Source organism: Synergistaceae bacterium, assembly GCA_012521675.1.
GTDB lineage: Bacteria > Synergistota > Synergistia > Synergistales > Aminobacteriaceae > JAAYLU01.
Genome location: JAAYLU010000083.1, coordinates 1 through 41,700, shown reverse-complemented (window position 1 = coordinate 41,700; position 41,700 = coordinate 1). Strand labels below are relative to the sequence as shown.

Sequence of the window (41,700 nt, the reverse complement as noted above, 5' to 3'; positions counted from 1 at the left end):
GCGAAGCTGCGGAAAATGTAGTGAAACGACTCGTCCTGCAGGCGATCGATGAAAGTCCTGTTGACGCTGGACTTCTCAAGGGACATGGGCAGATGCATGGCGTAGCGGAGCATCTTCGAGGCTTCGCTCCTTTTGCTCGGGTTCATATAGCTGAACACGGCCTCAAAGTAGAGATGAGCCGCGCCCTCCATAGTCCTCCCTTCCTCCTGGTAGCGAGCCTTGAACTCCTGGTAGTCGGCGGGCAACGCCGCCGAGGCCGACTGAACTCCTAGGGTCATCGAAGTCAGCAGGACGACCGAGAGCAGAATGAATTTTCTCATGATACTACCTCCCTCGCCCCTCTATGACAATTCGTCGAAGGGCACGAACTTGTGATCGGTGATGAGAGAGCCGTCTTCACCGCTGTAGGCCGGAACCCACATGTGCTCCTCCCCCTCTCCGTCGGTCAGCACGACTATCGTGCCGGGCGCACCCTCCGGGATCATGCACCAGTACGGGACCCCCCATCCGACCGGTCCGGTCAGGATAAGATCGTCCCGGTCGGGCACGGGCCGGTAGTCGTCGTCGAGCACGGCCATGTAGACCGATACAGTGCAGTCGTCGCACAGAGGCATTACGAGAACGACAGTGTCGCCCCACTCTTGCGCCGGAAAGACGGGAGTTATCTTTGAGTCGTCGATCGTGTCGAAGAACTCCGCCATGCCGTCGCCCTTGAAGAAGGTTGCCACACGAGCCAGAGGCTCCGCGCAGGCGGACAGGCCCGTCATCGCGATAAGAGCGATCGACAGAACCAAACACATGAACATTTTTTTCATCGTTACTGTTCGCCTCCTTTTTTCACACATCTCCTGCGAAGCAGACGCAAAGGACGGAAAACCGGGGTCCGCAGACGATCCCCGGTCGTTCAGCCTCGCTCGCAGACAGGCCGTCCGGACGACCTCCGTGCAGCCGTCCTGTCTGTCTGGTGCCGGGGGGGGGACTCGAACCCCCATGTGGTCGCCCACGGCGGATTTTGAGTCCGCTGCGTCTACCATTCCGCCACCCCGGCGAACACTGGTAATTTTTACCATACTTGAGGCTCGATGTCCAGTGGAATCGGGGCTTATAAAAGCACTTCCCATGCAGTATAATGAGTACAATGAAAAAATAGGGGGGCGTTTTTTTGTGGACAGAGGTGTCTTGTCCCCTGCTATGAGCCAGGGGCTCCGGCAGATTGTTTACGAGAAACTAAGGAGCGCGATCGTGGATGGCTCCATTAAACCTGGGACGAAACTTTCGGAGATTGACCTTGCTGAACGGTTGGAAGTCTCGAGGACTCCGATAAGAGAGGCGATTCGCCAATTGGGCCAGACGGGGCTCGTGACTCTGGAGCCGCGCAAGGGCGCATTCGTGACCATGCCGTCCCTCAAAGACGCCTCGGACCTGTACGATCTCAGGGAGGAGCTTGAGGTCATGGCCTCGGTGAATCTCTGCAAGGCGGACCATTCGGAAGAGCTGACCGTCGGGCTGCAGCGCTTCCGGTCCATATTCGGAGCAATGACCGACGACACGATCACCGAGGAGTACGTCCGCGAGGACAAGGCCTTTCACTCGTTGATCTACAAGTCCGTCACGAACAAGTACCTGGCAAACACCCTGGCCAATATCGCAGACCTGATTCACCTGTGCAGGCCCTTCTCGCTGGAGAGTTCACGCGTTACGAATTTCATCATGGGACACGAGGCTATCGTGGACGCTGTGCTTAAGAGAGACATCGACAGGGCCGTGGAAGAGACGAGGAAGCATATCGCGCTAAGCAGGCAGAGCCTGATCGCCTCGCTGAAGATCCGCGCAAAAGACGCCCTCAGGGAAGTTACTGACTTATGACCTGGTCTTATGTCCTGTACAAGGCGGTGGGCTAGTTTGTAACTCCTCCCGGCGTTTTCATACTTCTGCTGCTTTTCTCGATCCGATACATATGGAGGGGCCCAGCCGAAGGAGAGAGGAATTACGAAGCGGCGTCGCTTGTTCTGTTCACTGCGTTTTTGATCTACGCCCTCTCCACCCCCTTCTGCACTCGAATGCTCGCGGCCGCCCCGTTCTGCAATTCGAAGGGCCTCTGCTGGTGGAGGGAGACTTCCGCCTAGGGGGTGCTGAAGCGCCTCCAATACTTCTTCAGCCTGTCCAGCATGTCCTTTTCCGCTCCAAGCTCGCCCGGGTAGTAAAAACGCGCCAGTTCCGTCATGTACTGCTGAGAGACCCAGTGTCCCGGGGAGTCGTGTGGGTATGCATAGCCTTCGCCGCCTGGGCGCAGGTGGTAAGGCACGCTCTGTAGGTTGCCCTGCGTGATGGATTTCATCGCTCTATCCACCGCGAGGTACGCGCTGTTGCTCTTCGGCGCCGCCGCGAGGTATATGACTGCCTCGGCAAGTATGATCCTGGCCTCCGGCATGCCTGTCATGTCTACGGCCCGGGCCGCCGACGAGGCTACGACCAGGGCGTGCGGATCGGCGAGACCTATGTCCTCCGCAGCGGATATCTGAAGGCGTCTGCAGATGAACCGCAGATCCTCTCCCGCCACGAGGAGCCTGGAAAGCCAGTAGATGGCCGCGTCGGGGTCGGAGCCCCTTATGCTCTTAATAAGGGCGGAGATCACCGCGTAATGATCGTCGGCCGACTTGTCGTGCCTTATCGCCGCGGCGGGCAGGGTTTTTAAGGCGAACTCCTCCGTCACTTTTTTCTTGAGGCCGAGGGCCGCCATCGCGACAAACTCGAGGCGTCCCAAAGCCTGGCGCGCGTCGCCTCCGGCCGTCAGTGCGATCCTGCGCAGAGCCTCGTCCTCGAAAGCAACGTCAAGGCCGCCAAGGCCTCGCTCATCGTCATGGAGCGCAGCGTGAAGGAGTTTTACAAGGTCGTCCGTCTGAAGGGGTTGAAGCTCGAAGACCATCATGCGCGAGAGAAGGGTCTTGTTTATCTCGAACCAGGGGTTCTCGGTGGTCGCCCCGACCAGCACTATGTCTCCCCTCTCGACCGAGGGAAGCAGGACGTTCTGCTGAGTCCGGTTGAAGTGATAGATCTCGTCGACGAAGGAGACGGCGCTTCTGCCCGATCTGAAGGCCTTCAGTCTCTCCGATTCTTTCAGCAGGTCGCGAAGCTCGGCGACCTTCGCGGACACTGCGTTGATCTCGAGGATATCCCTGTCCGTCAGGCGGGCCATAAGGCGGGCCAGGGTCGTCTTGCCGGTTCCTGGCGGCCCGTACAGGATGCAGCTTGGCAAGACCCCGGAATTGATTATTCTCCTGAGAGGCGCGCCCTCCCCAATCAGATGCGCCTGTCCCGCCACCTCGTCGAGGTTCCCGGGACGCATCCTCTCCGCCAAGGGTGTCTCGGCAAACCCGCGGGGCGTCATCACAGTACCTCCGGTTCTCCTGCCTCGTTCACCCGCAGGGCGGTGAATCCGGCCATATCATCGATAACGCGGGCGAGAGGATACTTCAAGCCGAGCAGGTGTTTCAACACCTCTTTCACAGGCATATCGAGCCACTCGGGCGACAATCCCTGGATCTCGAACCACTGGGCGGCGCCCAGGGTCCCCTCCCCCTCCAGGTGGAAGTTCAACACCCCTCTTGCAGCGCACTTCATGCACACAGAGAGGATGTCCTCGCGGGAGTCGGGCATCGAAAGAGCGCATCCGGCCAAGGCTTCGAGGGAGGCGGCGTCACCACCGGATCCTTGAAGCGCCCTGTACTCCCAGGCCTGGAGCGAACCTTCTTTCTTCAGCACTTCCACGAAATCCAGCAGCCTGTCGAAGGAGGCGTCCGCCCAATGCTCCCATTCCACTCCCGGGCGCTGCACCAGGACCGCCCTCATGCCTGCGCGCCTCGCGCCCACCAGGTCGTAGACGAAGTCCCCTATCATGAGGCAACCCGACGGGTGGACCTTCATATCCTCCGCGGCCCGCCATAGGGCCTCCGGGGAAGGTTTTACAGGCGGCGTATCCCTGCTGTATACGATCGATGGCAAGGAGAGGCCCGCTTTCTGCGCCGCCAGGCGAATGGAGTCGAAGCAGTTCCTTGATACGACGCACCAGGGGATGCCCTTCGCCTGGAGCCATTCGACGAGCTCGAAGGCGCCGGGAACCGCCTCGGCGATCTCGGCGCCTCTCATTTCTTCGTTGTATATGTCTTTTTCCAGTGCCTTGGCCGTCTCCGCAGGGAGAGTCTCTATCGACTCGAACAGGGGGACGAATCTGCCTTGGAAGTACTTCTCTCGAATATGGGCGAAGCTGAGCTTGGTCTCGGCCAGGACACCGTCCCAGTCCAGGATGAACGAGCTTGAAAGGGCGGGGCGCCAGAGGTGTGTACATCCGTGTGAAGACAAGGGTTTTCCTCCTAATAAAAGACAGGGAGCGGCATATCTCCGTCCCTGTCCTGATGCTTCCCCGCAATGCCGTGTCATGAACGTCTTGACCCGTTCCTATAGCATTAGGGCCTGTCAAGCCTCAGTTTCGTCACCGTTTTCACGGCTCCTCCACCGGCCCGAACTGGCGGCCCCGCAAGGCGCGAGTGTTGGCTCAAGACAAAAATCACGATCACGGGCACCGCAGGGACTCTTTCTGAGAACATTATAGCATAAAAAAGGCAATCGCCTCTTTTCGGGCGATTGCCTTGGTACGGCGTGAAGACCGGGGCTATTCGAGGTCCGTAAGGCCGTCCTTGAATATGAAGTAGTAGAACACGGCGACGAAGACTATTCCTCCAACCATGTTTCCGATGGTCACGGGGATCAGGTTGCTGAGATAGCCGCCCACTCCGACGCGTGAAAGGACCTGCTCGGAGAGCCCGGATGCCTCTACCGCCGCGGGGGTGCCCTTCAGGAACATGCCGAGCGCCATGAAGTACATGTTGGCGATGGAGTGCTCGAAGCCCGCGGCGACGAACGTCATGATCGGGAAGAAGATCGCCCAGATCTTGTCCACTATCTCAGTTGCGGCCATTCCCATCCAGACCGCAAGCACGACGAGCCAGTTGCAGAGGACCCCGCGGAAGAAGGCCTGTCCGAACGGAAGGGTCATTTTGCCGGCGGCGACCTGGAGAGCCCTGCCTCCGACCGCGCCGTCGGCAAGTCCGGAGAAGAAGATCAAAAGAGCGATGAGGATGCTGCCCACGAGGTTGGCACAGTAGACCCAGCCCCAGTTACGCAGGATATTCTTCATGGGCGTGCATCCCGCGAGGTAGCCAAGGGGCATCATGCAGTTGCCGGTGAATAGCTCCGATCCGCTTATCACGACCATCATCAGCCCGACGCTGAATACCGCGCCGGAGATCAACCTGGTTATCCCTCCGCCGTACAGGGGCGTCATGTCGTGAGACACGACGGTCATGAGCCATCCCGCGAAGGCGATGTAGGCGCCCGCCAGGATCCCCATGAGGACCATCTGCCTGACCGAGAGATTACCCTTGACTTTTGAAACCGCACATGCCAGTTTTGCCAGTTCCGCTGGTGTCTTCAATTTCTGAATCCTCTCTTTCGTTTGTTTGTTTTAAACGGCCGCATCAATTCGTATGACGCAGTCCGTTAAACGCTTGTTCCCAAATGTCACAGCCAGGGTATCAGGCGCAGTGCGCCGAAACGGGGTGCTCAAACGGTACGTTCAAGCCTCACAGCGCCGAGCTCGAGCATCCCGGTATCATGCCCGAACTTGTGGTGATTTGGAAGCCGGACCGTGCCCGAGGGCACACTGTCCGAAAGTTTGGCGTCTCCAAAGAACTCTACTCCGGCGGAGGCGACCTTTATTCTCTCCCCGGATCTTACACCAAGGTCTGCGGCGTCATAAGGGTTGATCCCGATGACGGGATCTTTGACGAACTCTCCCGTGACATCCCTGTACATCATGCTCTCCGCTCGGCCGTCCAAGAATGGAGAATCGGACAGAGCCACGAACGGGAAGCGCTCGGTCGGCCACACGTCGGGCGGCGACCATTCGCAAGAATAAAAACGCGTCTTCCCTCCCTCGAGGTTCAACGAGGGAAGGAGAGGGGTTCCGGGATGCCCAGGCACCGGACAAGGCCATGACAGAGGCCCTTCATCAAGCTGTTCGTACGTAATTCCGGCGTAGTGCGGGTTTAACAGGCGCATCTCGTCAAAAATCGACTCTGGAGAGCCGTATGCGCCCCATCCTGCGCCCATTCGCCTTGCTATCCGCTGTATTATCTCCCAGTCCGGGAGGGCTTCGCCCGGCGGTTCCACGGCCTTTTGAAGCCGTTGGACAGAGCGGCAAACGTTCGTGAAAGTACCGTCCTTCTCTCCCCAGCCTGCCGCAGGCAGAATCACGTCGGCCAGCTCGGCCGTCTCGGTAAGGAATAGATCCTGGACGACCAGGAACTCCAAGCTGTTAAGGGCACGGGCTGCTGCATCGGGGAAGTCCGTCCCGAGGGGGTTTGCGCCCATGATGTACATGCCCGCCAGCTTTCCGTCCACGGCAGCCTGCAACATCTCTCCGGCACCAAGTCCGGGAGTCTCGGGAATGAGATCCGTACTGATCTTTCTTAAGCCGGGGGCGAGACCCGGCATGCAACCAGCGTCGATCGCACCCTGGCGGTTCCCTTTTCCCGTCAAAGGATTCACGCCGGTACCGGCCCTGCCGTACATGCCGCAAAGGAGCGACAGGTTATACGTCGCCAGCAGGGTTTTGAACGAGTCGATGTGCCGTGTCGCCACGGGAGTAAAGAAGACGGCGGAGTTGGGCCCCCTGGCGTAGATCCTTGCCAGTTCGCGAACAATCTGCGCGGGCAGGCCCGTGATAGTCGAGACGGCATCGGGGGTGTAGCTTTCGACGGTTTTTCTCAGCTCGTAGAATCCCTCGGCGGCACTTGAGACCGCCTCGTGATCGTAGAGCCCCTCGTCGATGATGACATTCATCATGCCGTTAAGCAGCGCCGTCTCCGAGCCTAGCCTCTGCCTCGCGTGGATCGTCGAGCATCTTGCGAGCTCGGTCCTCCTGGGGTCGCAGACTAACAATGCGCACTCCCCTCCCGCGAATCGCTCCTTGGTGAAAGTACCGGCCACCGGCTGGTTCTCCGTCGGGTCGGCACCTATTACGAGAATTACGTCCGACTCGGTGATGGATTGAAAGTCGTTCGTCATGGCACCGCACGCAGGCAACGTGATCAGAAGGCTCGACGCCGTGTCCGAATGAACGCTCGAGCCCAGGTCGATATTGTCGGTTCCAACGACCTCCCTGGCCAGGCGCTGCATGAGGTAGTTCTCCTCGTTGGTGCAGTGATGGGACGCTAAAAAGCCCAGCGCACCGGGACCGTGTGCGTTTTTTATCTCGCCCAGCCGGTCTGCGACGAGCAGGAGAGCCTCGCTCCACGATGCCCTTCGGAAGGCGCCTCCCTCTTTGAGGAGAGGGACGGTCAAACGCTCCTCTCTGTGGACGAAACGCCATGCAAAGCGCCCCTTTACGCAGGATCTGCCCCGATTCAAACTCGTGCTGCGGGAATAATCGGTCGTCACGTTCGATATCTTCCCCGAGGCCTCGTCAACGTTGACCACAAGCTCGCACCCCACGCTGCAGTGGGGGCAGATCGTCCTCACGCTTTTCGCGTCTGCGGGCCGGCCTGTGTCCACGAAGGTCTTTTCCATGAGGGCCCCGGCCGGGCAGACCTGCACGCACTGACCGCACAGGTCGCATCCGGACTCGTCAGGCAGCCCTACCGACGTCTCCCGGCCACGCCCGCAAAAGACGATCGCCCGGCGTATCGCCTGTTCACGGCATACTCGCACGCATCGACCGCAGAGAATGCATTTGTCAAGGTCCCTCGTGTAAAAGGGGTTGGCGTCCTCGATTCCTTCATGCGTTCGGGGAGCTCCCTCGTCCGCGAAGGGGGAGGTCTCGACCCCCAGCTCGCGCGCGATCTTCTGCAGCTCGCAGGCCCCTTCGTTGGGGCAGCCTTCGCATTCAAGAGGATGACGGGCCAGAATCAGTTCAAGCACGGCCTTCCGTGCACCGATAACCCGAGGGGTGGTCGTATGTATGACCGCCCCATCGGTTATCGGAGTGGTGCAAGCGGTGAGGAGCTTGGGCGATCCCTCCACCTCTACCAGGCAGAGTCGACATGCTCCGAACGGGCTGACCGCATGGTGGTCGCAAAGGGTGGGTATATATATCCCCGCTGCCCTCGCGGCCTGGAGAACGGTCGTATCCGGATCGGCCGTCACCGGTATGCCGTCGATCGTCGCCCTTGCTCCCGTCACTGTCTTATGCCTGTTTTACGACCTTATCACTGCCCCGGTCGGGCAGTTTTCCATGCAGGCGCCGCACTTGATGCACTTCTCCTGGTCGATCACGTGGACCTCCTTCGGCTTCCCTGCGATGCAGTCGACCGGGCAGTTCCTGGCGCACTTGGTGCAGCCGATGCACTTGTCGGCGAGGATCGAGTAGCTGAGCAGATCCTGGCAGACGCCGGCCGGGCACTTCTTGTCGAATATGTGCGCCTCGTACTCCTCGCGGAAGTACTTGATGGTGGTGAGCACCGGGTTCGGCGCCGTCCCTCCAAGGGCGCAGAGGGACGTGTCCTTGACCTGTTCGCCGAGGTAGAGAAGGTTGTCGATGTCCTCGGGGCGTCCCTTACCCTCCGTGATGCGGGTGAGAATGTCGAGCATCTTCTTGGTCCCCTCGCGGCAGGGCACGCACTTTCCGCAGGACTCTCGCTGAGTGAACTCGAGGAAGAACTTCGCCGTGTCCACCATGCAGTTGCCCTCGTCGAGCACGACGAGGCCGCCCGAACCCATGATCGCGCCCGCGGCGGTCAGGGACTCGTAGTCGACCGGCAGGTCCAGGTGTTCGTCGACCAGGCATCCGCCCGAGGGGCCGCCTATCTGGACTGCCTTGAACTTCTTGTCGTCGATTATTCCTCCGCCAATCTCGAAGACTATCTCGCGTATGGTGATCCCCATCGGGACTTCGACGAGCCCCGTATTCTTGACCTTGCCGGTGAGGGCGAAGACCTTGGTGCCCTTGGATTTCTCCGTGCCCATGGAGGCGAATACCTCCGGACCCTGCACGATGATGCGCGGTATGTTGGCCCAGGTCTCGACGTTGTTGATGTTGGTCGGCTTGCCCCACAGACCCTTTACCGCGGGGAAGGGAGGACGTGCGCGAGGCATGCCTCTCTCTCCCTCTATGGAGGCCATCAGAGCCGTCTCCTCTCCACATACGAAGGCGCCCGCGCCCTCCTTTATGTGAACAGTGAAGCTGAAGTCGGTCCCGAGCACGTTCTCTCCGAGGAGGCCGTACTCGGTGGCCTGTTCGATGGCCGTCTGAAGGCGCTTGATGGCGAGGGGATACTCGGCACGACAGTAGATGTATCCCTCGTCCGATCCCATGGCGTAGGCACCTATCATCATGCCCTCGATTACCGCGTGGGGGTCTCCCTCGAGTATGGAGCGGTCCATGAAGGCACCGGGGTCTCCCTCGTCGGCGTTGCAGACTACGTACTTCTTCTCTCCCGGACTGGCGGCGCAGAAGCCCCACTTCAAGCCGGTCGGGAATCCGCCGCCTCCGCGCCCGCGAAGGCTGGACTTTTTGATCTCCTCGATTACCTCCTCGGGCTTCATCTCGGTGAGACATTTGCCCAGAGCCTGGTAACCGTCGCGGGAGATGTACTCGTCGATGTTGTCGGGATTGATGTAGCCGCAGTTGCTGAGCACTATCCTGTGCTGTTTGCCGTAGAAGGGTATGTCCTTGTAGTGCGAGACTTTTTCCGCGGTGACCGGCTCCTTGTAGAGAAGGCGAGTGACGATACGTCCCTTGTAGAGGTGCTCCTCCACTATCTCCGGGACGTCCGATGGCTGCACGCGGGAGTAGAACGTGCCCTCCGGGTACACGACCACGATGGGGCCGAACTCGCACATCCCGTGGCATCCCGTCTTTATGACCAGGACCTCCTTGTCGAGGCCCTTCTTGACCAGCTCCTCCTGGAGGAGTTCGAATATCTTGCTGGAGCCGCTCGACTCGCAGCCGGTTCCGCCGCAGACCAGTACGTGAGCGCGATACAGTGCCATATTTCCGTACCTCCCAGGCTAGTCGGCTCGGCCGTAGAGCTTGTCCTGCACTATCTGTCCGTTCACGACGTGTTCGGAGATGATCCTCGTCACGTCGGCCGGGGTGACGGTGCAGTAGGTGATCCTGGGCTCGCCGGGACGGATCACGTCCAGAAGCGGCTCGTTCTGACACATGCCTATGCAGCCCGTGGTCTCGACCGCGACGTTGCGCAGGTTGCGTACCTCGAGCTCTTTCAGAACCGCGTTCATGATCTCTCTTGCTCCCGCCGCTATTCCGCAGGTGCCCATTCCAACGATGACCTTGACCTTGTCCTGCTCGGAGCGCGCGGATGTCAGATCCCCCGTCTTCTCTTTGATCTTCCTAAGATCGTCGAGACTACGGATTTTTTTCTTTTCCTCGGTCATATTTCTTCCTCCTGTCCGCATTAATACCATATTTCAAACTGAGAGCTCTTCGATGTTTGTAGCGATGAACTCCTTGATTCCCACTGCCAACGCCGCGTCGGCGAAGGGATTACCGCCGCCGAGCGCCTCCGCGAGCTCCTCGCTGTCGAGAACGAACTCGCGATTCCCGACCCTGTGGATATACCTCCAAGCGATTTGGGGGTTCCCCACCAAGAGTGTCAGGAGCGTGGAGGGGATGTCCCCCAGGGGCGGGGTGTCGACGCTGTCTTTTCTGAAAGTGGCGGAAACATCGGTCCCCTTTCCCGGGGAGGAGCGGAGAAGGAATTTCCCGCCGCACAGTTCCGCCAACTGCTTTAAAAAAGGCAGACCAAGCCCAACCCTGCGCTCGGTGCGAGTCGTGTAGAAAGGATCCACCACGGATCGGGCGGTCGATTCGTCCATTCCCCTGCCGTTGTCCTTCACGGTAAGGCGGATGTACTCGTCGTCCTCCAGCTCTATGGTGATCGCGCTCGCTCCGGCGTTCACGCCATTCTCGGCTATGTCGAGAATGTGGTGGGAGAGGTCTTCCAACATGGTCAGGCGTACTGGTCCAGGAAGCTCCTAAGCTCCGCCTCGCTGTTGTTCAGCCTTCCGTGGGTGTCGTCGTCCACCATGATCACGGGAGCAAGCCCGCAACAGCCGAGGCACGCCACCGGCTCCAGAGTGAAACGAAGATCCTCGGTCGTCTCGTTCTCCTTGACATCCAGCATCTTCATGATGGTGTCCATGATAGCCGCGCTGCCTCTTACGTGACACGCCGTCCCGCGGCATACCTTGATGATATGCCTGCCCCTGGGTTTCAGATGAAACTGAGCGTAGAAAGTGGCGACTCCGTAAAGCTCCGCCAACGGAACCCCAAGCTCCTCGGAGACGACCTCCATCGCCTCTTTGGACAGGTAACCCACCCTCTTCTGCGTCTCTTGAAGCACCGGGATCACGCCTCCCCGTGTTCCCTTCCATGGAGCGGTAATCTCCTGCACGACGGCTTCCACGTCCTGCTTTACTTCCACAACCATTGCCCGACCCCCTAGATAAGTGATTAAATTAACTTGTCGAAGACAAAGTCCTTCCAGCCGCAAACAATTCTATCGCGTTGTACGAGACAATCGAAGGTATGTTTACGGCGTTCAAACCCTCGCTCATATTACCACGGAAGTTAGGTTTTTTGCCTAATAAAGGGGTTATTTGAAAGTTTTTACATTATAGGCCGCAATATCGATCGGCTCAAGCCTCCCTGCGCATCATGATCGATCCGGGAGATATCTCCCAGAGGAGATCAACTCCAATGCGGCTACAAGCCGCTCTTCACCGGTGAGCACGCCCCAGTCGCTTCTGGCTTCAAGCTTTATGATCACGTCCTCCACTGAATCAGCAATATCGAGGGCATCCGCCAGGATCATCATGTTTTCGACCGTGTCCAGGGGAAAGACGGAGGCAGCCAGGCCAAGAAGTATGATAGCGGACGCAAGCCAGTTTGAAAGCGACGTGTCGGTCTGTGACAGCCAGGCGTCCTCGAAAAGCATCGCGAGGTTGAAGCTCTCGATCATCTCCGGATCGGCGTCGTCGTCCGGCTCTTCGAGATAACCCAGCATATAAAAAGAAGCGGCCGGGTCGGACGAGATCGCCGACCAGAGCGCTTTATAAGCCCTGTCTCCGGGGCCCGAGAGCTTGAAGGTCGCAATGGCGAGGCTGTGCAACATTGCTGGAAAGGGTTCGGGCTCCTTCAGACTCTCTTCGATTATTCTGCCGTACTCCTTGTTTTCCAGGAGAAGACGGTAGAACAGGGTCGCCGAGGGCGTTGTACGGTTCGGGTCGTATTCGACCAAAATCTGCGCAAGTTCGAGTGCCTCATCATTTCGTCCCTCGGAGAAGTAGGCGAATGCCAGTCTTAGAAGGCCGGTCACGTACAAAATTCCGAAGTTGTCTTCTAAAAAGTCCACGTCGTCCGGGATCGTGGAATCTTGCATTTCCTCTTCCAGCATTTCCCACGCTCGCTCAAGACAGAACAGCCTCTCCTCCGGGTCGTCGGTCAAGTCCGACAGCAGTATCAGGGCCTCGGGGTTGTACTCGTCGATCTCCAGTATCTGCCTGAGCAGTCTTTCCGTCTCCTCTTCATCGTCCGTTTCATAAGCCTTTTCAAGCAGGGTGAGGATCATATCATAGTCCATCATTCGAGGTCTTTCCTCCAATACTCCGACGGGGTCGGTTGCAATGTGGAAACAAGAGAAGCTCGGCATATCCGGTTAAATTATGATCTTTCCTCCGCCCTGACCTTTCGCGCCTCCCAAGCGGTTCAGCTGGTGCAAGACCGCCGGGGATGCGACGTCGATCTTGGGTTTTTGGGCCTGCTGTTTCGCCATGGCCTCCTGGACCCTGCGTTCGTAATCCTCGAGGCCTTTTTTAACCGATTCGACGTCACCCTTTATCCATTGAAGAATTCCGTCCGCGATCGTTTGAACTATCTCATCAGAAGGCTCTTCCGAGATGACGCCCAACTCCTTCAGCATCCTATGCTCTTCCTTGATGGATTCTACTATGTCCGCGTCGGAGAGGATCCCCTTTTTGTACAGCACTCTAGTCACGATGTTGAACTTGCTCTTCGAGTTTTCGTCGTTTATCGCGAGGCTGTCGACTCTCGCGAGAAGCATGGACAGGATTTCATCCAAGCTTATTTGCATGGGCATGACCATTGTTTAACGCCCCTTTCGGTGAATTTGGCAATCAATGAACGATTTTACCACATCAGATGTTAAAGCGTATTTCTATCATATCTCCATCCGCAACCGGGTACTCCTTGCCCTCCAGCCTGAGGACCCCGCTTTCACGGCATTTCGGCATCGACCGGTCGTTTTTGATAAAGTCCTCGTAGGATACTACCTGCGCCCGGATAAAGCCCCTGGCCATGTCCGTGTGAATTGTTCCCGCGGCCTCCAGTGCGTTCTGTCCCTTTCGAAGAGTCCATGCCTTCACCTCGTCCTTTCCGATTGTAAAAAACGAGATGAGGCCGAGGAGCGAATATGCCTCGGATATCAGGCGATTGCGCCCAGGTGCCGAAAGACCCAGCTCGTCCATGAACTCTCCGCGATCCTCCCGGGGCAACTCGGCCAGCTCCATCTCCATCTTGCCGAAGACCCGAACCAGGCGTATACCCTTTTCCTTCGCCAGGGTCATGACCGCGGACAGATGGGGGTCGGACTCGCCGGTCTGTGTTTCATCCAGGTTCGCGACGATTATCTCGGGCTTCATCGTGACGAAGGCGAACCCGCTGAGAAGCTTCATTTCCTCTTGGTTCAACGAAAGCTCCCTGAGTGGGCGCTCCTCGAGAAGGCAGGTCTGGCAGCGCTCGAGAAGCTCTTTTTCGACGGCCTCGGCTGGGATGTTCTTCTTTTTTTCGCTCATTCTGGAAAGCCGGTTTTCAATCACGCTCAGATCGCGAAATATGAGCTCCAGCTCCACTATCTCCCAATCCCTGACGGGGTCTATCCCGCCCTCCGGGTGCGGGACGTCCGGGTTTTCGAATAGTCGGAGGACGTGTATAAGGGCGTCGGACTCGGACACGAAGGAGAGAAATGAGTTGCCCAGCCCCTCCCCTTTTCCCGCGTTCTTGGACAGGCCCGCAAGATCCACGAACTCGACAGTGGCGTGCGTCGCCTTTTTCGGGGCGAAGTGGCTTGCTAGGTGGTCGAACCTTTCGTCCGGTACCTCGACGACGGCCCTGTTAGGGTCCGTTCTGCCCCCCGGATATGACTTCACCTCGACGCCCGCGTTTGTCAAAACGTTGAATATGGTGCTCTTTCCACTCAGTGGAAGTCCGACGATCCCGCAGTTAAGCATAGTACCTCACCCTTGTCGCATAGTTTTGGATATCAAAGCCTTATACAGGATTATACTCGCTTCCCACCTTGAAGAGGGCCTTGTTTTGGAGAAACGAGGCATTTTTTCCTGTTTCTGGTATTATTACCGATGTTGCCGCGTGGCTTGGTGTTCGGCCGCTGTTTTATTTTTCATTCCGGGCGAATGAAAAGAATATCGTCGTCGGATCTTGATCAAATACTGTTCATACATCTTTTGATGTCGGCGAATCGGATTTTGATCGACCCATGTATTTTTCCAGGTTTTTCAGGCCCGGCCGGGAGGTTTTACGATGGTTTTATGGCTAACATTTCCTCCTCTGATCTCCATACCAATCTCTGTTTTTCTGATCGCGTTCGCAAAGGATGCAAACAGAATGCCGATAGAAGGGCCTCTATGGCTGTTGCTACTGATTCTCTACCTGTCCCTCAGCCTGGTATACGCCTACAACATCAACCGCAGGCGCTCTTTCCCCCTGATGCCTCTGCAGCTGGCCGCCCAGGGGATTATCATATGCATTATATCCCTCGAGGCGGGCTCCCCGTTTATGGTCCCGTGGTTAGGGGTCGCTATCGCGGCCTCGGGTTTTGTCTCGCTGGCGAATCAATTCATCGGTCAGCTTAAAGGACCCCCCCGGACGCCGGCTCAAATCCAGGAGGTCGAGCACCTGGAAGACGCCCTCGCGCCCCCGACCGACTCGTCTCCCTTCCCTATGCTTTCAGCCAACAGGGAGGGGACGATCATAGAGGCCAACAGTGCGTTCAAGGAGCTATCCGGCGACAAGGCCCCGGAGGGCAAATCAGTGTCGGAGTTTTTCAACCCCGGCAATTCCGAGGGAAGCATAGGTGGAAAGACGCTGCTTATTTTTCAGAAGACGAAGGACGGACTGTTCTATTTCTCCATGATGGATCCAATTAAGAAGGGAGTTGGGAAAAACAGCGCGGCAAGTAGACTCGTCGAGCTGTTCGACAGCGTCACCGGGCTTTATTCGAAAGAGTACGCGAGTATCAGGGGCCCGGAGGAGATAGGCAGGGCGGCCCGATACCGCAGGTGGCTGTGCGGCATATATTTGAAGGTCTCGTATGTCGATCTGCCTGGCATGGACGGGAGCCCGGACCTTGAAAAGGCTTTTTTCATGGCCTATTTAGAGTATGTCAAAAGCGAGATAAGGGACAGCGACATGGGGTTCTACCTCGGGGGGCAGGAAGTGCTACTGCTTCTCCCCGAGACATCGCAACAAGGAGCAAAGGACTCGGCGCTCAGGCTCGTGTCTCTGCCGGATGAGTTGGAGGAGATGAGGGTGGACCTCCCCTTCTCCGTGGACATCGAGTATGGTTTGATCTACTACAGCGGCACCCACCCCCTGGCTTTCGAGGACTTCATCCAGAAGCTCCAGGACTCCCTGGGGGGCGCGAGCGAAACATAATTTGCATTCGGATGGTCGCCTGCCTGGATCTCTCCTCCCGCTGGTCGTCGGGATGGCACATAAGCCGGCGGCCGGACGGCTTTTTGTGCTAGCCTCCATCACCCCGAGTGCTTCTCCCTCTGCCGCCCCGAGGGCTTCCCTCTCCGTCATCCCGAACGAGCGTAGCGAGGAAGGATTTGCTTTTCAATCCGATTAATCGAGCCCCTTTTCCTTTCAACCGCCATGACGCAAAAGGCCCTACGCGCGGCTGGTCCCGCTTTCCGGCGTTGTCTTACACCTCGAAGCAGGATCCCCCCAGGAACTCCCTGATTATCGAATTGTTCGGTATACTCTCCGTCGGGATTATCGGGACGAACTTTATCATCGACAGCAGCCTCTGAGCCTCGCCGTAGACGGGCGAGCCCTCGGGGACCTTGTGAAGGATCGGGTCCACGTAGGCACGCAGGACGGCCATTTCGTAGGGCAACGAGGAGTTGAACATCGCGTCCGCTCTCTTCTGGTACGGAAAAACGTACTTCATGCTGCCTTTGATGACCTTTGGCCACATCATCAGGGTGGATTCTGCCGGATGACCCCTGGTCCTGGCGTCCCTGATGAGCCGCCTGACAAGCCTGTTGTCGGTGGTGCTGGTCCTGTTGTGCTTGTCGAAGTTCACGCCGGTGAGTGGCGAGACGAAGACCCCGTACTTGGCATCGTCCGGGATGGCGCATGTGACCTTCGAGTTGAGGCCGTGAATACCCTCCATGATCAGGATGTCCCTCGGCCCGAGCTCAATGATCTTGCCCGGCTTTTTCTTCCCCTCGATGAAGTCGAACTGGGGGGTCTGGACCCTCTCCCCGGAGAGAAGGCGCTTAAGTTGATCTTGAAGCAGGTCGAGCTCGAGTGCCTCGACTACTTCGAAATCGTAATGCCCCTCGTCGTCTCTGGGTGTAAACTCTCGATCGACGAAGTAGTTGTCCATGGCTAGGGTTACCGGGTTCCTCCCGCTGACGAGGAGCTGGATCTTCAGCCTCTCCGAGAAGGTGGTCTTCCCCGAGCCGGAGGGGCCGGCTATCGCCACGACCTTCACTTTTTCACGGGATGCCACCTCGTCCGCTATCCTCCCCAGGTTACGCGAATGGAACGCCTCGGATACCAGTATGACCTCCTGCGCCTTCCCCTCGGCCACTTTCCTGTGAAGACTGTCCATGGTGCCGAGCTCCAGGACCTCAAGCCAGTCCGCATAGTCCAGGAAGACCCCCGAGAGGTTCTTCGAGGCCCTGAAGGGTGGCAACGACGAAGGATAACTGATGGTCGGAAAGCGGAGGACCATCCCGGGTCCCAGTTTTCGCAGGCCGTAAAGCTTCAGGTAGCCGGTTGAGGGCGCCAAGGGGGCGTAGTAGTATCCGTACATGTCCGCGCACCGGTAGAGTTCCACCGGGTCGACGGCCCCCCACTGAAAGAGCCTCGCCACCTCTCCGCTCCCCTGGCGCTCGAATATCCTCCTGGCCTTGTCGAGCGATACGACCTTGCGCACGAAGGGGAGGTCTTTTTTCACCAGCTCGTCCATGGTGCCCAGTATCGCGGATATATCGTCCACGGAGATCTCTCCGTCCACGAAATCCCAGTAGCAGCCCTCGCTTATCGAATGCCTTATCAGGACGTCCTTTCTCAGCGCTCTCTTGCACGCGAGCACTAGGAGGAAGCTAAGTGAACGCCTGTAGACCTCCATTCCCTCGAACGACGACGTGTCGATGAACTCTACCGTCGCGTCGTCCTCTATCACCCAGTCCAGGGAGCGAAGGTAGTTGTTCACCCTCCAGGCGACTATGTTGCTTCTCTCTCCATCGGGATTGCACTCCGAAAGAACTGTTCTGGCCGTTATGGGGACATCGCTTGAAAATACGGGCCCATTCTTGACTGTGATTGTAAAAGCCATGACACTCCTCCTCCTTGACTCGCCCGGCGATCGTGGTTCGACTCTGCTTGCAAGCTCTCCTCAAAAAAGCAACTATGATCTTTGACGCTTCGGTCTAGTAAGTCCAATGAAAGTCAGGGAGTCCTTCGGCCAGGAGCCTTCGGCGCACATCCGCGGAAATACTCTCCAGGTCCTGCTCCGTCCTGCCCTCGCACCTTGTGACTATGACCGGCTGGGTATTGGAGGCCCTGACCAGTCCCCATCCCCGCCCCTGCGGGTAGAGAATGCGTACTCCGTCGACCGTTACAGCCTCGTGATCTCTCAGGGCCTTCTCTCTCAAAGAGGCTACGACGTCGAATTTTTTCTCGTCCGGACAGTTTATCCTTATCTCGGCGGTGCCCGGGTACCTCGGGATGTCCGAGAGCAACTCCGAGAGGGGCGCCTCGCCCGATGACATGATTCTAAGCAGCCTTGCAGCCGCGTAGAAGGAGTCGTCGAAGCCGAAGTACTCGTCGGCGAAGAAGAAGTGGCCGGATAGCTCCCCGGCGAAGACCGCACCTATCTCCTTCATCTTTGCCTTTATCACCGAGTGTCCGGACTTCCAGAACAGAGGCTTGCCTCCCAGTCTTTCCGTGTAGTCGATCAGCGACTGGGAGCACTTGACCTCGACTATCACGTCAGCGCCCGGGTACTTTTCTAATATCTCGCGCCAGTAGAGGGCCATGAGTATGTCGCCCCATATCATCTCGCCCTTTTCATCAACGACTCCCAGTCTGTCGGCATCTCCATCGAATGCTATGCCGACGTCGGCCTTCTCTTCAAGGACGGTCTTCGTCAAGACAGCGAGGTTCTTTCTCTGCTGAGGGTCGGGATGATGGTTGGGAAAGGATCCGTCCGGCGTCTCGAAGAGGGAGATCACTTCGCAGCCGAGCGCTTCGAGATAGGGTCGAATCATAAGCCCGGCCGTGCCGTTGCCGCTGTCCGCCACCACTTTAAGTTTTCTGGGTCCTATGCTGCACTTCGACAGCAGCATCCGGAGGTATTCGTCCTTTATGTCCTGCTTGGAGAGAGTACCCACCGGGCCGTCGTCCGACATGTCGTCGGCCAGTATCATCCGCATGACCTCCTGGATGTCGTCGCCGTAGATGGTTGCGCCGTCGTACGCAAGCTTCAGACCGTTCATGTCCTTGGGGTTGTGGCTTCCGGTTATCATCACCCCTCCCCCCGCCTCGAACCGATGCAGGCCCCAGTAGAGCACCGGGGTCGTGACTACGCCGATGTCTATGACATCAAGGCCGGTTTGTACAAGCCCGTCGATCAGGGTGGAGGAGATCCTCGGGGTTGAATGACGGACATCTCCCCCTATCACGACGGTCTTTACGTCGCGTCTTTTTAGCCACGTGCCGAAAGCGCGGGCGATGCTCGAGACTGTCCCGTCGGAGAGATCCCTGTCCGCAACGCCTCGGATGTCGTACTCTCGGAATATTGCGTTCGGAATTTGCATTTTTCTCCTCCTCGTCGAAATCCGTTGCAAAACGCAAGCCTGCACATGAGAGGGCCGTCTCTCGGCCTAGAGCCTCATTCGTCCGCGGCATGTTACTTTTGTGCTATTATTGCATCGCATGTGTTCAAGCTGCAGGGTGATTATACAATAAAGTCAAAATTGCCGCTGTGAACGGTGAGAAGGATGTGTCCTTTTGAACGAGATTTTTATTATCGCCCCCATAGCCATCGTGATATCGATAGGCAAGTTGCTCTCCCTCAGCGGCCTCGTGTCTCACGACACTTTCAGGGAGTCTAACTCGATTCTGTACTGGGTCTCCCTTCCCGCCATGCTGTTTCGCATGACGGCGAAGGCCGATCTCGCCCTGTTCGACAGCGGCTGGAACCTGTTCATCGCGGCTCATGCCAGCTATTTCATACTGCCCTTCCTCGCATGGGGGCTGGGAAAGCTCTTCCGAGAGGAGAGAAAGCGCCTGGCCATATCCGCTCTTGTGTCCATGAGATCGAACCAGGTATTCATGGGAATGCCCGCGATATCGATGGCCCTCGGCAAGCCGGGCCTGGAGGCCCTCTCCGTCTTTCTGGCGATGAGCCAGGCGGGATACCAGCTGCTGTCCGTCTCCTCGTCCCAGTTCGTCCTCTCGGGAAGATTCTCGATGCGCTCCATCCTCGAGGCACTGCTTAAACTTGCGCAAAACCCGCTGATAATCGCCTGTCTCACCGGCGTCCTCTGCGCCTTTGCCGGGTTGAACGACTTTCCCGAGTGGATCGACACGGTGCTCAGAGTGCTGGGTGACGTGGGCACGGGGCTTGCTCTCATGGCCCTCGGCTCCACAATATCACTCCGCTCGACGAGGGGGCTTTTCCGCTCCACATGGCGTGACTGCACGGTCAAGCTTATCTTTCACCCGCTCATTACCCTGCTGCTCTTAATCCCCTTCCCTGTCGACAGGGTCATGATGCAGGTAGTCGTGCTGACATCGGCCATGCCGGTCGCTGTGAACTCACTTGCACTCTCGCAAGGGATGGGGCTCGACGAAAAATATGCGGGGGAGATGATCACCTCCTCCACTATTCTGTCCGCCGTCACCCTTCCTCTGTGGATCCGCCTTCTCGGGGCCTAGATATGGATGCCTGTACCGGACAGGCGATAATTTTCTTAAATATATACGTTTATTTTCGTATGTCACGAAATTTATATACTGGTGTATAATGGCTTAACAAAACCGGGAGGTGAAGGGAGTGCCCAACCGCAGCAGTGAAACGGCTTCTTCTTCCATTCCAGCACTCGAAGTCCGCGGGCTGAAAAAATCTTTCGGCAGCTTGGTCGTCCTTAAGGATATATCTCTTTCCATTCAGGAGGGAGAGGTAGTGTCTGTCATAGGGCCGAGCGGCTCGGGCAAGAGCACCCTGGCTCGCTGCATATGCCGCCTCGAGGAGATAGACAAGGGCGAGGTCCTTCTGCGCGGAGAAAGAATCGACAACGGAAAGCACTCGAACCGAGATATCGCCCTCCTCGTAGGAATGATATTCCAGCAGTTCAACCTGTTCCCCCACCTCTCCGTCATGGAGAACATCACCCTGAGCCCGATCCGCATACTGGACGTTCCGCCGCCCGAGGCGAAGGAGAGGGCCCTGAGCCTGCTGAAAAGAGTCGGAATGATCGACAAGAAGGACGCCCGCCCCAGTGAGCTTTCAGGCGGCCAGTGCCAGAGGGTGGCGATAGCGCGCGCCCTGGCCATGAACCCGCGCATACTGCTGTTCGACGAGCCGACGAGCGCGCTCGACCCGGAGCTTGTAGGCGAAGTGCTGGAGGTCATAGCGGACCTGGCTGGCACCGGGATGACCATGATGATAATAACGCACGAGATGCTCTTCGCCAAGGACGTCTCGGACAGGGTCCTGTTCATGGACGAGGGCGGCATTGTCGAGCAGGGGCCGCCCTCCGAGCTGTTCACCGCCCCGAAGATGCCGCGCACCAGGTTGTTCCTGCAGAGGATGCTGGCAACCGTGGGCAAAGAGCTCATCCAAGCTCCCTGACTTGGAAAGGAGACTGACCTATGACTCTTGACTTCACAGCAATCACCCCATATTTTCACATGCTTCTCAAGGGTGCGCAGATCACAATTCACGCGTCCCTCCTAGCTCTTTTCTGCGGTACCGTCCTTGGTGTTTTTGTCGGAGCGGTCCGGGTGGCGCCGTTTGGGGCGCTGAGGTCGATCGCCGCGGCATATATCTACGTGATCAGGGGCACTCCCCTGCTTATCCAGCTGTTCCTGATCTACTTCGGGCTGCCCTCGCTGGGATTGAACCTGCCGGCCTTCACGGCGGGGATCATCGGCCTGACCATCAACTCCTCCGGGTACGTGGGCGAGATCGTCCGGGGAGGGATAGAGGCCGTCCCCAAGGGGCAATGGGAGGCCTCCAAGGTACTCGGACTGTCCTACCTTGGCACGATGCGATATATCATACTGCCGCAGGCGATCCGCAACATGCTGCCCGCCATCGGGAACGAGTTCGTCACCCTTATCAAGGAGTCATCGCTGCTCTCGACTCTGGCCATAACGGAGCTTACGATGGTCGGACAGCAGGTTCGCAGCGTGACCTACGCATCCTTCGAGACGTTCATAATGGTCGGCCTGATCTACCTTGTCATGACCAGCGCGACAAGCCTCGCCCTGCAGTACATTGAAAAACGCTGGACAGTAGCCTAAGGACGCAAAAGAAGAGGGGCCTTGCCGGTGTCTTCACGGCATGGCCCCTCTTTTCATCTTTCGGCGCGGTTCAACGCAAGGCCGTGCCCGAGCCGTTCTCCTCCGACAGCAGGGATTCGCATCCGAAGGTCGACCGTTCCGAGTCGGCAGCGACACCATCCAAGTATCCCCATGTCGCCATGACGATCTCTTTGATCGACAGCTTTCGCCTCTCGCGCATCTCGTTCCAGATGGGTATCGGCAGGTAGAGCCAGATCCGGAATCCGGACGAGTCGTTACCATAATCCGATAGGACGAGATAGCCGGACTTGCTGTACAGGACGACGGGCCTAGAGCTCTGCGAGTTCATCCTCTGCAGATCGTCCACCGAGTAGGACAGGGCCTCCATGTCCTCTATGCTCTGTCCACCGGGGAGATCCATGAGTGAAAACCAGATTCTAGGCTGGGTTATGGCCCCTTCAAAGACGTCCGACGCTATCCTGATCCATGTCTTTATCCGCGACACCTCTTCGTAATCGTTGCGGAAGAGGGCGAATCTTATCGCCCAGTAGGCCATGCGAGCGGTGCTGTCTCTTTCCAGGTAGTCGTGCGCTTCTTTCTCGTTCTCCAAGAGCTCGTCCACGAAGAAGAGGGGGTCGTTTTTCAGGAAGCCCCGAAGGATATGCATCGTGGGCTTGTGCTCTCCCGGCGGCATCATCTGACCCCGCAGACATGCCTTGAGGCGGTCGACCGCCTCTTTTGCGATCGTGACCTTTTCGACATCCCCGAGACTTAGTGTCTTGGGCTTGGCGTCGTAGAGGAAGATCTCCTCCGTCTCATCGGCACCGAGCTTGCCGATAACCCATTTCTCGTATGCCTTCAACGTGGCGGTTCCGAGGATAAAACGGTTGTAGGGAAGGAGAAGTAAAACCCTCGGGGAGTGTGCCTCGGGAACGCCCGCCACATGCATATCGTCAGGCAGCCTCGCTAGATTCCCTTTCGACATGAGCTCGAATATCATCTGCATCCCCCCCTTTTTCCATACAAGATTAACATGGATTTTTCAAACTATCAAGGGAGATTTACTACCAGGGGTATATCCAACCCTCTCAGTATCTCCATCTGCGGTGAAGCCACAACCACTGTTCAGGACGGTTAAGGATCATCTTCTCCACGGTTTTGTTCATAATCTCCGTGTTCTTCTTGATGTACTCCTCTTTGCCTGCCGTATCCTCGTTCATGGTTATTGGATCGGAGATGAATACCTGGTGCTTGAAGGGCGCGACCCTGTACGAGGCCACTGGGACGACCGGAACCCCGGCAAGCTTCGCAATTGCCGCCGGTCCGCTCGCGGTGTAGCAGGGCCGCCCCAGGAAGGTTGTGGGCACGCCGGAGATATTCCACGCTTGGTCGATCAAAAGCCCCAAAAAGCCGCCCTTGCGCGCGAAGCGCACTGCCTCTTTCATCACGTGCTGCTTCTCGAAGAAGCCGACGCCCGCCTTGGTTCTATAAGAGGCGATCAACGCCGCCACCTCGGAGTCATCGGGATTCCTGACCACGGCGGAAAGGGGGTAGCCGGATTGAGCCAGCCACGCGGCCAGCAGCTCCCAGTTGCCTAGGTGACCGGTGAGGATGATCGCCCCGCTGCCGGAGGCCTTGAGCTCGTCAAGGATCTCCTTGCCCTCGACCGCCCTCATCCAGTTGAGCGCCAGTCGCGGGTCTCGCTGCAGGGCCAGGTACTCGGCTACCATCCAGGATAGGTGGCTGTATACGCCGTTCACCGTGTCACGGATCCATGAGTCGGTAGCGTCCGGGAAGACCGATCCGAGGTTCTCGCGTGCCACGTTGATCCTCGGTCGGACAATCCTCAAAACCGCCAGGCAAAAGGCATGGACCAGACTCGCCCGCCAGCCGGGGCGGCTGAAGGCGGCCAAGGAGTTGATAAGGCAAGTCTTGAATTTCAACTGGAACTCCCTGCCAGCCTCTCGTATATCTCCTTCAGTTTTCTCGCTCCCTTTTCAGGAGGGTACGACTCCGCCACGTTACGCCTGGCGAAGGCCGAGGCGCTTCTGCCCCCTTCTCCGAGAACGAGGGAGAAGGCGCTCCTGATATCCTCCGGCGAAGGGGAGGCTAAATGCACGTACCCCTCCTCACCCAACAGCTCGTTCAGGCTTGAGGAGCCGGCTGCCACCGTGGGCACCCCCATCAGGGCGGCAAGTGCCGCCAAGAGCGACAGAGAGGAGGTGGGTTGCGGAAGAAGGAGTATGCAGTTGTCCGAAGAGAGAAGATTCATCCCCTCGTCGGCCCGGTCGAAGTCGAGGAGCATGCTGGATAGGGATGCTGCGGACTCGGCGTACATGCGCCCCTCGTCGATCGCCCCGGAGAGCAGGAAGAGAGCGGGGCGGCCTTCGCTGGAGGGGTCTTTATCCTCCTCGGCCCCCCAGCTCATCTTCATCTCGAAGGCAGGGGGTATATATGAGACGCTCGAGTCGAATGCCGAGGTGGTCAACGCCGTCGGGTGTCCCTCCCATCTGGAAAGCTGGTTGAATCTCGTATGGACGGTCCTCGACCTCAGTCGTATCAGCCTCCACCAGGGGGGTGGAGTCCCCCATAGGTGCCAGAGCTTTCCCCGGGTGCCGACCGTGGTCATCCTCTCGACCGTCGTCATGGAACGCCATGAGAGGAGCCCCGGCACGCCGAGGGACTCAGTGCCGGCCGCAGAGTATGAGGTGATCTCCACCCCGTTTTTTATCAACGCCCTTGCAAGAGAACCGGCGACCGCCGCCTCCCAAGGGCGAAGCGAATCGCTGACGTACCAGTAGCAGTTCACAGGTCCGCTCACCCCTCTCTTTGCCACTAATTGAAGAGGACCATGAAAATTCTCTTCTTCCCCAGGCGAACGAAGAGATACTTTCCAGCCAGAAGGTCCGAATCGTCCACGGACGCATTCTCGGCGACTACCTTTTCTCCGTTCAGGTAAAGACCGCCGCCTTTTATCAGGCGCCTGACCTCGCTTTTCGAGGAGCATGCCCCCGCTGAGACCAGAAGGTCGGTCAGAGGCGAAGGGAAGGCCGGGGAGGCGGTTCCGCCGGGCGTCTCCCCCGCGAGCATGTCGAGCTCTTCACGGGAGAGTTCCCGCGGTTCGAACGAATCCCCGAAGAGGACGGAGCTGACCTTCTTCGCCATCATGGCGCTCTCCTCTCCGTGGACGATGACCGTGACCTCGAAGGCCAGCCTCTTTTGGGCCTCGCGCATGGCCGGGTTTATTCTTTGAGCATCCATGACGCTTGCGATCTCGTCCAGGGGAAGGAAGGTGAACAGCTTCAAAAGCCTCTCTACAGTCTCGTCCTCGGTGTTCATCCAGAATTGGTAGAACTTGTACGGGGAGGTGCGAGCCGGGTCGAGCCATACGGCGCCCTCCTCCGTCTTTCCGAACTTGTTGCCAGACGATGTGAGCAGGAGGGGTTGAGTGGCACCGAACGCCGTCTCACCGGTCTTCTTTCTTATGAGGTCGACTCCGGAGATGATGTTGCCCTGCTGATCGTTGCCTCCCATCTGCAGTTTGCAGCCGTAGTTGTTGTACAGGTGGAGGAAGTCGTAGGCCTGGAGAAGGACGTAGGAGAACTCCGTGTAGGAGATGCTCTTTTCCGGGTCCTCCAGCCTGCTGCGCACATACTCCCTGGCCACCATCGAGTTGACCGAGAAGTGCTTGCCTATATCCCTCAGAACCTCCAGGAAGGTCAGTTTTCCCAGCCAGTCGTAGTTGTTTATCATCAGGGCCGACGACTCTCCGCAGTCGAAGCGCATGAAGTGGGCAAGCTGCTTTTTCACGGCCTCCATGTTCTCGGCGGTCTTCTCGACCGTGAGAAGGTTCCTCTCCTTGCTCTTGCCGGAGGGGTCTCCGATCAGGCCGGTGCCGCCCCCGGCGAGAGGAATGGGGCGATGGCCGCAGCGCTGGATCCACGCAAGGGCCATTATCGGGATCAGGTGCCCTACGTGAAGGCTGTCGGCTGTCGGGTCGAATCCCACGTAGGCCGTGACCATCTCGCTGGAGAAGAGAGAGCTCAACTCCTCTTCGTTGCTGCACCACTCTATATGTCCCCGTTCCTTCAGTAATTTAAGCGCATCTTCGAACATTTAATTCCCTCCTGCAGACTCATGGTCTTGAGCCTGTGTATGATCATGACGGGGAATCCTCGTCCACTCGAGCATTCCCTCTCCCGGGCCGGTCATCAGCATGACGATCGACTTTACTCCCTCCAACAGATCTGTGATCATGAGGAGGGAGGTGGCGCTCATCTTTATATCCATCCCCATTTTTCCAGCTACTCTTCCAGTTCGCAATAGGGCTTTGAGCGCCGTGTCGAACTTTTCCAGATCGACGTAGCCCCAGAGGAAGGCCTCTTTCAGTCCGCTCAAGGATGGGGCGTAATAGCCTATGTGATGATGATTATCCGACTTCAGAGCATCCCTGTCTATCAATCCGAGGCGCACGGTTTGCGGATTCGCCGCCGCAAGTATCGAAAAGGGAATTAACGATGTTCCCCCGGAGGGGAATCCCTCCAGTTTTTCGACCTCTGGGACGAGGTTTCCTCTCTCCGTCCTCCAAAATTGGTCTATGAAGTCCATTCCGCCTTGCCCCCGGCCGGGAAGCTCCATCAGGAGCCCGGGGAGTGAGAAGACCAGGAATTTGCTCCTGCCCGACAGGGATAGGACGCACGGCCCGGGAAGCATCTTGCCGATCTTTTCCACAGAGGCGCCGAACGGGCTAAGGAGCCCTTCGGCATTCATCAATCCGGATGAATCCGGAAGCTCGGGGATATTCACCCCGATCGCAGCGACAAGCGGTTCGGGAAAGCAGATCTCTCCGCACCAAGATGCCTTCTTGAACCTTTTCAAAACACCCTGCGGCAGGACGCCGGACAGTCCGTAAATCTTCCACTTTATCCCGCCCCCTCGGGAGCCTTCGTGCCATGCGGCCGACAGGTATACAGTTCCCTTGCTCGCTGGAAGTCCCTGGATCGAGGCAATTCCGGATAGATACCCTCCATCCGAGATGAGAAGCCGGTTGGACGAACGTCGATCAAGCTCGGGGGCGTTTTTGAAGGTCCGCGACCGGTCGTCCAAGATACGTCCCATCTCTTGGAGCTTGTCATATCTTGTGGCGAACATCGTGATTCCACCCTTAGCATCGCAATATAACGGGGCTTCATCACCCCCGTACAGGTACGGCGCGGCCAGGTCAGTGTCCGAATCCATCGGTGGGCCTTCGAAATCCCTTGACATCTTCACGGCCAACTGCAGGTGAAACAGATTTTTTTCGACCGTGATCAGGCCGGCCGCCTCCCTCGAATTATTCAGCAAGGCGGAGAGGCGCCGCAGGCGATCATCGTCCTCCCATCGAAACGCCGCGGCCGCCTTCAGCAGGTCGGGCAGCGAGGACGCGTTCGCAGTCTCGAAATAAAGAAAGGGCGTCCCCTCTTTTGGCCTGGGGATCGCGGAGGCCGGGCGACGTCCTTCCGGCCCCTGGACGGCGTACAGGAGTACCACGGACGCAACTGCGAGAATCAGGGATGTCAGGCGTATTGGAGTCGGCTTTTTCATCATCGTTTTTCTCCGTGGACAGAGGGACGCCCAGCGCGATTACCCTTCGTCGATCTCCACCGAGCTCTTGTTGACCCTGTCATAAGCCGTCTCCAGCAGAATCTTGCTGGATTTCAGCAGGGAGATCGTCTCCTCTCCCTGGACAGGCGTCGCCAGGCCTCTCATCACCGTCACCATGGACTGGATGTCCGAGAGAAGAGAGCTTGCCTCGTCCCTTGCCAGCACGACCGGTTGCTCCGCCAAGCGATGCATGTCGGTCGCGCCGTTCGGAACGAGTTCGATCTCCTGCCCCGGTGATGGCACTGCCGCCTTCATGCCGGCGTCATTGAATGTCTTCGACAGTGCGGAGGATGATGCCGGCTCACCGTGAGTAATTATAAACAGCGGAGACGTGGTGAAATTGCCCGCCCACGTCAGCAGGTCGTCTCTGTCGGCATGAGCGGAAAAGCCGTTGATGGTGTGAACTTGTGCCTTCACATTGACCTCTTCGCCCGCGATACGCATGTTCTTCTCCCCGTCTACTATCCTCCGACCCAGGGTGCCGTTCGCCTGGTAGCCGACGAATACTATGTGGTTATGGGGATTCCAGATCCCGTGCTTCAGGTGATGCACGATGCGACCGCCGTTCGCCATGCCGCTCCCCGCTACCACCACTCCATGTTTCACGGAGTTTATCGCCTGGGACTCCTCGACGCTGGTGACGTATTTGAGCTTGTCCGGGGCGAAGGGGTCTTTTCCGAGGTTCAGATACTGTTGTATCTCGGAGGAGAGCAGGTTCATATGCTTCTGATAGATCTCGGTGGCCTTGACTCCCATGGGGGAGTCGAAGAAGACGGGGACCGCCGGATCTACCGCCCCCTCGTCCTTGAGCAGCGAAAGCTCGTAGAGTATCCTCTGGGCCCTGTCCACGACGAAACTGGGGATGAAGACCTTCGCCCTGTCCTTCAACGACGAAGTTATCACGTGGCGAAACTCCTCGCGGCTCTCCTCCGTGCTTTTGTGCAGCCTGTCCCCGTAGGTGGACTCCAGGACGACGTAATCGGCGGAGGTGATGACGGCCGGTGTCCTCTCCATGACGGTTTTTTGAGGGCCGAGGTCTCCGCTGAAGACGATCTTCACCTGCTTGTCATCCTCCTCCAGCCATATCTCCAGGATGGCGCTGCCGAGTATGTGTCCGGCGTCCCTGAAGCGCACGTCCACGCCGGGGGCCACTGAAATTTTATCGTCGTAGCCCACGGCCGACAGGATGCCGATCGTCCTGTCGACGTCGTCCGTCCCGTACAGAGGCACCACCTTTGGAAGACCTCTTCGCGAGTTCTTCTTGGTCTTCCACTCCGCCTCCTCCCTCATGAGGTTCGCTGAGTCGTACCAGAGGACCTTCACCAGCTCCATCGTCGGCAGAGTCCCAAGGACCTTTCTCTTGAAGCCCTCCTTCACGAGCAGGGGAATCCTCCCTGAATGATCCAGGTGAGCGTGGGTTAAGAGCACGGCGTCGATGGACGAGGGAGAGAAAGGAAAGGGAGCACGGTTCTTTCTGTCGTCGTCCCTGCCCTGGAATATTCCACAGTCAACGAGGACGCGGGTCCCCGCGCACTCCAACAGATAGCAGGATCCCGTAACCTCGCCGGCTGCGCCTATCGTCTTGAGCCTCATGGTCTATTCCCCTCGAGGGGTCCCTCCTTCCAAAACGGGGAGCGCCGTTTCCTTCTCCCGGTCCAGAGGAGCCAGGATCGGGATGATGCACCTGATCACAGTCCCGGCACCCCTCTGCGAGCGCACCTCCAGCCTTCCTCCGACTGCGGCCATGCGCTCCTGCATGTTGGCCAGCCCCCTGTGTCCCTCCACCCTGAGCCTTTCGTAGTTGAGATCGTATTCAAACCCGCTTCCATTATCGGCCATCTCGAACACCGCACTGTCCCCTTCAGTGAACACTCTCACCGTCATCTCGTCCGCCTTGCCGTGACGCACGGCGTTTGAGACCGCCTCCTGCAGGATGCGGGAAAGAGAGAGGATCACCTCCTGGTCCAGCACAAGCTGATCCAGTGTCTCGAGGGTTATGTTGATGTTATAGTGCCTGGCCAGACGCTCGGTCTGCTCGGTCATCGCCTGTTCAAGCCCGAGGTCAATCCACGGAGGGGAGAGTTCGTCGCACATCTCCCTCAGCTCTCTCACGGCCAGGTGAGCTGTCTCCTCTACCAGGGAGAGACGCTCTCCTGCCACCGTCTCGTCGCGGCTCATCCTGGCGAGGCGGACCTGCTGAATTATCGCCGTGATGTTCTGCAAAGGACCGTCGTGAAGCTCTCTTGCAATCCTGTACTTCTCCTCCTCCTGAACGCGAACTATATCGTTTACGTACCTGTTCCTCAGGAGGGCCCTTTCCACTGCGGCCCTGGCGAGCTTGAACAGCACTCCCCTCAGGCTGTCGATCTCTCCGACAGCTCCCGGGTCGGACGGGTCTGGCAGGTCTCGTCCCCAGTTCAGGATCTCCAGCTCCGTCACAAGCCTTCTCAACGGGCTGATAAGCCTCCTCCACAGAGCCCAGAGGGCCAGGAGGATGCACACTGTCATTATCACGGCAAGCACCAGCCAGAAGCGGCTTCCCCTGGCCAGAGGCCCCAAAAGCTGCTCCCAAGCGACGGCGGCGATCACGAACCTGTCGCCAGCTCCGACCGGATAGACTGCTATGGTGTAGAGATCCCCGTTCTTATCCTTGATCTCGACCGCCTGCCCTATCGGTATGTTCGGACGCCAGACGGCGGCGATGTCGGCGCCGGGAGAGGAGAACAGTAGCCTTCCATCGGCGTGCAGCACCGCCACCCATCCGGGGATGGACGGCCCCCATGTGAACAGGCGCAGACCCCGGAAACCTCTGAGGTTAAACTCCATGCCCCATCCCAGCGGTTCGTTCTCCAGCACCCTGGTGGCGGTGTTCTCCGCCATCTCCTGAACGTAGGAGCGGGCGACGTGCCTGATGGCCAGTTCGTGCTGAAGGATGCCCATGCCGGATACGATGAGCGCCGCCAACGAAGGAAGCATAAGCGCGAATATGATCGAGAGAAGGTGGCGCCTTCTCATTCAAGCAGTTCCTCCAGGGTGACGACGCCGTATTTCAGAGCCAGGAGCAGAGCCTCGGTCTTATTCTTGGCGCCCAGCTTGTCATATATGGAGGCGAGGTGGGTCTGGACTGTCCTCTCGCTGATGAAGAGCTGCGCCGCCACCTCCTTGCTTGAAAACCCCTTGGAGGCGAGCATGAGTACCTCCCTCTCCCTCGCAGAGAGGTTCTCCGGGGTAAACTCCCCTTCTCCCATGGCCGAGGCTACCTCGGAATCGAGATAAAATCCTCCTTTGGACACTGTGTTTATCGCCCTTGTTATCTCCTCGGGAGTGGCGGTCTTCAGGATGAAACCTCGAGCACCCGCCCTGAGAGAGGCGAGGACATACTGCTGCGCGTCGTACGATGTCAGCATTATCACCGCCACGGGAAGGCCGGCCTCTTTTATCCGCCTTGCGACCGTGACTCCGTCCTCCCCGGGCATTCGAATGTCAAGGAGGGCCACGTCAGGTTTCATCTCGCTGATCATCTTCCAGGCGCTGGTGCCGTCCTCCGCCTCGCCTACCAGCTCCAACGAGCTCTCCTCGGCGAGATAGGCGGATATGCCCGCGCGGGTGAGGGGGTGGTCATCTGCAAGCACAATTCTAACGGTCATGCAGTTCACTCCTTTGCATCAATAGGTCTTGCCTCCTTGCGGGGCCGCTCGCTCCACGAGTTCACTGGCACGGGCCGTCTCTCAGGACCCCGCCTGTCCCAGCCCCAGTTCTTGCTCGATGCCCCTGAGCGCGAGTATCACCCACTCGATTACAGTGTCCAGGGGCATGGGGATCATCTCCGCGCCCTTGACGATGATATCGCGGTTCACTCCCCTGGCGAAGGCCTTGTCCTTCCATTTCTTCTTGACTGACTTCACCCCGAGATCCTGCACTGAACGGCTTGGACGGACCAGAGCGGCTGTTATCACCAGGCCTGTCAGTTCGTCGACCGTGTAAAGCACCTTCTCCATGTCGGATTCCGGTTTTACGTCGGAGCATATCTCCCAGCCGTGAGAAAGCACGGCCCTGACTATATCCTCGGGCCATCCAGCCTCCGAGAGCCAACGAGCCCCTTCTACCGTGTGCTTCTCGGGCGTGTCCTGCGTCTTTTCCCAGTCGATGTCGTGAAGCAGGCCAACGATGCCCCACTTCTCCACGTCGCCGCCCATTTTCTCGGCGAAGAATCTCATGGTTGCCTCCACGGCGTATGCGTGTTTGATGTGACTCTCTTCCTTGTTGTGCTCCTTCAAAAGTTCCAAAGCCTTTTCTCTCGTGTGCTCCATCGGTACTCCCTCCTAAAGTGTCAATCAGGCGTGAAGATGCTTTTCAAAAGCAGCTCCGCCGAGGCCAATAGTGCTGCCGGCAGCTGCGCCGATTCGATCGCAGCCTGGGAGCGCAGCTCCCTCGCCAGTTCGTCGGGATAGGGGCGCAGGTATACAAGCCTTGTTATGCCGGAGTTGATTATCGCCTTGGTGCAAAAGGAACAGGGCTCGTGAGTGCAGTAGATATGTCCACCCTCGGTGGAGACTCCCGTCGCGGCGGCCTGGGCGATCGCGTTCATCTCCGCGTGAGAGCCCCTGCAGATCTCGTGTCTCTCACCGGAGGGTATCGAGAGAATCTCTCTGAGACAGCCGACATCGGCGCAGTGCGGCAACCCCTTGGGGGGGCCGTTGTAACCGGTGCTCACAACCTGCCTGCCCCTTACTATCACGGCACCCACCTTGCGGCGTATGCAGGTGCTGCGCGTCGCCGCAACTCCCGCCATCATCATGAAGTACAGATCCCAATCCGGCCTCGCCATATCCATGGAGCGCCTCCCTGCCATAATTCCTGATTATATCATCATCGACGCTGGTATATTTCAGAATTGGTGATTGATGAGCATTGAAGTTGAACCGAAACACGCGCGTGATATGATACTATGCAGCGCAAAAAAAATCGCCGAAGGGCACAGATGAGGAGCATCGCATGTTCTCTTCGTTACGCAAGCTTGAAAAAAATGTGCTGGCATGGTGCGGCTACGACGTCGGCAACTCGGCTTTCGCCACGACGATCATGGCGGCGATCTTCCCGGTCTACTACAGCGAGGTGGCGTCGCTCGGTCTTGCTCCCTCCGTCTCCACCGCCTACTGGGCGTATGCAGCATCCGCAAGCCTCTTCCTGAGCGCCTTTCTCTCCCCTCTTCTCGGGGCCTTGGCCGACGTCCAGGGCTCCAAAAAGCGCCTTTTAGCCCTGTTCACGGCGATAGGGGTGTTCTCGACCGGGTGCATGGCGCTGATAGGGCCGGGGAACTGGCTGGCGGCCCTGCTGCTGATGTCGTTCGGCACAGTGGGCTTCACAGTCTCCATCGTCTTCTACGACGCCCTCCTCCCGACCCTGGTCCCCGCGTCGAGGATGGACATGGTCTCCTCCCAGGGGTACGCTCTGGGCTATCTGGGCGGAGGCGGGCTGCTGGCCGTAAACTTTCTCTTCATCGCGATCCTTCCCGGTACCCTGGGCGCGAGGCTCTCCTTTCTCTCCGCCGCACTATGGTGGGGAGGGTTTACGATCCCTCTCCTCCTCCACGTCGAGGAGCCTCCCGTCGAAGAGAGAGAGATCAGCTCGCGAAAGGCGCTTTTGCAGGGGGCTCTTCGCCTTCGCTGCACCTTCAGGGATATTCGGTCCTACAAGAACCTGTTCCTGTTCCTAGTGGCATTCTGGTTCTACAACGACGGCATCGGGACCATCATACGCATGGCCGCGATCTACGGGTCGCAGCTTGGCATACCGATGAACCACCTGGTGGGAGCGCTTCTGCTGACACAGTTTGTCGCGATCCCCTTCTCGCTGGCGTTCGGGACTCTCAGCTCCCGGATAGGCGGCAAGAGGTCCATCCTGGCCGGTCTATACTTCTACCTGTGCCTGACCGTCACCAGCATCTTCATAAGCAGGCCTTGGCACTTCTGGGCTCTTGCGGTCGCGGTGGGGATGGTGCAGGGAGGGGTTCAGGCCATAAGCAGAAGCTTCTTCGCCTCCATGATCCCGCCGGGCAGAAATGCCGAGTTTTTCGGCTTCTACGACGTATCGAGCAAGTTTTCAGGCATCCTGGGCCCTGCGATCTTCGGCATCGTCACCCATCTGGCGGGATCCAGCTCCATGGCCATCGCGATCCTCTCGTACACGTTCATACTGGGCATCCTGATTTTGAGAAAGGTGGAAGGCTGAACATGCGCGTCAGAAACGCTTTTTTTCGCATTCTGCTGCTGAGCCTTGTCATCACCCTGGCGGCGCACGGCAGGGCGGAGTCCAAGTCACCGGTATACTCGGGCGACCGGATGATCCGCACCATTGCCATTACCTTCGACGACGGGCCACACCCGACCCTGACACCGGATCTCCTCGACACGTTGGATTCGCTCGATGTGAAGGCAAGCTTTTTTTTGGTGGGGAAGATGGTCGACAAAAACCCCGCCATTGTCAGGGAGATATTCGCACGGGGGCACACGGTCGGCAACCACTCCTACGAGCACAGGAACTCCTCTACTCTCACGGACAAGGAATTCTCCTCGGACATCCTGAGGTGCAGCGAGGCTATAGAACGCAATATCCCCGTCCGGGTCCGCTTCTTCAGGCCGCCGGGGGGGAACTACACCAGGTCCGTGCTCTCCCTCGTCGAGGAGGTGGGTTTGAGCACAGTGCTCTGGGACATCAACAGCAGAGATTACACAGGCGTGTCGCCCGCGAAGATGAGCGCTCGAATAATCTCAAAGTCATCGCCGGGATCGATCATTCTTTTCCATTCGGGGGTCTCCTCCACGATAGAGGCCCTTCCCGCGATCGTGGAGACCCTGAGACAGAACGGGTACGAGTTCGTGACCCTCGACGAGATGCTGTCCGAATACTCGGCCCATCGGCTTGAAGGGCCACGAGTCCACTCATAAAAAGAAGGAGATGGGAGAATGGCATCCTTTCTTGTGATTTCAACAGGCGGCACTATAGCCTCGAGGCCGGGGGCCGAGGGACTTGTCCCCTCCCTGCCGGGAGAGGAGCTGCTGGAGTTCGTCCCTGGGATCGAGAGGTTCGGCGATATTACCATTCTGGACCTGCTTTCGAAGGACAGCTCCAACATGTCGCCGGAGGACTGGAAGATGATGACCGCGTGCCTTAGATCGGAGGAGAGGAATTACGACGGGTTTCTCATACTCCACGGGACGGACACGATGGCCTACTCCGCCTCGGCCCTCTCCTTTCTGCTGCCCGGCTACAGCAAGCCAGTCATACTGACCGGATCCATGGAGCCGATCGGCGTCCCCGGATCGGACGCGGAGGGGAATATCGAGTGCGCCTTCGCCTTCCTGTCGGCACTGCATGGCAGGGGGTCCAGAGGAGTGTCGATTTCCTTTCACAACCGCCTCATCCACGGCCCTCGCTCGCAGAAGATTCTCAGCCACGAGTCCATGGCCTTCTCCAGCATAAACTATCCTCACCTGGGGTACGGGGACGGAGACCGTATCACACTGGAGCACGAGCCAACGCTGCAGGATTCATACCCTGTGGACGTCGGCGGCATGGAGCTCGAGACTTCGATATTCCTTGTGACTCTCTTTCCCGGCTTTAGGTCGCGCCACCTGTTCCACCTGGCCGAGGCCGCGCCGAAGGCGATCGTCCTGGAGGCCCTGGGCCTGGGGGGCGTCCCCTACCTGGGGGAGAATCTTCTGCCCGCCATAGAAAAATTCAGGGATCAGGACATACCGGTGGTCATCACGACTCAGTGCGTATATGGAGGCGTTGATCTGAGCGTTTACGAGGTCGGGAGAAAGACCCTGGAGCTCGGAGTGATCTCCGGGCAGGACATGACGAGAGAGGCCATCATCACAAAGCTGATGACCGTGATTCCGGGCGTCGCGAAGGGAGAGCTCGAGTCGGTCCTGCACTGCAACTTCTGCGACGAGATCGAATCGCCCTCATGCAGCGGGGATTAGCCGAGACATAGCTCGACCAGCGACCTCTTGTCCAGCTCCTTTCTGATGCCGAAACGGGTGATAACAAAGTCAAACTTAGTCGGGTCCTCGGGAACCGCCGTCCTGAAGAGATCCGTCACCTCTATGGACGCCCTCAGGTTCGCCTGGTTGCGACTGGTCAGGCCAAGCTTTTTGCATATGTCGAACATATGCACGTCCATCGGGAGAAGCAGGTCCCGGGGGTGAAGCGCGGACCACCCCCCGGGATCCACTTCGTCGCTTCGCACCATCCATTTCAGGAACAGGAAGAGACGCTTGCACGCGCTCCCGTCGGCTGGCGAGGGCAGGAGGTGCTTGCCGTCCAGCTCACTCTTCGCTCGAAGTTTTTCCACGAAGGCCACTGCCCCCTCGATCGGAGTCACGCCCCTCTCCAGGGAGGCCGCCATCAGCTCCTCAAGCGAGCCATATTCGCGAATGACCCTCCCTATGCCTACCATAAGGGAGGCGACTTCCTCGCCCGTTGTGAAACGGTGGCGGAAAGGGCGCAGCTCCTCTCCCAGCGCCACCTGCGAGGCGCTCACCAGGAACTCGGCGGGATGGTCTCCGAGCACCCCGAGGAGCGTCCTTGCGCTTCGCAGAATCATGGCGACCCGTCCGTACGAGATACAGGAGACGAGGAGCGCCGCCACCTCCCTGTCCGCCAAGTATTCATAACGATACAGAGTCTCGAGGGGATCGGGCGATACGTACTCCCGCCTGTTCAGCCTGGCGTAGGCCTCCTCCAGATGAGGAAGGGCTCGCCCAAGGGCGGCGATGCCCGCTGATACCGACATCAGATCCCGTCCACTCGCTATTTCATCTCGTTGAAAATTGCAGAGGGTGCGTTCGCAGGGGACTTCCCTTTCTTCACCCTGTGATAGTTGGCGTATGTAAGTGGAACCCCCTCTTTCAGAAGGCGGGCGCTCTTCACACTTCCTACGAAGAGCCTGTGGGTGAAGACGTCCCGGGACGACATCACCTCGAGCTCGATGTTGGCTAGCGAATAGTCGGTCACGAGGGGGAGGCCCTCCTCGCCGAGCTCGTAGTTGCACTCTCCGAACTTGTTGAAATCCCTGCCGCAGCGAAATCCGAAGATGCCGATGAACTTAAGCGGGACGGACTCCTCCAGGATGGAGACGGCGAAGCGGCCGCTCTTCTCCACCAGCTCGGTCGTGTAATTGTCCTTGTGAAGGCAAGCGGCCATGGTTATCGGCTTGCCGGTGAGCTGCATAAGGGCGTTGATGATCTGCCCGTTGAATCTGCCTTCATGCGCCGTGCTTAGAATATAAACGCCGTAACTGAGCGTAAACAGAGCCCTGGGATCAATTGCGTCGCTCATTGCGCCCCCTCCTCGAAATCAGGTTTTCTTAACAGGCATGCCGGCGCGGAGCTAGTCGTCCTCCCTGCCGGCCAGCTCTTTGTCGATCATCAGCAATCCATGCTTGCCGTCGCCTATCATCTCGAGCCTGCCTACTATCTCGCTCGCACTCGCCTCCTCCTCCACCTGCTCGGTGATGAACCACTGCAGAAACACCTGGCTGGCGTAGTCCTTTTCCGCTATGGCTATATCCATGAGGTCGTTTATCCTGCGGGTCACGTACTTTTCGTGATCGTAAGCGGCCCTGAAAGCCTCCAGGGGAGACGGCCACTCCGTCTCGGGGCCCTCGATCGCCTTGTAGATCACCCTGCCGCCCCTCTCCATGAGAAAGTCGGCGAACTTCAGCGCATGCTCGACCTCCTCCTTGGCCTGGAGGTTCATCCAGTGGGCCATCCCGCCAAGGTTCATGGAGTCGAACCAAGAGGCCATGGACAGATAGATATAGGCCGAGTAAAGTTCGGCGTTTATCTGCTCGTTTATCGCTTCTTCGACTTTCCTGTTAATCATCCTACAGGACCGCTTTCCACAGGCCGTGAATGTTGCAGTACTCCCTGCTTATCTCGGGAGTAAAGTCCTCGAAGACCGCCTCGGGGGCCTCGCCCGGCGACAGGAACCTTCTGCAGATCTTGTCGCCTGCAATAATCTCGATGAACTCGATGTAGTGCTGCTCCGTCATCGGATGAGGAACGCTGCCCACCTTGACGGTTTTGCCCTCGACGACGGGAACGTGCTTCTCCGTCGCGGAGTCCGCCGTCTGCTCCTCCAGGAGCTTCATCGGCTGACCGCAACAGACAAGCTCTCCTCCTCCCACGTGAAGAAGCTCAACGATGTTTCCGCATAGCTCGCACTTGAATATATCCAGTCTCTTCATTCAGCATCCTTCCTCCTTTGAAAGCGTTGTGTTTTGGGAAACGTGTTGATTATAACATCTCCTCGGTCTATTCCAACACTCTCTGGCGCTGTTCTTCGTTTTGCTCTATAATGATAAAAAATTGAGCCCGGCATCTCCCGCCGGGCCTGTTTTGGGTCATCGCGGACCCTTTCGCTGCACTTGCAGCGAGTGAGAAAGACACTCGAGAGGATGAGAATAATGCAGCCTCTTTACAGGAAGACCCTGTTATTAACGCTTTTTTTGCTGATTTTTGCCGCCCCTTCCTTCGGAGAGGCCCCGGTGCGGCATATAGTACTGCTTCCCTCCATCAACTACACGGAGTACGAGGTCTGGGAAAGCAAATACTACCCGGTAAACGTCCTTGAACATAAGATGACGGACTATCTCGCCTCCCTGCTCAGAGGAAACCCGTTCACGGACGTGTCCGTCCTCGACGGGGGCCAGGCCGAGCGATGGATGGACGATCCTACCTTCAGACAGTGCACGTTCGCCGTCCGAATGGAGCTGCACCACGTGATAGCCAAGCAGAGGGAGGTCTTCGGTTCCTTTGAAAAAGGGGACGTCTCCCTCCGAGTGAGAATATACAATCCGATGGAGGCCGGACTGATCGAATCCTTTGTAGCGTCGGGAAAGGACCAGCGCTACACCTTCGACCCGGGCGACGACCAACTCTTCCTTCTAAACACGAGGACGAGCCTGATCGACATCATCTACCGGGACGGGCTCGACTTTCTCCGCCTCTCTCCCTCCTACAAGGGTCAGAAGATGAGCCGCCCCACTTGGGCCCAGTTTTCGAGCACCCCCTATTGGCAGGCGTTTAAAAACGCCATAGACGACGTGGCCTCGGGAATTGCCAACATGAAGGACGGCGAACTGTACGTGATCGGACGAATAATCTCTCCCACGGCCAACTCAACGAAAAAGAACAGGGAGTATATAATCACCCTGGGAAAGCAGGACGCCATCGCTGCAGGCGACATACTCCAGGTGATAAGGGGCGACACCTACGTCACGGTGGACCCGGAGAACCCCGTAGTCGTCCTGTCCAGAGTGATAGGGAACGTCAAGGTGATCAAGGTCATGAGCGACCAGGCGATCGTCAGATTGGTGAATGAAAGGAAAAATGACCCGGTTCAACTGAACGACCTGATTACGGCCCCCCCGTACGGGAAGAAAAAGGTGGAGCGTCTGCGATGAGAAAAATCATGTCCCTTAGCCTCCTGGTTTTAACGGTCCTCGCTCTTTTGAACATGGACGTGCCGCTGAACCTTGGCGCGGCTTATGCAAACGGCGTGATAGTGACCGAGCTTGAAGAGGCCGAGAAACCCAAGGCCGCGCCCAAAAAACCGAAGAAGGCTCCGAAGCCGCCGCCCGAGCCTCAACTTGAAGTGGTGGAAGTCATTACCCTTCCCGATCCGCTTGAAGAGGCTCTTGTACTGATAGAACAGCGCTATTTCACCAAGGCGACCAAGCTTCTCCTGCAGATAGTTGAAGCCGAGCCGCTGAATGCTAACGCTTGGTATGCTCTGGGCAGAGCGTACCGGGAGAGAGGCTTTTTCCCCGAGTCCCAGAGGGCCTTCCGCAGGACATTAGAACTGGACCCGTCCTTCAGCGAGCTCTCAAGGTTCCTCGAGTACCCGACCGCGGGAGACAGGCAGCCTCTCTGGGATCCGAGCAGACCGGCGAGGATAGAGGAGATACCTGTGGCGATAGACGGATTCACGATTATGCCTCCCTCGTACGAGGAGAGCGCCCTTATGGCACCCATTGGGCAGGAGGCCCCGGTTCAGCTCTACCAGCCGTTCGCTCCTCCCCCCTCGCAGAGCATGGAGACGCCGCCGCAGGATGTGCCTCCACCTCCCCAGGGGCATCAAAAGAAAAAAACCGTGCCTGTGCGAGTGGTGCAACCAGGGGCACCCCTTCCTCCTCCAGGAGCGGCCAAGAAGCCTCCTCAGACACCGAAGGACGAGACCATGCCTCTGCCGGCGTACACTCCGCCGCCGCCTGAGCAGGCGCCCGCAATGCCTCCACCATCGGGACAAGAGGTGGAGCAGCCTGCCGTCGAGGACCTCGAAGGGCCCGCTTACATGCCGCCACCACCAACACCCGGGGCGCCCTCCCCTGTCACGTCCCCGGACCTGGAGATAGAGCCGCCGATCGTCGAGAACGAGGAGCCCGTTTACACACCGCCTCCACCGTCATCGGAAGGGCCTCCTATTGAAGAGCCGACGGACCCGGAAGTGCGGCAACCGGATATCGAAGAGATCGAAGGACCTGTATACTTGCCGCCACCACCTGCCGACATTCCGGCAGATGATGGCGCTACAGAGGACTGATCCGCCCCATCACATTTATTATGGTATAATTTTACGCACATTGACGGTGACCAACATGGCTACCAACGAGCGTGCACGGGGGCCTTTGCATTGCTTAAGCAAGCAGCCGGTATCGCCGATACAATTCCCGGAAGGGGAGTGATCCACAGTGAAAAAACCATTGCATCTATCCCTGATCGTGGCTTTGACCCTCTTCATGGTACTTCCAGGTATCGCTGAGGCGGTCACGTTCGTCGCCGAGCCGGTGCTAGTGGCTCAACCGGCGTACGCCGGCATGTCCTTTTACGCCTACAGACCTTACGACGTACCCCCGGGATGGTTCGTGACCTTCGACGGTTATCCGATCGTCAAGAACGTACAGGGTATCTGGGTGTATGGAACGTACGACGGCAGCGCTCTTGCCCCCACAACCTATGTAGTGGGATCCATAAATCCTCATGCTCTTCCCATCGTGCAATACGCTGGTGCCGCAAAAGTATCCAGCACGCAGAGCGTGCCGATCACCCCGCTCCCCGTTCCTCCCGCACCATCGGTTCAGAGCGTGGCGGTAGTGCCCCACACCATAACCCCGACCTACGTCCCCGAGTGGGCTACCCAGTCGGCCTTCACCTCGATAGGTGCCTGGAACAGGCTTGTGGACAGGATGGGGATTTTGGAGAAGCCGAGGACCCCTATCGCGTGGAAAGGCGACCGACCGAAAGTCTTGTACGTCTGGACAGGAAAAAGTTGGTACCAGATTAGGGCGGGCAAGGAGTCTCTTGCCATACCCTCGGAGTTGATAAAGGGACATGTCTACTCCCTGATGCGCATGGTCAACACCAACAATTTTACCTGGAAGGATGCGGACAGCGCAATTTTAGCCAACCAGGCGGCAGTATGGGGTTATATCTGGATGGGGCGGATCACCCCCGCCGATTTTTAGGCTCTTGCAGCCGATAAAGGAGGAATTGGCATGAAAATGAAAAGCCTAAACAGACTGCTGTTTGTCGCATTTGCGTTGGCTATATGCTTTAGCTTGGCGAGCATATCGGAGGCGCAATATATTGTCGTAGCCTCTCCTGCGCCGGCCATAATCACCAAGGCCGACTTTATCAACCCCTATACCTTCCCGTCGCCATCGCACCTTTCCGTGCCAGGCCAGGTGCTTCGCTCGGCCGACGGGTACCTGTTTACATACGACACCATCGGGAGAAGGTACTATGTCACTCATCCTTCATACGTACTTGCCCCCAAGGCACTGGCAGTCCCTGCCGCTTATACCGCCGCACCATACTATTTCGTCCACACACCGGTCGCAGGAGTACCTTTGAGTTCCTTGAGAATTCCCTACGCATACCCTGGGCCATACGTCCTCGTACCGTAAGCAGGCGACCGGCGAGCGAAGCAAGCCGTGTCGATCGCTTATCCCGAGGAGTCGCAGACGACGAGGGATCTGACAGACGACAAGCGGCCGCCCAATTGGGCGGCCGCTTCTCTCTTTCAAGGGATTTCCGGCGTCGACCTTCTCTCCCACGGATAGCCTCCGCAGTACCATCGGCGATGGAGGGCTTGACTGCCGGGTT

At 58.1% G+C, this 41,700-nt stretch carries 41 protein-coding genes and 1 tRNA gene; 12 read left to right on the top strand and 30 right to left on the bottom strand.

Annotation, left to right across the window (positions count from 1 at the left end; genetic code table 11):
- The 3 genes from GX181_08085 to GX181_08075 all read right to left on the bottom strand — a co-directional run.
- Positions 1–320: hypothetical protein (locus tag GX181_08085; protein ID NLM71900.1), on the bottom strand; the 320-nt coding region annotated here is incomplete at its 3' end.
- Positions 321–341: 21 nt separating this feature from the next.
- Positions 342–815, bottom strand: coding sequence for a hypothetical protein (locus tag GX181_08080; GenBank protein ID NLM71899.1), 474 nt, complete (start codon positions 813–815; stop codon positions 342–344).
- 147 nt (positions 816–962) lie between these two features.
- A tRNA-Leu gene (locus tag GX181_08075) sits at positions 963–1,048 on the bottom strand.
- 71 nt (positions 1,049–1,119) lie between these two features.
- Here GX181_08075 and GX181_08070 point away from each other — a divergent pair.
- Positions 1,120–1,866, top strand: coding sequence for a GntR family transcriptional regulator (locus tag GX181_08070; GenBank protein ID NLM71898.1), 747 nt, complete (start codon positions 1,120–1,122; stop codon positions 1,864–1,866).
- A 256-nt stretch (positions 1,867–2,122) separates the two neighbouring features.
- On the opposite strand, the gene GX181_08065 is transcribed toward GX181_08070, so the two are convergent.
- The 11 genes from GX181_08065 to ychF all read right to left on the bottom strand — a co-directional run bounded on the left by GX181_08065 (position 2,123) and on the right by ychF (position 14,325).
- Entirely contained in the window at positions 2,123–3,388 is a 1,266-nt protein-coding gene (locus GX181_08065) for a replication-associated recombination protein A (GenBank protein NLM71897.1), read from the bottom strand.
- Complete coding sequence (locus tag GX181_08060) at positions 3,388–4,359, bottom strand: HAD family hydrolase (protein NLM71896.1); 972 nt, start codon at positions 4,357–4,359, stop codon at positions 3,388–3,390. The genes GX181_08065 and GX181_08060 overlap by 1 nt, the downstream gene beginning before the upstream one ends.
- A 310-nt stretch (positions 4,360–4,669) precedes the next feature.
- Positions 4,670–5,491 carry a formate/nitrite transporter family protein gene (locus GX181_08055; GenBank protein ID NLM71895.1) on the bottom strand — a complete coding sequence of 274 codons (822 nt, stop codon included), beginning with the start codon at positions 5,489–5,491 and terminating at the stop codon, positions 4,670–4,672.
- Positions 5,492–5,619: 128 nt separating this feature from the next.
- A complete protein-coding gene (locus tag GX181_08050; protein ID NLM71894.1) occupies positions 5,620–8,238 on the bottom strand; it encodes a molybdopterin-dependent oxidoreductase in 2,619 nt (872 codons plus the stop codon).
- A 15-nt stretch (positions 8,239–8,253) separates the two neighbouring features.
- Positions 8,254–10,047: an NADH-quinone oxidoreductase subunit NuoF gene (nuoF, locus tag GX181_08045; GenBank protein ID NLM71893.1), complete on the bottom strand. Its 1,794-nt coding sequence runs from the start codon at positions 10,045–10,047 to the stop codon at positions 8,254–8,256.
- An 18-nt stretch (positions 10,048–10,065) separates the two neighbouring features.
- Positions 10,066–10,452 carry a (2Fe-2S) ferredoxin domain-containing protein gene (locus tag GX181_08040; GenBank protein ID NLM71892.1) on the bottom strand — a complete coding sequence of 129 codons (387 nt, stop codon included), beginning with the start codon at positions 10,450–10,452 and terminating at the stop codon, positions 10,066–10,068.
- Between the two features lie 33 nt (positions 10,453–10,485).
- Complete coding sequence (locus tag GX181_08035; GenBank protein NLM71891.1) at positions 10,486–11,025, bottom strand: ATP-binding protein; 540 nt, start codon at positions 11,023–11,025, stop codon at positions 10,486–10,488.
- 2 nt (positions 11,026–11,027) lie between these two features.
- A complete protein-coding gene (gene nuoE / locus GX181_08030; GenBank protein NLM71890.1) occupies positions 11,028–11,507 on the bottom strand; it encodes an NADH-quinone oxidoreductase subunit NuoE in 480 nt (159 codons plus the stop codon).
- Positions 11,508–11,732: 225 nt separating this feature from the next.
- Positions 11,733–12,662, bottom strand: a complete 930-nt coding sequence (locus GX181_08025) for a hypothetical protein (protein NLM71889.1) — start codon at positions 12,660–12,662, stop codon at positions 11,733–11,735.
- 72 nt (positions 12,663–12,734) lie between these two features.
- Positions 12,735–13,181 carry a hypothetical protein gene (locus GX181_08020; protein NLM71888.1) on the bottom strand — a complete coding sequence of 149 codons (447 nt, stop codon included), beginning with the start codon at positions 13,179–13,181 and terminating at the stop codon, positions 12,735–12,737.
- 52 nt (positions 13,182–13,233) lie between these two features.
- Entirely contained in the window at positions 13,234–14,325 is a 1,092-nt protein-coding gene (ychF, locus tag GX181_08015; protein NLM71887.1) for a redox-regulated ATPase YchF, read from the bottom strand.
- Between the two features lie 394 nt (positions 14,326–14,719).
- Here ychF and GX181_08010 point away from each other — a divergent pair, with 394 nt between their 5' ends.
- A complete protein-coding gene (locus GX181_08010) occupies positions 14,720–15,769 on the top strand; it encodes a hypothetical protein (GenBank protein NLM71886.1) in 1,050 nt (349 codons plus the stop codon).
- Between the two features lie 271 nt (positions 15,770–16,040).
- On the opposite strand, the gene GX181_08005 is transcribed toward GX181_08010, so the two are convergent.
- A complete protein-coding gene (locus tag GX181_08005; GenBank protein NLM71885.1) occupies positions 16,041–17,687 on the bottom strand; it encodes a nucleoside kinase in 1,647 nt (548 codons plus the stop codon).
- A 94-nt stretch (positions 17,688–17,781) separates the two neighbouring features.
- Positions 17,782–19,170 carry a phosphomannomutase/phosphoglucomutase gene (locus tag GX181_08000; protein ID NLM71884.1) on the bottom strand — a complete coding sequence of 463 codons (1,389 nt, stop codon included), beginning with the start codon at positions 19,168–19,170 and terminating at the stop codon, positions 17,782–17,784.
- 193 nt (positions 19,171–19,363) lie between these two features.
- Here GX181_08000 and GX181_07995 point away from each other — a divergent pair, with 193 nt between their 5' ends.
- The 3 genes from GX181_07995 (at position 19,364) to GX181_07985 (ending at position 21,883) form a co-directional block, all read left to right on the top strand.
- Positions 19,364–20,293: an AEC family transporter gene (locus tag GX181_07995; protein NLM71883.1), complete on the top strand. Its 930-nt coding sequence runs from the start codon at positions 19,364–19,366 to the stop codon at positions 20,291–20,293.
- Between the two features lie 154 nt (positions 20,294–20,447).
- Positions 20,448–21,209, top strand: coding sequence for an amino acid ABC transporter ATP-binding protein (locus GX181_07990; protein NLM71882.1), 762 nt, complete (start codon positions 20,448–20,450; stop codon positions 21,207–21,209).
- A 20-nt stretch (positions 21,210–21,229) separates the two neighbouring features.
- Complete coding sequence (locus GX181_07985) at positions 21,230–21,883, top strand: amino acid ABC transporter permease (protein NLM71881.1); 654 nt, start codon at positions 21,230–21,232, stop codon at positions 21,881–21,883.
- A gap of 70 nt (positions 21,884–21,953) precedes the next feature.
- Here GX181_07985 and GX181_07980 read toward each other — a convergent pair whose 3' ends face one another.
- The 10 genes from GX181_07980 to GX181_07935 all read right to left on the bottom strand — a co-directional run bounded on the left by GX181_07980 (position 21,954) and on the right by GX181_07935 (position 32,360).
- Positions 21,954–22,883 (bottom strand): hypothetical protein, encoded by a 930-nt coding sequence (locus tag GX181_07980; protein ID NLM71880.1) that lies wholly within the window; start codon positions 22,881–22,883, stop codon positions 21,954–21,956.
- A gap of 88 nt (positions 22,884–22,971) precedes the next feature.
- On the bottom strand, positions 22,972–23,826 hold the full coding sequence (locus GX181_07975; GenBank protein ID NLM71879.1) for a lysophospholipid acyltransferase family protein: 855 nt from the start codon (positions 23,824–23,826) through the stop codon (positions 22,972–22,974).
- Entirely contained in the window at positions 23,823–24,719 is an 897-nt protein-coding gene (locus tag GX181_07970) for a glycosyltransferase (GenBank protein NLM71878.1), read from the bottom strand. Before GX181_07970 ends, GX181_07975 begins: the two co-directional genes overlap by 4 nt.
- A complete protein-coding gene (locus tag GX181_07965) occupies positions 24,719–25,999 on the bottom strand; it encodes a tyrosine--tRNA ligase (protein ID NLM71877.1) in 1,281 nt (426 codons plus the stop codon). The genes GX181_07970 and GX181_07965 overlap by 1 nt, the downstream gene beginning before the upstream one ends.
- Positions 26,000–27,466, bottom strand: a complete 1,467-nt coding sequence (locus GX181_07960; GenBank protein ID NLM71876.1) for a hypothetical protein — start codon at positions 27,464–27,466, stop codon at positions 26,000–26,002.
- A gap of 39 nt (positions 27,467–27,505) precedes the next feature.
- Complete coding sequence (locus GX181_07955) at positions 27,506–29,119, bottom strand: MBL fold metallo-hydrolase (protein NLM71875.1); 1,614 nt, start codon at positions 29,117–29,119, stop codon at positions 27,506–27,508.
- Between the two features lie 3 nt (positions 29,120–29,122).
- On the bottom strand, positions 29,123–30,541 hold the full coding sequence (locus GX181_07950; GenBank protein NLM71874.1) for a sensor histidine kinase: 1,419 nt from the start codon (positions 30,539–30,541) through the stop codon (positions 29,123–29,125).
- A complete protein-coding gene (locus GX181_07945; GenBank protein NLM71873.1) occupies positions 30,538–31,173 on the bottom strand; it encodes a response regulator transcription factor in 636 nt (211 codons plus the stop codon). The genes GX181_07950 and GX181_07945 overlap by 4 nt, the downstream gene beginning before the upstream one ends.
- Positions 31,174–31,254: 81 nt before the next feature.
- Positions 31,255–31,836, bottom strand: a complete 582-nt coding sequence (locus GX181_07940) for an HDIG domain-containing protein (protein NLM71872.1) — start codon at positions 31,834–31,836, stop codon at positions 31,255–31,257.
- A 20-nt stretch (positions 31,837–31,856) separates the two neighbouring features.
- Entirely contained in the window at positions 31,857–32,360 is a 504-nt protein-coding gene (locus GX181_07935) for a cytidine deaminase (protein NLM71871.1), read from the bottom strand.
- 161 nt (positions 32,361–32,521) lie between these two features.
- Here GX181_07935 and GX181_07930 point away from each other — a divergent pair, with 161 nt between their 5' ends.
- The 3 genes from GX181_07930 to GX181_07920 are packed head-to-tail and all read left to right on the top strand — an operon-like array spanning position 32,522 to position 35,514.
- Complete coding sequence (locus tag GX181_07930; GenBank protein ID NLM71870.1) at positions 32,522–33,757, top strand: MFS transporter; 1,236 nt, start codon at positions 32,522–32,524, stop codon at positions 33,755–33,757.
- A 2-nt stretch (positions 33,758–33,759) separates the two neighbouring features.
- On the top strand, positions 33,760–34,473 hold the full coding sequence (locus tag GX181_07925; protein NLM71869.1) for a polysaccharide deacetylase family protein: 714 nt from the start codon (positions 33,760–33,762) through the stop codon (positions 34,471–34,473).
- Between the two features lie 18 nt (positions 34,474–34,491).
- The gene (locus GX181_07920; protein ID NLM71868.1) at positions 34,492–35,514 is read left to right on the top strand and encodes an asparaginase; all 1,023 of its coding nucleotides are present in this window, start codon (positions 34,492–34,494) and stop codon (positions 35,512–35,514) included.
- Here the strand turns inward: GX181_07920 and GX181_07915 are convergent.
- From GX181_07915 to GX181_07900, 4 genes are read right to left on the bottom strand one after another with little or no spacing between them, the layout of a single operon-like run.
- The gene (locus GX181_07915) at positions 35,511–36,326 is read right to left on the bottom strand and encodes a TIGR02757 family protein (protein ID NLM71867.1); all 816 of its coding nucleotides are present in this window, start codon (positions 36,324–36,326) and stop codon (positions 35,511–35,513) included. The two genes, GX181_07920 and GX181_07915, sit on opposite strands and share 4 nt — an antisense overlap.
- A 17-nt stretch (positions 36,327–36,343) precedes the next feature.
- Complete coding sequence (locus GX181_07910) at positions 36,344–36,871, bottom strand: flavin reductase (GenBank protein ID NLM71866.1); 528 nt, start codon at positions 36,869–36,871, stop codon at positions 36,344–36,346.
- A 51-nt stretch (positions 36,872–36,922) separates the two neighbouring features.
- Positions 36,923–37,417 (bottom strand): ferritin, encoded by a 495-nt coding sequence (locus GX181_07905; protein NLM71865.1) that lies wholly within the window; start codon positions 37,415–37,417, stop codon positions 36,923–36,925.
- Position 37,418: 1 nt separating this feature from the next.
- The gene (locus GX181_07900; protein ID NLM71864.1) at positions 37,419–37,781 is read right to left on the bottom strand and encodes a desulfoferrodoxin; all 363 of its coding nucleotides are present in this window, start codon (positions 37,779–37,781) and stop codon (positions 37,419–37,421) included.
- A 189-nt stretch (positions 37,782–37,970) separates the two neighbouring features.
- Between GX181_07900 and GX181_07895 the strand changes: the two genes are divergently transcribed.
- From GX181_07895 to GX181_07880, 4 genes are all read left to right on the top strand, one after another.
- Positions 37,971–38,999 (top strand): hypothetical protein, encoded by a 1,029-nt coding sequence (locus GX181_07895; GenBank protein ID NLM71863.1) that lies wholly within the window; start codon positions 37,971–37,973, stop codon positions 38,997–38,999.
- On the top strand, positions 38,996–40,138 hold the full coding sequence (locus tag GX181_07890) for a tetratricopeptide repeat protein (GenBank protein ID NLM71862.1): 1,143 nt from the start codon (positions 38,996–38,998) through the stop codon (positions 40,136–40,138). The genes GX181_07895 and GX181_07890 overlap by 4 nt, the downstream gene beginning before the upstream one ends.
- Positions 40,139–40,286: 148 nt before the next feature.
- A complete protein-coding gene (locus GX181_07885) occupies positions 40,287–41,060 on the top strand; it encodes a hypothetical protein (GenBank protein NLM71861.1) in 774 nt (257 codons plus the stop codon).
- A 30-nt stretch (positions 41,061–41,090) separates the two neighbouring features.
- Complete coding sequence (locus GX181_07880; protein NLM71860.1) at positions 41,091–41,501, top strand: hypothetical protein; 411 nt, start codon at positions 41,091–41,093, stop codon at positions 41,499–41,501.
- Positions 41,502–41,700 lie beyond the last annotated feature (199 nt).

Excerpts from the sequence above, each read along its gene's own strand:
- GX181_08080 (NLM71899.1), bottom strand. The coding sequence starts at position 815 with ATGAAAAAAATGTTCATGTGTTTGGTTCTGTCGATCGCTCTTATCGCG.
- GX181_08070 (NLM71898.1), top strand. The coding sequence starts at position 1,120 with ATGCAGTATAATGAGTACAATGAAAAAATAGGGGGGCGTTTTTTTGTG.
- GX181_08065 (NLM71897.1), bottom strand. The coding sequence starts at position 3,388 with ATGACGCCCCGCGGGTTTGCCGAGACACCCTTGGCGGAGAGGATGCGT.
- nuoF (NLM71893.1), bottom strand. The coding sequence starts at position 10,047 with ATGGCACTGTATCGCGCTCACGTACTGGTCTGCGGCGGAACCGGCTGC.
- GX181_08040 (NLM71892.1), bottom strand. The coding sequence starts at position 10,452 with ATGACCGAGGAAAAGAAAAAAATCCGTAGTCTCGACGATCTTAGGAAG.
- GX181_08035 (NLM71891.1), bottom strand. The coding sequence starts at position 11,025 with ATGTTGGAAGACCTCTCCCACCACATTCTCGACATAGCCGAGAATGGC.
- nuoE (NLM71890.1), bottom strand. The coding sequence starts at position 11,507 with ATGGTTGTGGAAGTAAAGCAGGACGTGGAAGCCGTCGTGCAGGAGATT.
- GX181_08025 (NLM71889.1), bottom strand. The coding sequence starts at position 12,662 with ATGATGGACTATGATATGATCCTCACCCTGCTTGAAAAGGCTTATGAA.
- GX181_08020 (NLM71888.1), bottom strand. The coding sequence starts at position 13,181 with ATGGTCATGCCCATGCAAATAAGCTTGGATGAAATCCTGTCCATGCTT.
- ychF (NLM71887.1), bottom strand. The coding sequence starts at position 14,325 with ATGCTTAACTGCGGGATCGTCGGACTTCCACTGAGTGGAAAGAGCACC.
- GX181_08010 (NLM71886.1), top strand. The coding sequence starts at position 14,720 with ATGCCGATAGAAGGGCCTCTATGGCTGTTGCTACTGATTCTCTACCTG.
- GX181_08005 (NLM71885.1), bottom strand. The coding sequence starts at position 17,687 with ATGGCTTTTACAATCACAGTCAAGAATGGGCCCGTATTTTCAAGCGAT.
- GX181_08000 (NLM71884.1), bottom strand. The coding sequence starts at position 19,170 with ATGCAAATTCCGAACGCAATATTCCGAGAGTACGACATCCGAGGCGTT.
- GX181_07985 (NLM71881.1), top strand. The coding sequence starts at position 21,230 with ATGACTCTTGACTTCACAGCAATCACCCCATATTTTCACATGCTTCTC.
- GX181_07980 (NLM71880.1), bottom strand. The coding sequence starts at position 22,883 with ATGATATTCGAGCTCATGTCGAAAGGGAATCTAGCGAGGCTGCCTGAC.
- GX181_07965 (NLM71877.1), bottom strand. The coding sequence starts at position 25,999 with ATGTTCGAAGATGCGCTTAAATTACTGAAGGAACGGGGACATATAGAG.
- GX181_07960 (NLM71876.1), bottom strand. The coding sequence starts at position 27,466 with ATGAAAAAGCCGACTCCAATACGCCTGACATCCCTGATTCTCGCAGTT.
- GX181_07955 (NLM71875.1), bottom strand. The coding sequence starts at position 29,119 with ATGAGGCTCAAGACGATAGGCGCAGCCGGCGAGGTTACGGGATCCTGC.
- GX181_07950 (NLM71874.1), bottom strand. The coding sequence starts at position 30,541 with ATGAGAAGGCGCCACCTTCTCTCGATCATATTCGCGCTTATGCTTCCT.
- GX181_07945 (NLM71873.1), bottom strand. The coding sequence starts at position 31,173 with ATGACCGTTAGAATTGTGCTTGCAGATGACCACCCCCTCACCCGCGCG.
- GX181_07940 (NLM71872.1), bottom strand. The coding sequence starts at position 31,836 with ATGGAGCACACGAGAGAAAAGGCTTTGGAACTTTTGAAGGAGCACAAC.
- GX181_07935 (NLM71871.1), bottom strand. The coding sequence starts at position 32,360 with ATGGATATGGCGAGGCCGGATTGGGATCTGTACTTCATGATGATGGCG.
- GX181_07930 (NLM71870.1), top strand. The coding sequence starts at position 32,522 with ATGTTCTCTTCGTTACGCAAGCTTGAAAAAAATGTGCTGGCATGGTGC.
- GX181_07925 (NLM71869.1), top strand. The coding sequence starts at position 33,760 with ATGCGCGTCAGAAACGCTTTTTTTCGCATTCTGCTGCTGAGCCTTGTC.
- GX181_07920 (NLM71868.1), top strand. The coding sequence starts at position 34,492 with ATGGCATCCTTTCTTGTGATTTCAACAGGCGGCACTATAGCCTCGAGG.
- GX181_07915 (NLM71867.1), bottom strand. The coding sequence starts at position 36,326 with ATGTCGGTATCAGCGGGCATCGCCGCCCTTGGGCGAGCCCTTCCTCAT.
- GX181_07910 (NLM71866.1), bottom strand. The coding sequence starts at position 36,871 with ATGAGCGACGCAATTGATCCCAGGGCTCTGTTTACGCTCAGTTACGGC.
- GX181_07905 (NLM71865.1), bottom strand. The coding sequence starts at position 37,417 with ATGATTAACAGGAAAGTCGAAGAAGCGATAAACGAGCAGATAAACGCC.
- GX181_07900 (NLM71864.1), bottom strand. The coding sequence starts at position 37,781 with ATGAAGAGACTGGATATATTCAAGTGCGAGCTATGCGGAAACATCGTT.
- GX181_07890 (NLM71862.1), top strand. The coding sequence starts at position 38,996 with ATGAGAAAAATCATGTCCCTTAGCCTCCTGGTTTTAACGGTCCTCGCT.
- GX181_07880 (NLM71860.1), top strand. The coding sequence starts at position 41,091 with ATGAAAATGAAAAGCCTAAACAGACTGCTGTTTGTCGCATTTGCGTTG.